The organism is Curtobacterium sp. 179-B 9B NHS, assembly GCF_045370965.1.
Classification (GTDB): Bacteria; Actinomycetota; Actinomycetes; order Actinomycetales; family Microbacteriaceae; genus Curtobacterium.
Map to the genome: position 1 here is coordinate 1 of NZ_JBIQDQ010000012.1, position 57,671 is coordinate 57,671.

Annotated in this window: 50 protein-coding genes (1 of these 50 running past the window's edge); 25 read left to right on the plus strand and 25 right to left on the minus strand. The window is 70.5% G+C overall.

Translation table 11 applies throughout. The features are described from left to right. Positions 1–37: 37 nt before the first annotated feature. The 3 genes from ACH0A8_RS11125 to ACH0A8_RS11135 are packed head-to-tail and all read right to left on the minus strand — an operon-like array spanning position 38 to position 3,473. Positions 38–2,107, minus strand: a complete 2,070-nt coding sequence (locus tag ACH0A8_RS11125; RefSeq protein WP_209684086.1) for a YhgE/Pip domain-containing protein — start codon at positions 2,105–2,107, stop codon at positions 38–40. Then, entirely contained in the window at positions 2,104–2,820 is a 717-nt protein-coding gene (locus tag ACH0A8_RS11130; protein WP_406907206.1) for a hypothetical protein, read from the minus strand. The genes ACH0A8_RS11125 and ACH0A8_RS11130 overlap by 4 nt, the downstream gene beginning before the upstream one ends. Further along, complete coding sequence (locus tag ACH0A8_RS11135) at positions 2,817–3,473, minus strand: TetR/AcrR family transcriptional regulator (RefSeq protein WP_066657692.1); 657 nt, start codon at positions 3,471–3,473, stop codon at positions 2,817–2,819. Before ACH0A8_RS11135 ends, ACH0A8_RS11130 begins: the two co-directional genes overlap by 4 nt. A gap of 158 nt (positions 3,474–3,631) precedes the next feature. On the opposite strand from ACH0A8_RS11135, the gene ACH0A8_RS11140 reads away from it, so the two are divergent. Both ACH0A8_RS11140 and ACH0A8_RS11145 read left to right on the plus strand, forming a co-directional pair. After that, entirely contained in the window at positions 3,632–7,291 is a 3,660-nt protein-coding gene (locus ACH0A8_RS11140; protein ID WP_406907207.1) for a S8 family serine peptidase, read from the plus strand. A 135-nt stretch (positions 7,292–7,426) separates the two neighbouring features. After that, on the plus strand, positions 7,427–7,597 hold the full coding sequence (locus ACH0A8_RS11145; protein WP_153257418.1) for a hypothetical protein: 171 nt from the start codon (positions 7,427–7,429) through the stop codon (positions 7,595–7,597). 80 nt (positions 7,598–7,677) lie between these two features. Here ACH0A8_RS11145 and ACH0A8_RS11150 read toward each other — a convergent pair whose 3' ends face one another. The 3 genes from ACH0A8_RS11150 to ACH0A8_RS11160 all read right to left on the minus strand — a co-directional run bounded on the left by ACH0A8_RS11150 (position 7,678) and on the right by ACH0A8_RS11160 (position 10,468). Then, on the minus strand, positions 7,678–7,851 hold the full coding sequence (locus ACH0A8_RS11150; RefSeq protein ID WP_066652055.1) for an Rv0909 family putative TA system antitoxin: 174 nt from the start codon (positions 7,849–7,851) through the stop codon (positions 7,678–7,680). A gap of 85 nt (positions 7,852–7,936) precedes the next feature. Then, entirely contained in the window at positions 7,937–8,815 is an 879-nt protein-coding gene (locus ACH0A8_RS11155; protein WP_326496541.1) for a L,D-transpeptidase, read from the minus strand. Positions 8,816–8,890: 75 nt separating this feature from the next. Further along, positions 8,891–10,468 (minus strand): hypothetical protein, encoded by a 1,578-nt coding sequence (locus tag ACH0A8_RS11160; protein WP_066652059.1) that lies wholly within the window; start codon positions 10,466–10,468, stop codon positions 8,891–8,893. 372 nt (positions 10,469–10,840) lie between these two features. On the opposite strand from ACH0A8_RS11160, the gene ACH0A8_RS11165 reads away from it, so the two are divergent. Together ACH0A8_RS11165 and ACH0A8_RS11170 are read left to right on the plus strand one after the other, a co-directional pair. Next, the gene (locus tag ACH0A8_RS11165; RefSeq protein WP_406907208.1) at positions 10,841–12,145 is read left to right on the plus strand and encodes an adenylosuccinate synthase; all 1,305 of its coding nucleotides are present in this window, start codon (positions 10,841–10,843) and stop codon (positions 12,143–12,145) included. A gap of 2 nt (positions 12,146–12,147) precedes the next feature. Next, complete coding sequence (locus ACH0A8_RS11170) at positions 12,148–12,705, plus strand: low molecular weight phosphatase family protein (RefSeq protein ID WP_066652063.1); 558 nt, start codon at positions 12,148–12,150, stop codon at positions 12,703–12,705. A 63-nt stretch (positions 12,706–12,768) separates the two neighbouring features. On the opposite strand, the gene ACH0A8_RS11175 is transcribed toward ACH0A8_RS11170, so the two are convergent. Beyond that, positions 12,769–13,767 (minus strand): nuclease-related domain-containing protein, encoded by a 999-nt coding sequence (locus tag ACH0A8_RS11175; protein ID WP_209684078.1) that lies wholly within the window; start codon positions 13,765–13,767, stop codon positions 12,769–12,771. Between the two features lie 138 nt (positions 13,768–13,905). Between ACH0A8_RS11175 and ACH0A8_RS11180 the strand changes: the two genes are divergently transcribed. Continuing rightward, positions 13,906–14,850 (plus strand): hypothetical protein, encoded by a 945-nt coding sequence (locus ACH0A8_RS11180; RefSeq protein ID WP_406907209.1) that lies wholly within the window; start codon positions 13,906–13,908, stop codon positions 14,848–14,850. Between the two features lie 51 nt (positions 14,851–14,901). Here ACH0A8_RS11180 and ACH0A8_RS11185 read toward each other — a convergent pair whose 3' ends face one another. Beyond that, positions 14,902–15,621: a lysostaphin resistance A-like protein gene (locus ACH0A8_RS11185; protein ID WP_406907210.1), complete on the minus strand. Its 720-nt coding sequence runs from the start codon at positions 15,619–15,621 to the stop codon at positions 14,902–14,904. Between the two features lie 153 nt (positions 15,622–15,774). Between ACH0A8_RS11185 and ACH0A8_RS11190 the strand changes: the two genes are divergently transcribed. From ACH0A8_RS11190 to ACH0A8_RS11215, 6 genes are read left to right on the plus strand one after another with little or no spacing between them, the layout of a single operon-like run. Further along, positions 15,775–17,223 carry a polysaccharide biosynthesis tyrosine autokinase gene (locus ACH0A8_RS11190; protein WP_209684074.1) on the plus strand — a complete coding sequence of 483 codons (1,449 nt, stop codon included), beginning with the start codon at positions 15,775–15,777 and terminating at the stop codon, positions 17,221–17,223. Between the two features lie 13 nt (positions 17,224–17,236). Next, positions 17,237–18,181: a hypothetical protein gene (locus ACH0A8_RS11195; protein ID WP_406907211.1), complete on the plus strand. Its 945-nt coding sequence runs from the start codon at positions 17,237–17,239 to the stop codon at positions 18,179–18,181. Between the two features lie 4 nt (positions 18,182–18,185). Continuing rightward, on the plus strand, positions 18,186–19,661 hold the full coding sequence (locus tag ACH0A8_RS11200; RefSeq protein WP_406907212.1) for a sugar transferase: 1,476 nt from the start codon (positions 18,186–18,188) through the stop codon (positions 19,659–19,661). Continuing rightward, a complete protein-coding gene (locus ACH0A8_RS11205; protein WP_406907213.1) occupies positions 19,661–21,190 on the plus strand; it encodes a lipopolysaccharide biosynthesis protein in 1,530 nt (509 codons plus the stop codon). The genes ACH0A8_RS11200 and ACH0A8_RS11205 overlap by 1 nt, the downstream gene beginning before the upstream one ends. A gap of 5 nt (positions 21,191–21,195) precedes the next feature. Next, positions 21,196–22,260, plus strand: a complete 1,065-nt coding sequence (locus ACH0A8_RS11210) for a polysaccharide pyruvyl transferase family protein (RefSeq protein ID WP_406907244.1) — start codon at positions 21,196–21,198, stop codon at positions 22,258–22,260. Between the two features lie 20 nt (positions 22,261–22,280). Further along, a complete protein-coding gene (locus ACH0A8_RS11215) occupies positions 22,281–23,291 on the plus strand; it encodes a glycosyltransferase family 4 protein (protein WP_406907214.1) in 1,011 nt (336 codons plus the stop codon). Between the two features lie 716 nt (positions 23,292–24,007). Here the strand turns inward: ACH0A8_RS11215 and ACH0A8_RS11220 are convergent. The 5 genes from ACH0A8_RS11220 to ACH0A8_RS11240 all read right to left on the minus strand — a co-directional run bounded on the left by ACH0A8_RS11220 (position 24,008) and on the right by ACH0A8_RS11240 (position 29,863). Beyond that, positions 24,008–25,435 (minus strand): O-antigen ligase family protein, encoded by a 1,428-nt coding sequence (locus tag ACH0A8_RS11220; protein ID WP_406907215.1) that lies wholly within the window; start codon positions 25,433–25,435, stop codon positions 24,008–24,010. Between the two features lie 450 nt (positions 25,436–25,885). Then, positions 25,886–26,836 carry a hypothetical protein gene (locus ACH0A8_RS11225; protein WP_406907216.1) on the minus strand — a complete coding sequence of 317 codons (951 nt, stop codon included), beginning with the start codon at positions 26,834–26,836 and terminating at the stop codon, positions 25,886–25,888. Next, positions 26,833–27,708, minus strand: a complete 876-nt coding sequence (locus ACH0A8_RS11230) for a glycosyltransferase (RefSeq protein WP_066652087.1) — start codon at positions 27,706–27,708, stop codon at positions 26,833–26,835. The genes ACH0A8_RS11225 and ACH0A8_RS11230 overlap by 4 nt, the downstream gene beginning before the upstream one ends. After that, positions 27,705–28,772 (minus strand): glycosyltransferase, encoded by a 1,068-nt coding sequence (locus ACH0A8_RS11235; RefSeq protein ID WP_406907217.1) that lies wholly within the window; start codon positions 28,770–28,772, stop codon positions 27,705–27,707. The genes ACH0A8_RS11230 and ACH0A8_RS11235 overlap by 4 nt, the downstream gene beginning before the upstream one ends. After that, the gene (locus ACH0A8_RS11240) at positions 28,769–29,863 is read right to left on the minus strand and encodes a glycosyltransferase (RefSeq protein WP_200884128.1); all 1,095 of its coding nucleotides are present in this window, start codon (positions 29,861–29,863) and stop codon (positions 28,769–28,771) included. The genes ACH0A8_RS11235 and ACH0A8_RS11240 overlap by 4 nt, the downstream gene beginning before the upstream one ends. Before the next feature lie 144 nt (positions 29,864–30,007). On the opposite strand from ACH0A8_RS11240, the gene ACH0A8_RS11245 reads away from it, so the two are divergent. Next, on the plus strand, positions 30,008–31,828 hold the full coding sequence (locus tag ACH0A8_RS11245; protein ID WP_144411223.1) for a DUF4012 domain-containing protein: 1,821 nt from the start codon (positions 30,008–30,010) through the stop codon (positions 31,826–31,828). 439 nt (positions 31,829–32,267) lie between these two features. Then, positions 32,268–32,825 carry a hypothetical protein gene (locus tag ACH0A8_RS11250; protein ID WP_066652095.1) on the plus strand — a complete coding sequence of 186 codons (558 nt, stop codon included), beginning with the start codon at positions 32,268–32,270 and terminating at the stop codon, positions 32,823–32,825. A gap of 94 nt (positions 32,826–32,919) precedes the next feature. Here the strand turns inward: ACH0A8_RS11250 and ACH0A8_RS11255 are convergent, their stop codons facing one another. Next, complete coding sequence (locus ACH0A8_RS11255) at positions 32,920–33,048, minus strand: hypothetical protein (RefSeq protein WP_268746769.1); 129 nt, start codon at positions 33,046–33,048, stop codon at positions 32,920–32,922. Positions 33,049–33,100: 52 nt separating this feature from the next. Next, positions 33,101–33,991, minus strand: coding sequence for a VanZ family protein (locus tag ACH0A8_RS11260; protein WP_406907218.1), 891 nt, complete (start codon positions 33,989–33,991; stop codon positions 33,101–33,103). 271 nt (positions 33,992–34,262) lie between these two features. Here ACH0A8_RS11260 and ACH0A8_RS11265 point away from each other — a divergent pair, with 271 nt between their 5' ends. From ACH0A8_RS11265 to ACH0A8_RS11275, 3 genes are all read left to right on the plus strand, one after another. Then, a complete protein-coding gene (locus tag ACH0A8_RS11265; RefSeq protein ID WP_066652101.1) occupies positions 34,263–34,589 on the plus strand; it encodes a hypothetical protein in 327 nt (108 codons plus the stop codon). Between the two features lie 113 nt (positions 34,590–34,702). Next, positions 34,703–35,032, plus strand: a complete 330-nt coding sequence (locus tag ACH0A8_RS11270) for a hypothetical protein (RefSeq protein ID WP_209684057.1) — start codon at positions 34,703–34,705, stop codon at positions 35,030–35,032. 346 nt (positions 35,033–35,378) lie between these two features. Continuing rightward, complete coding sequence (locus ACH0A8_RS11275; protein ID WP_406907219.1) at positions 35,379–40,781, plus strand: Ig-like domain-containing protein; 5,403 nt, start codon at positions 35,379–35,381, stop codon at positions 40,779–40,781. Between the two features lie 152 nt (positions 40,782–40,933). Here the strand turns inward: ACH0A8_RS11275 and ACH0A8_RS11280 are convergent, their stop codons facing one another. Next, positions 40,934–41,665, minus strand: a complete 732-nt coding sequence (locus ACH0A8_RS11280; protein WP_406907220.1) for an SOS response-associated peptidase — start codon at positions 41,663–41,665, stop codon at positions 40,934–40,936. Positions 41,666–41,713: 48 nt separating this feature from the next. Further along, positions 41,714–42,382 (minus strand): hypothetical protein, encoded by a 669-nt coding sequence (locus tag ACH0A8_RS11285; protein ID WP_406907221.1) that lies wholly within the window; start codon positions 42,380–42,382, stop codon positions 41,714–41,716. A gap of 54 nt (positions 42,383–42,436) precedes the next feature. On the opposite strand from ACH0A8_RS11285, the gene ACH0A8_RS11290 reads away from it, so the two are divergent. Continuing rightward, positions 42,437–42,820: a YchJ family protein gene (locus tag ACH0A8_RS11290; RefSeq protein WP_406907222.1), complete on the plus strand. Its 384-nt coding sequence runs from the start codon at positions 42,437–42,439 to the stop codon at positions 42,818–42,820. Between the two features lie 92 nt (positions 42,821–42,912). On the opposite strand, the gene ACH0A8_RS11295 is transcribed toward ACH0A8_RS11290, so the two are convergent. Continuing rightward, positions 42,913–43,779, minus strand: coding sequence for a shikimate dehydrogenase family protein (locus tag ACH0A8_RS11295; protein ID WP_406907223.1), 867 nt, complete (start codon positions 43,777–43,779; stop codon positions 42,913–42,915). Positions 43,780–43,837: 58 nt separating this feature from the next. Here ACH0A8_RS11295 and ACH0A8_RS11300 point away from each other — a divergent pair, with 58 nt between their 5' ends. Beyond that, positions 43,838–44,854 (plus strand): iron-siderophore ABC transporter substrate-binding protein, encoded by a 1,017-nt coding sequence (locus ACH0A8_RS11300; RefSeq protein WP_066652111.1) that lies wholly within the window; start codon positions 43,838–43,840, stop codon positions 44,852–44,854. Between the two features lie 207 nt (positions 44,855–45,061). Here the strand turns inward: ACH0A8_RS11300 and ACH0A8_RS11305 are convergent, their stop codons facing one another. After that, positions 45,062–45,469, minus strand: a complete 408-nt coding sequence (locus tag ACH0A8_RS11305) for a DUF1304 domain-containing protein (RefSeq protein WP_200884129.1) — start codon at positions 45,467–45,469, stop codon at positions 45,062–45,064. 88 nt (positions 45,470–45,557) lie between these two features. Between ACH0A8_RS11305 and ACH0A8_RS11310 the strand changes: the two genes are divergently transcribed. The 3 genes from ACH0A8_RS11310 to ACH0A8_RS11320 all read left to right on the plus strand — a co-directional run bounded on the left by ACH0A8_RS11310 (position 45,558) and on the right by ACH0A8_RS11320 (position 47,526). Next, positions 45,558–45,878 (plus strand): chorismate mutase, encoded by a 321-nt coding sequence (locus tag ACH0A8_RS11310; RefSeq protein WP_066652113.1) that lies wholly within the window; start codon positions 45,558–45,560, stop codon positions 45,876–45,878. Then, positions 45,875–47,002 carry a lactonase family protein gene (locus tag ACH0A8_RS11315; RefSeq protein ID WP_406907224.1) on the plus strand — a complete coding sequence of 376 codons (1,128 nt, stop codon included), beginning with the start codon at positions 45,875–45,877 and terminating at the stop codon, positions 47,000–47,002. The genes ACH0A8_RS11310 and ACH0A8_RS11315 overlap by 4 nt, the downstream gene beginning before the upstream one ends. Before the next feature lie 71 nt (positions 47,003–47,073). Then, positions 47,074–47,526, plus strand: coding sequence for a GNAT family N-acetyltransferase (locus tag ACH0A8_RS11320; RefSeq protein ID WP_406907225.1), 453 nt, complete (start codon positions 47,074–47,076; stop codon positions 47,524–47,526). Between the two features lie 12 nt (positions 47,527–47,538). On the opposite strand, the gene ACH0A8_RS11325 is transcribed toward ACH0A8_RS11320, so the two are convergent. Genes ACH0A8_RS11325 through purS form a run of 4 tightly spaced genes read right to left on the minus strand, consistent with a single transcriptional unit; the run spans position 47,539 to position 51,866 of the window. Further along, positions 47,539–48,459: a 2-hydroxyacid dehydrogenase gene (locus ACH0A8_RS11325; protein ID WP_406907226.1), complete on the minus strand. Its 921-nt coding sequence runs from the start codon at positions 48,457–48,459 to the stop codon at positions 47,539–47,541. A 25-nt stretch (positions 48,460–48,484) separates the two neighbouring features. Continuing rightward, entirely contained in the window at positions 48,485–50,866 is a 2,382-nt protein-coding gene (purL, locus tag ACH0A8_RS11330) for a phosphoribosylformylglycinamidine synthase subunit PurL (protein WP_326496517.1), read from the minus strand. Positions 50,867–50,913: 47 nt separating this feature from the next. Continuing rightward, complete coding sequence (gene purQ, locus ACH0A8_RS11335) at positions 50,914–51,609, minus strand: phosphoribosylformylglycinamidine synthase subunit PurQ (RefSeq protein ID WP_066657734.1); 696 nt, start codon at positions 51,607–51,609, stop codon at positions 50,914–50,916. Between the two features lie 5 nt (positions 51,610–51,614). Further along, positions 51,615–51,866 (minus strand): phosphoribosylformylglycinamidine synthase subunit PurS, encoded by a 252-nt coding sequence (purS, locus tag ACH0A8_RS11340; RefSeq protein ID WP_066652126.1) that lies wholly within the window; start codon positions 51,864–51,866, stop codon positions 51,615–51,617. 146 nt (positions 51,867–52,012) lie between these two features. On the opposite strand from purS, the gene ACH0A8_RS11345 reads away from it, so the two are divergent. Together ACH0A8_RS11345 and ACH0A8_RS11350 are read left to right on the plus strand one after the other, a co-directional pair. Continuing rightward, a complete protein-coding gene (locus ACH0A8_RS11345) occupies positions 52,013–52,621 on the plus strand; it encodes a PadR family transcriptional regulator (RefSeq protein ID WP_066652130.1) in 609 nt (202 codons plus the stop codon). Then, positions 52,618–54,162 (plus strand): DHA2 family efflux MFS transporter permease subunit, encoded by a 1,545-nt coding sequence (locus ACH0A8_RS11350; protein WP_144411226.1) that lies wholly within the window; start codon positions 52,618–52,620, stop codon positions 54,160–54,162. The genes ACH0A8_RS11345 and ACH0A8_RS11350 overlap by 4 nt, the downstream gene beginning before the upstream one ends. A 191-nt stretch (positions 54,163–54,353) precedes the next feature. On the opposite strand, the gene ACH0A8_RS11355 is transcribed toward ACH0A8_RS11350, so the two are convergent. Beyond that, entirely contained in the window at positions 54,354–55,175 is an 822-nt protein-coding gene (locus ACH0A8_RS11355; protein WP_406907227.1) for a cytochrome c oxidase assembly protein, read from the minus strand. 156 nt (positions 55,176–55,331) lie between these two features. Then, positions 55,332–56,672: an acyltransferase gene (locus ACH0A8_RS11360; protein WP_406907228.1), complete on the minus strand. Its 1,341-nt coding sequence runs from the start codon at positions 56,670–56,672 to the stop codon at positions 55,332–55,334. Between the two features lie 265 nt (positions 56,673–56,937). On the opposite strand from ACH0A8_RS11360, the gene ACH0A8_RS11365 reads away from it, so the two are divergent. Further along, the gene (locus ACH0A8_RS11365) at positions 56,938–57,381 is read left to right on the plus strand and encodes a Fur family transcriptional regulator (protein ID WP_066652134.1); all 444 of its coding nucleotides are present in this window, start codon (positions 56,938–56,940) and stop codon (positions 57,379–57,381) included. 116 nt (positions 57,382–57,497) lie between these two features. Next, positions 57,498–57,671 carry the 5' portion of a catalase gene (locus ACH0A8_RS11370; RefSeq protein ID WP_271826246.1) on the plus strand. It continues 1,350 nt past the right edge of the window, so the window shows 174 of its 1,524 coding nt (coding positions 1–174); its start codon is at positions 57,498–57,500; its stop codon lies beyond the right edge, outside the window.

Here is a 57,671-nt window from a genome sequence, read left to right on the forward strand (position 1 = left end):
CGCCGCCGCGCTCCGTGCCGCGCCCGCGCCGCCCGCGCTACCCGATCAGGCTCGGCCGCAGGTCGCGCAGCGTCCGCGAGCGGGTCTGCCGCGCCGTGACGACGTACGACACGAGCAGCGCGCCGAGCAACCAGCACGCGAGCACCCCCGCGTCCGACCACACCGCCGCGAACGACCCGCCGTACATCGTCTGCCGGATCGCGTCGACGGAGTAGGTCATCGGGAGCGCGAAGTGCAGCGCCGCCAACGGCCCCGGCAGCGTCTGCCACGGGAAGGTCCCGCCGGCGGTCACGAGCTGCACGAGCATGAGCACCAGGCCGAGGAACTGCCCGACCGAGCCGAGCAGCACGTTGAGCGCCATGATGATCGCCGCGAAGGTCGCCGAGGCGAGCACCATCACGGCCACCGTCGACCCGGCGTGCACCACGTCGAGGTCGAGCGCGAACCGCACGATCAGGAACAGCGCCGCCATCTGCACGACCCCGAGGAGCGCCGGGGTGAGCCAGCCGCCGAGCACCACGCGCAGCGGCTTCTGCACGGCGGTGATCGCCCGCTTGGAGATCGGCTTGAGGATGAGGAACAGCGCGTACATGCCGATCCAGGCGGCGAGCGAGATGAAGAACGGAGCGAGGCCGGCGCCGTAGTTCGACGCGGCGGCGACGTTGTCGTCGCCAACCTTGACCGGGTCCGAGATCACGGACGCCTGCGACGAGCGCTGGGCGGCGGTCGACGCCGGGATCCTCGTGCGTCCCTGGTCGAGCTTCGCGGCGAGCTCCTTCGAGCCGTCCTCGAGCTGGTCGACACCCGACGAGAGCTGCGAGGCACCGGACGCGGCCGACGCGGCACCGTCCGCGAGCGAGGCCGCACCGGAGGACAGCGTCGGTGCCGCGGCGGCGAGCTTCGACGTGCCCGCGGCGACCTGCGACGAGCCCGATGCGAGCTGCGAGGCGCCGCTCGACGCCGATGCGATGCCGTCCGCGAGCTGCGGCGACGCCGAGGCCAGCGCCGACGTGCCGGCCGCGACCTGGGCCGACCCGTCGCGGAGCTGGTCGACGGCCGACTTGGTCGACGCGTAGGTCTCCTTGGCCGAGGCGCCGGCGGTGTTCACGTCGCCGACCGCCTTCGTGATCGCCTCCTGCTGCGAGGGGGTCAGCGTGACGCCCTCCGGCAGGTTCGCGGTGATCTGCGCGAGCACCGTGGCGGCGTCCACCGGCTGCACCGCGTCGACGTCGGCGCTGACCGAGTCGACCTTCTCGGCGAGCGCGGCGTTCCCCGCGGCGACCCGCTGCGCGCCGTCGTTCAGCTGCGCGGTCTGCGCGGGCAGCGACGCGGTCTGCTGCTGTGCGGACTGCAGCCCGGACGCCAGGGTCGAGGCCCCGGACGCGACCTGCTGTGCGCCGCTGTCGAGCTGGGCGGTCTGCGACGGCAGTGCGGCGGTGCCGGAGGCGAGCTGCGAGGCCCCGGCGGACAGCGCGGAGGTGCCGGACGCGAGCGAGGACGCGCCGTCCGCAGCCGTGGTCGCCCCCGATGCGAGCTGTCCCGCACCGTCGACGGCGTCGCCGAGGCTGTCCCGCACGTCGGCGAGTCCGACGAGCAGGGTCGTCGCCGCCTGCTTGCCGACCCGCTCGGCGACGGCCGTGCGCATGGTCTTGCCGGCCTGCTCCGCGATGGTCGAGGCGAGGTACGAGTTCGTGTCCGCGGTCGTCATGACGAGTTCGGCACGCTTCGGGTCGTCGCCCTGCGCCGACGCCAGGGCCTCGGAGAAGTCGTGCGGGATCGTCACGACGAAGTCGTACTTGCCGTTCCGCACGCCGGAGCGCGCGTCGGCCGCGGTCGTCTCGGTCCACTTGAAGTCGGCGCCGTCGATCGCCTCCTTCGTGACGTCCTCGCCGTAGTCGACCCGGTCGCCGTCGAGCGTCGCGCCGGCGTCCTGGTCGACGATCGCGGCCGGGATCTGGTCGAGCTTCGCGTACGGGTCGCGGTTCGCCCAGAGGTACGCGCCGCCGTAGAGCAGCGGCACCACCATGAGGGCGACGAACGCGAGCCGGGCGAGCGGCGTTGCGGTGAGGCGCGCCAGTTCGGCGCGGATGAGCGAGGGGATGGTCACGCGGGTGCCTCCGTCGGGACGGTTGCGGGAGTTTCGGGGTCGGAGGGGCCGGACGGGAGGCCCTGGTCGCCCCCGTCGGTCGAGGTCGCGTCGTCGGGACCCTCGGTGCGGATCGTGTCGAGCAGCTGCTCGACGGTGGCTGCGGCGGCCTTCGACGTCACGAGGACGACGGTGACGCCGCGCCGGGCGACGTCGCGCACGACCGTGAACCAGTCGGCCACGGCGCCGCCGTGCCGCTCGGGCGAGGTGAGCACGATGCCCGTGACCCCGTCCCGCAGCAGCGCGAGCTCGACGAGCAGCCGCACCCGCACGTCGGTCGGGACCCGCTGCACGTGCGTGTCGGCGTGGTCCCGCACGCCGAGCTCGTCGAGCACGGTGTCGACGTGGTCGCGCGAGGGGCGCTGCCCGGCGAACGCGAGTTCCTCGCGCACGACCTTCCGGAGCGTCATGACGGGGAACGGTTCGGCGACGCCCGGGGTGTCCACGAGCGCGAAGGCCGCGCGCACCGCTGCGGCGTCCTCGTGTCCGTCGAGCAGCACCCGCCCGGACTCGGGACGCATCCGCCCGCCGGCGATCAGGGACGCGAGCACCGGCGCCTGCTCGGTCTCGACGGCGACGACACCGGGGCGACCGGGAGCGGCGACGGCGGACACGACGGGCAGCGCGGCGCCGGGCTCGTCGCCGATGCCGACGTGGTCGAGTTCGAGCGTCATGCGCGGGTCTCCTGCTCGGTACGGGGTGCGGGTGCGGCGGGTTCGGACAGCAGCGCGGTGCGCCAGTCGATGCCGGCGGTGCCGAGCGCCGACAGCACGACCGTGCGGCGACCGGCTTCGTCGCTCGTGCCGGACCGGGTGGCCTCGTCGAGGACGGCGATGCAGGCGGCCTCGACCAGGCGGGCGAGCGTGTCCGCGTCGACGTCGTCGCGCATCGAGCCCTCGTCGATGCCGAGCGCGCAGGCCGTGCGGACCTGTGCCCGCAGCGGCGCGAACACCTCGGCCACGGACTCGGCGAACGGGCTGCGCAGGGCGACGCGGGCCATGGAGCGCACGTGCGAGACCTCGGCCCAGAGCGTCACGGCGATCGCCGCGAGCCGTGCGGCGGGCGGGAGGTCGGCGAGCTCGGACGACGACGGCATCGCGCCGGCGATCCGTGCGGCGCCGCCGGTCACGACCTCGCGCACGAGGTCGTCGCGGGAGGGGAAGTGTCCGTAGACCGCACGGCGCGACAGGCCCGCGGCGGACGCGATGGTCTCGAGCGAGGCATCGGGGTCCTGCTGCAGGACGCTCCGTGCGGCCTCGATCAGGGCGGCCCGGTTCGCCGTCGCATCCCGTCGGGGCGCGCGTCCGGGCTGGTCGGTGGTGGTCACGAGCACCATCGTAATAACGTGCACACTGCTGTGCAAGTTACGAGGTGCTGTACCCCCGAACGAGGGCCAGTCCTCCAAAGTGCGGACTGTTCCGCCTGTGAACGAACGCATAACTTCACAGGAATTCCCACCACGGACAGAGCCGAGGAGTGCGCCCTGTGACACGTGCAACACCGAACCGTGCAGTACCCGAGCAACCACCCACCACGGAGCGCACCACGCGGTCACGCGTCGCACGCATCCTGACCGCCGGCATCGCCGCCGTCGCCCTGTCGTGCGGCGGTCTCGCCGTGGGCGGCGCAGCGAACGCCGCGCCGAGCGGTCTCTCCGCCGCCGACCTCAAGCTCGCGGCGCCCCTGCGCGACGCCAAGCCCCAGAAGACGGTCGCGGCGTTCGTCCGCACGACCGGCCAAGGGGCCCTCGAGGTCGACGCGAAGGCGAAGGGCGGCGACCTGACGAAGTCGAAGACCCCGTCGTCCGCCGCGAAGGAGCGCGTGCAGGCGATCACGTCGACCGTCGACGCCGTCCGTGCCGCCGTCAAGCGGTCCGACGCAGAGGCGACGGAGCTGTACTCGACCGAGTACACCGTCCCCGGTGTCGCCGTCGTCGCCGACGTCGACGCCCTGCGCGACATCGCCAGCCGGTCGGACGTCGAGAGCATCATCCCGCTCACGCCGAAGAAGATCGTCGACCCGACCCCGGGTGACGCGTCGAAGGCCCCGAGCGGCGTCGACCCCGACCTGGTGCAGCCGGGCGCGGACGGCGTCAGCCCGAAGAACGCCGCGAGCGACGTCTACACGCGCTCGCTCGACGCGTGGCAGCAGACCGGCCGCACCGGCAAGGGCGTCAACGTCGCCGTCCTCGACACCGGTCTCGACTACACCCAGGCCGACTTCGGCGGCCCCGGCACGACGGCCGCGTACGAGCAGGCCCTCGCGAGCACGAGCGCGCCGGACCCGAGCTGGTTCGACGCGAAGAAGTACCTCGGTGGCTACGACTTCGCCGGCCCCACCTACAACGCCGACTCCTCGAGCGCGGGCTACGACCCGACCCCGAAGCCGGACGCGAACCCGATCGACGGCAAGGGCGGCGACCACGGCACGCACGTGTCCGGCACCGCCGCGGGCTACGGCCTGACCGCGGACAAGAAGACGTTCCGCGGCGACTACACGAAGCTGACGAACCAGTCCGTCCAGGACATGTGGATCGGCCCGGGCACCGCGCCGGACGCCGGCCTCTACGCCCTCAAGGTGTTCGGTGACGGCGGCGGCTCGACCGACCTGACCGGTGCCGCGCTCGACTGGGTCGGCCAGGCCCTGACCGAGGGCAAGGACATCAACGTCCTCAACCTGTCGCTCGGTTCCGACTACGGCGCACCGGACGACCCCGACAATGCGAAGATCGACGCGCTCACCGCCCGCGGTGTCCTGCCCGTCATCGCCTCGGGCAACGCCGACGACTTCACCGACATCGGTGGCTCGCCGGGCAACGCCGAGGGCGCCCTCACCGTCGCCGCGAGCGCCACCGGGCAGTCGCTGTTCGACGGTGTCAAGGCCACCGCGCCGTCCGACGTCGCCGGCACCTACCGTGCGCAGTACTCGCAGAACTACCAGGGCACGCTGCCGGTGGAGGGCGACGTCGTCGTCCCGACCACGAACATCGACGGCTGCGCAGCGTTCAGCGCCGACGAGGCCGCGAAGATCAAGGGCAAGGTCGTCTGGCTGAAGTGGACCGACGGGGCGCTCGAGTGCGGCTCCGGTGTGCGCTTCAACAACGTGCAGGCAGCCGGCGGTGTCGGCGTCCTGCTGGCCGGGACGGTGACCAGCTTCGACTCGGGCATCGCGGGGAACGCGACCATCCCGGGTGCCGAGCTGACCTCGGACAGTGCTGCGAGCCTCCAGGCCGCCGCGACGGCCGGGACCCTCCACGTGCAGTTCGCTCAGGAGCTCAAGGGCTTCCAGCTGGCGACCGACCAGGCGAACGTGAACACGCTCGCCCCGTTCACCAGCCGTGGCGTGCACGGCTCGTTCGACGACATCGTCAAGCCGGACGTCGCCGGCCCCGGGGTCAACGTGATCTCCGCGGCCAACGGCACCGGTGACGGCCGCATGTCGATGAGCGGCACCTCGATGGCGACCCCGCACGTGGCCGGCATCGTCGCGCTGACGTTCCAGTCGCACCCGTCGTGGACGGCCCCGCAGGTCAAGGCCGCCGTGATGAACACCGCGACGCACGACGTTCGTCAGGGTGACCGGAACGCCACGCTGCTGCGCCAGGGCACCGGCCGCGTCGACGCGCTGCAGGCGGTCACCGCGGGCACCACGGTGCGCAGCATCGAGAACGACCAGCTCGTCACCGCCTCGTACGGTGTCGTCGAGGTCAGCGGGAAGACCACCGAGTCCCGCACCCTGCAGATCCAGAACACCGACGGCCGTCCGCACACGTACGACGTGGCGTACCAGGCCCAGGTGGACCAGCCGGGTGTCGCGTTCTCGCTGAGCACGAAGCGGGTCACCGCTCCGGCGCACGGCACCGCGACCGTCAAGCTGACGTACACGATCGCCGACCCGACGCAGCTGCGTCGCGTCATCGACCCCACGCAGGAGTCGGTGCAGTCCGGCTACCAGCGTGAGTTCGTCGCCGCCGAGTCCGGTGTCGTGTCCTTCACGCCGACGGACGCGAAGCTGAACCCGATGCGCCTCGGTGCGTACGTCGCGCCGAAGCCGGTCAGCGCCGTGCACGGCAAGGACATCGCGTTCTCGGGCTCGACCACGACCGCGGAGCTCGCGCTCACCGGCCGCTCGGTCGACCAGGGCGACGCCGTGACCGGGTACCACTCGTCCGTCGCACCGTTCGTCCTGGGCGGGACCGACCCGCAGGAGCCGCTGCCCGCCGGTTCGGCGAAGCAGTCGCTGCAGGCCGCCGACGTCCGGGCCTACGGCGCGAACTACGACGAGGCGTCCGACACGCTCGCCTTCGGCGTCCAGACCGCGGGTGCCGACGCGAACCCCGGCGCGGTGACCAACGTCGAGGTCCTCATCGACACGGACCGCGACGGTGAGCCGGACTACCTGGTCTACGACGCCAAGTCGGCCACGGTCGACGCGACGCTCGCCACCACGGTGGACCTCGCGACGGGCAAGACGGTCGACGCGCAGCCGCTCAACGGCGGCACCGCGGGACAGGACGTCAACACGTTCGACAGCGCCGTCAAGGTGCTGACGGTGTCGGCGTCGACCATCGGTGCGACCGGTCCGTTCGACTACTCGGTCCTGACCGAGTCGGCGTACGCCCCGGCCCTCGCCACCAGCGGCTCCAACGTCGTGGACGAGACCGACCCGGCGACGTACGACCCGTCGGCACCGGCGCTCACCTTCGCGCAGGGCACCACCACCGGTGTGCTCTACGCGGACAAGGGCGCGCTGCAGGTCACGCGACAGGCCGACGCCACGAACGCCCGGGTCCTGCTGCTCCACCTCGGCAACGCGGTGGGCGACCAGGCCGACGTGCTCCAGGCGCCGCAGACCGCGCCGACGCTCACCCTCCGCGAGGGCAGCGCCGTCACGATCTCCGGCACCCCGAAGGTCGGCAAGACGCTCAAGGCGAAGCCCGGCTCGTGGGACGGCAAGAAGGTCTCGTACTCGTACCAGTGGCTCCGTGACGGCGTCGCGGTGCAGGGTGCGACGGACCAGCGCTACACGCTCGGCACGACGGACGCGGGGCACCGCTTCTCCGTCGAGGTGACGGCGAAGGCGACGGGCTACCAGGACGGCTCGGCGACCTCCGCCGAGACCGCGAAGGTGGCACCTCGCAAGTAGCGATCGACACGAACGCCCCGTCACCGGTCCGGTGGCGGGGCGTTCGCCGTTCCCGGTCTCGGAGCGGAGTGGTCCCGAGTGCGGCAATGGGACATGTAGTTAGGCAAACTAGGCAATAGATGGGAGAGTGAGGCCATGCGATCCCACACCTCCCTGATGCAGCTCCGGGCGAACCCGATGGAGTGGCGCCGCCGTGGGCTGACCCCGCCCGACGCGCTCCAGGCCATGGTCGAGGAGCGGCTCGCGCAGCCCGGTCACGCCCAGCCGGTGGGCGACCCGTCGTACCAGGACTTCTTCCGCGCCTGATCGCGGAACGCCACCACCACGACGGACGGGAGGCGGGGTGCCAGCTGGCACCGCGCCTCCCGTCCGTTCCGTGGTGCGGTCTACTTGCCGATCTTGTCGTCGGCAGCGTGCTCCGCCTTGTCGATCTGGTCGCCGTGGCCACCGCCGGTGGCCTTGTCGGCCGCGTCCGCGGCCTTGCCGAGACCGGCGTCGGTCGCCTGCTCGCCCTTGTCGCTGTCCGCGAAGTCCTTGGCCTTGTCGCCGAGGTCACTCATGTCGTGCTCCCTTGCTCGTCGGATCTGACTGGTCCGACGCTGCGCCGGTCGGCCCGGACGGGCTCCCAGGTGGGGTGACCGGGTCTCAGGCGACGATCTGCACGACCGTGCCGAGCGGGAGTGCGTCGACGGCATCGACCGCGTCGCCGTCGAGTCGGACGCAGCCGTGCGACACCGCACCACGCGCCACGGGTTGGTAGTGCACTCCGATCAGTCCGCCGTCCGTGCCGCCGTAGGGCTCGTCTGCGGCCGCGGAGTGCAGCGTTGTCAGCTGGATCGGGTGCACGGTCTGGTCCTGGGCGGGGTCGAGGTACCGGGCCTGGATGTACCCGATGACGCCGGTCGGGGTCGGGGTGCCCCCAGCGCCGACCCCCGCGGGGAAGTCGTGCAGGGTCGTGCCGTCCGCGTCGACGATCGACACCGTCTGCTTGCCCACCGAGATCACGACGTGGTCGGGGAGCGATCGGCTCCGGTGCAGGAGGTCCCGTCGGATCCAGGCCGCGCTCTGTGCGGCAGCGGCACCGTTCGTCGCGGACGGTAGCGCCTGCCGCGCAGGGGTCAGGACCATGGCCCAGTCGCCGGACACCTGCACGGGGACGACGACGGTCGCCTGGCCCAGGAAGTTCTTCGCGGCGAGCCGCGCGACGGGCTGGGCGTGGTCCTCGCCGTAGAGCGGCGCGTCGGACGAGATCGTGTACGCCTCGTCGGCCACCTCGGGGATCGTGGACTCGTAGTAGGGGATCAGGCCGCCGATGACGGCGTCGTACTTCGCCTCCGGCAGGATCGCGACCTGCGCTGCGGTCGGTGCGGCGTAGGGCGTGCTCGTGGCGGTGGCGCTGGACGTCGCCGACGGCTTCGTCTCCGCCGTGGTGCCGTGCCCGGTGCAGCCGGCGAGGCCGAAGGTCAGGAGCAGTGCGGCGCCGAGCGCCGGGATCGTGAGGCGGACGGTTCGGGTGTGGGTCATGCGGTGTTCCTCCGGTGGGCCGCGGACGGGGTGCGACCGCTGGTCGCGCCCCGTCCGCGGACCGCTGTGTGGTGACTAGCCGGCGACGACCGGGAGGGTCCCGGTGGGTCGCGCCGGCGTCGTGCCGGTGCCCGTGCTGGCACCCGGTGTGGTGCCGGTGCCCGGAGCAGTGCTCGTCCCGACCGCCGGCAGGGTGATCGAGAAGTCGATGGTGTCGACGACGGTCGCATCGCTGTCGACCTCGCCCACCGTGAGCTCCTGCTCCGTCGCCGCCGAGTCGGAGAACGTGCCCGTGGTCGTCCACGTCCCGTCCGCCTGCACGAGGGTCGGCGGAGCGACGACGTCGCCGTCGGCGTCGACGACCGCGATCGCGTCGCCGGGGGTGCCCTTGCCCGAGAAGGTCACCGTCCGGGAAGCGACGGTGGAACCGTCCTTCGGCGTGACCAGGGTCAGGGGCGTCGTGACGGGGGTGGAGGCTGCCGGCAGGGTGATGGTGAAGTCGACCGTGCCCTGACCCTGCGCGCCACCGACCTGGTTCACGGACAGCTTCTGGACGACGGCAGCCGAGTTGCTGAACGTGCCCGTGGTCGTCCAGGTGCCGTCTGCTCCGACGAGGACCTGCGGGGCGACCCGGTCGCCGTCGGCGTCCAGGGTGTTCACCAGGTCGCCGGGGGTACCGGTGCCGGTGAACGTGACGGTGCGCGACCCGACGGTCGAGCCGTCCTTCGGGCTGGTCAGCGAGAACTGGTCGGCCGGCGCCACCGCGGGGAGCGTGATGTCCACCGTCGTGTCGCCGGCGCCGCTGCCCCCACGGACGTCGGTCACGCGGACGGCCTGCTGCCGCGCCGCCGTCGACGGGAAGGTGACCGTGGCGGACCACGTCTGATCGGCCCCGACGACGACGACGCCGGTGAGGCGCTGGTCGTTCGTGCCGAGGAGGTTGACGGTGTCGCCCTGCTGACCGGTGCCGGTGAAGGTGACGGTGCGCGAGTCGACGGCCGAGCCGTCCTTCGGGCTGGTCACGGAGAACGTGGCCTGGGTGGCCTCGGCGGCCGCCGTGAAGCTGGCCTGGTCCTGGACCTGGAACCCGCTGTTCTCCTCGAGGACCGTGTAGGTCTTCGCGTCGGTGCCGGCGCTCGCGGGGATCTCGTAGGTGAGCTTCCACGTGCCGTCGCTGCCCACGGCGCTGCGCTGGACGGTGCCGTTCGCCGGGTCCACCTGCACGGTGAGGCCGGGGGTGCCGGTGCCGGTGACCGTCAGGGTGCGGCCCGACACCGTGTGCGAGCTCACCGCGAAGGCGGTCTGCTGCGCGGGGACCTCGACGGTCAGGCTGCCGTCGGCGTTCAGGCCGTTCTGCTGGTCGAGCTCGTACGTGTGCGCTGCCTTGTCCGGCAGCGTGTACGTGATCGTCCAGCTGCCGTCCGCGGCGATCTCGTGCCGTTCGGCCGGGAAGCCCTTCTGCAGGATGACGTTCTCGCCCGGGGTGCCCTTGCCCGTCAGGGTCAGCACACCGTTCGACACCGACTGACCCGTGAGCCGCAGGTCGGCCGGGTCGGCGTTCGCGGGGGTGGCGACCAGCGTGAGGCCGCCGATCAGGATCGCGGCGCACGCGGGGACCGCGAGCGCCTTCTTGCTCCAGAGAGCCTTGTTCATCGTTGAACCCATCTCCGTGCGGCATGACGGCACGGATCAGATGACGTCCGTCGTGCGGGCACCACGAACGTCGCCGACCACGGATCTCGTGATCGCAGGACTGGGCAGGGAACCCAGGGAACGCGGCCGGGAAGTCGCGCTCCCGCACCGTACGTCCGCCCGAGGATCGTTCGACAGTGGAACGGATCAGATGTCCCCCGGCATCGGCGGATCCGCAGCCTGCGACCGCTCCAGGATTGAGTACCCACAGGTTTCGAGCGTCGACCGGTTCTCCACAGGCGGGTGGCGTGCAGATGGACAGTCGATAGACTCGGGTGGACCATCGGCCTATGCCCGCCGGTGCGGTCCTCCGCCAACGTGAGGAGAACCTCCATGCCCGCAGCAGTCATCATCGGTGCCCAGTGGGGTGACGAGGGCAAGGGGAAGGCAACCGACCTCCTCGGGTCCCGCATCGACTACGTCGTCAAGTTCAACGGCGGCAACAACGCCGGCCACACCGTCGTCGTCGGCGGCGAGAAGTACGCGCTGCACCTGCTGCCGTCCGGCATCCTGACGCCCGGCGTGACCCCGATCATCGGCAACGGTGTCGTCGTCGACCTCGAGGTCCTGTTCCAGGAGCTCGACGCGCTCCGCGCCCGCGGGGTGGACGTCTCGAAGCTCCTGGTGTCCGCGAACGCGCACGTCATCACGCACTACCACCGCACCGTCGACAAGGTGACCGAGCGGTTCCTCGGCAAGCGCCAGATCGGCACGACCGGTCGCGGCATCGGCCCGACCTACGCCGACAAGATCAACCGCGTCGGCATCCGCATCCAGGACATCTTCGACGAGAACATCCTGCGGCAGAAGGTCGAGGCGGCCCTCGACCAGAAGAACCACCTGCTGGTCAAGGTCTTCAACCGTCGCGCGATCGACGCGGACGAGGTCGTGGAGTCGCTGCTGTCCTTCGCCGAGCGCCTGCGCCCGATGGTCGCCGACACCGCGCTCGAGATCCACCGCGCGCTCGAGCGGGGCGACACCGTGCTGTTCGAGGCCGGCCAGGCCACCATGCTCGACGTCGACCACGGCACCTACCCGTTCGTGACCTCGTCGTCGGCGACCGCCGGCGGCGCCGCGACCGGTTCGGGCATCGGCCCGGGCAAGCTCGAGCGCATCATCGGCATCGTCAAGGCGTACACGACCCGCGTCGGCGCCGGCCCGTTCCCGACCGAGCTGTTCGACGAGTCGGGGGAGTTCCTCCGCGCCAACGGCTTCGAGTTCGGCACCACGACCGGCCGTCCGCGTCGCTGCGGCTGGTACGACGCCCCGATCGCCCGGTACACGGCGCGCATCAACGGCGTGACCGACTTCGTGCTCACGAAGCTCGACGTGCTGACGGGCCTCGAGACCATCCCGGTCTGCGTGGCGTACGAGGTCGACGGCGAGCGTGTGGACGAGGTTCCCGTGAACCAGTCGGACTTCCACCACGCGAAGCCGATCTACGAGGAGTTCCCCGGCTGGACCGAGGACATCACCGGTGCCCGGGCGTTCGAGGACCTGCCGAAGACCGCGCAGGACTACGTGCTCGCGGTCGAGGCGATGTCCGGAGCGCGGATCTCGGCGATCGGCGTCGGCCCCGGCCGTGACGCGATCGTGGTCCGCCACGACCTGCTCGGAACCGGCGAGGCTGCCGCGTGACGATGCGGATCCTGTTCGTCTGCAGCGGCAACATCTGCCGCTCGCCCCTCGGCGCCCAGGTGCTCGAGGCCCGGCTCGGCCCGGACGCCCCGGCGTTCACGGTCGAGTCGGCCGGCACCATCGCCGACGACGGCGCCCTGATGGACGAGACGGCTGCCGCGCAGTCGTCGCGTCTGGGTGGGGCGCCCTCCACGCACCGCTCGCGCTACCTGACGGAGCAGATCGCGGCGTCGGCCGACCTCGTGCTCACCGCCGAGCGCTCGCACCGCGCAGCCGTCGTGTCGCTCGCACCGCGGGCAGCGAAGCGGGCGTTCACCATCAAGCAGTTCGCCCGGGTGCTCGACGGGCTGGAGCCCGGAGACCTGGCCGGCATCGAGACCGCGCAGGACCTGGTCGACCGGGTCGCTCGACTGCGGGGGACCGTGCCGCCGCCCGCCGACCCGGCGGACGACGACGTGGACGACCCCTACCGTCGGTCCGAGGACACCCACGTGCGGGTCGCCGACGAGATCGACGCGGCGCTCACGCCCATCGCGGACGCCCTGCGCGCGCTGCGCTGACGCCCCTCCGCTCCGGGAACGACGAAGCCCCCGCCTCGATGGCGGGGGCTTCGTCGTGTCTGCTCACGCCTCCGGCAGGCGGTACGTCCCGACCGTGATCGTGTGCGCGCCCTGGCCGGCCAGCTGTCGCACGACCGAGTCGGTGCGCGCCCGGTTCGGCACGGCGTGCTTGCGTGCCAGGTCGGTGACGAGTCCGCGGAGCTCGTTGTCGTTCGTCACGACGGCGGTCGTCGCGGAACGACCCGTCGGCGTCGTGCTCGTGCTGCGGTCCTCGGGGTTGACGTACGCGGCTGCGTCGCCGGAGTAGAACACGCACGAGTCGACCCACTGCGGCCCGTTGCCGTCCTCGTCGGCCAGGAACCGCTGCAGCCGGCGGGCCTGCTGCCGGACCTGCCGGGTCGGGGCGTTCCCGCCGGACTGCACCCGGACCTGCCACCAGTGCTCGACGTCGTCCGCGTGGTCGAGGACGCGACGGCTGCGGACCTGGATCGCGAACGACCCGGTCAGCGACGACTCGTCGAGCAGGTTGCGGAACGCGTGGTGCACGGCGCTCGGCTTGCGGCCGTCGAACACGATGCCGTTCCACCGCTTGTTCTCGATGACCAGCACGTGGCCGGACTCGAACACGAGCACGTGGTCGAGCTGCGCGGCGTAGCTGCGGTCGCGGTCCCGCTCGCCCTGGGCCACCGGCACGAACACCACGTTGGTCAGCAGGGCGCCGTTGATCCCGGCGGCCTTGCAGACCTCGAGGATCGTGCGCTGCGATGCCTCCTCCCAGCGCATGCCGGTGCGGGCGAGGGCGCGACCGGCCTCGGCCTCGGCGAGGGCCTGCTGGCGGGAGGCCTCGGCACCGGCGAGCTGCCGCGCGTGCTCCGCGTCGGCGGCTGCGGTCTGCTCGCGGTGTTCCCGCTCGAGGGTGCCGGTGCGGTGGTCCAGCCGGACCTCGGCGTCGGACAGGGCGGCACGGTTGGAGGACTGGGTCCGCCGCAGGACGATCACCAGGACGACCACGACGATCGCGAGCCCCCCGGCGACCACCCACGGCACGAGGTCGCTGGTCATGGGTTCACCTCACCACGGCTCGACGCGAGTCGGTCGCCGCACCCCGGCGCGTCCCGAGGTCCGGTGGGCGATGTGTCCGACGGCCCACGGGTGGCAGCGGACGCCGGCACGATCCGCCGTGGTCGGTACGGTGCCGTGGTGCACCAGGCAGAACGCGGCAGCGCGCAGCAGATCACCGTCGGAGTCGCGGTCGGAGCCGGGGCGGCCGTCGCCGGTCTGCTCCCGTGGATCATCACCGGGATGCGGCTCCCACTGCAGAACCTGTGGGCGACGCCGACCACCGACCCGTCGGACATGCCGATCGCCCTGCTGCCGTTCAGCCAGTACGCGGTGACGACCATCGCGGCACTGCTGCTCGTCGGGGGAGTCGTCGCCGGCATCGCCGTCCGGGTACTGCGTGCTCGCGGGTCCGTCCGGCGCAGCGGATCGCTCGCGGCGCTCGCCGGGCTGGTCGGGGTGCAGGTCGTGGCCGTCGTCGAGACCGCCGTCGTCACGGGCGCCGGCATGCGGATGGACGGGACGCCGGGTACCGGTGCGGACGTCAGCGCCGCGCAGTTGTACGTCGTCGCGCTCACCGTCGGGTCGCTCGTGTGCGTCGGAGCGGCGGTGGTGCTCGCTGCGCTCGTCGCCCGAGCGGCTCCCGGCGGTGCGCTCGTCGCTCTGGCCCTCGGCGCGGTGGCGCTCGGGTCGTGGGCGAACACGTTCATCGTCCCGCCGGTGTCCTCGCCCGGTGACGCGGCGGGCGTCGTGCTCGCGGTGCTGCGGTGGCTTCCGGCCGTGGCAGTCGGTGCGGCGATCGCGTGGACCGGGCTCCGTACGGTCGGTCAGGGCATCGCCGCGGTGATCGCGCTCGGGGTGCTGTGGACGGGGACCGCGGCGATCACGGCGGTGTCGTACGCACTGGGGTCCCGCGTGTACCTGCCGTACCCGCTCGAGATGGTGTCGGCCGGCGCCACGGTCTTCGTGATGGCGATGGGACCGGCGGGAGCGACCCTGGTGCCGCTGCTGGTCGCCGCCGTCATCGGAGTCGCCGGTGCGGTCGTCGTGCGCTTGCGGGACGGACGGCGCCGGTCGGAGCCCTGAGCAGGATCGGTGCGGCCAGGTCGAACGGCGCTGGGCGGCTTCCGGACCGCGTCAGCGCGGCCAGGTCGCGACGACCGCCACCGCGTTGAACAGCACGTGCGCCACGATCGCGCCGCCGATGCGGTTCGTCATCGCGACCAGGGTGCCCGTGAGCAGCCCGAGCACGAAGGTCGTCAGGAACACCTGCACCCCACCGAGCGAGGTCGTCGCCGACCCGAGGAAGAGGTGCGACAGCGCGAACAGGAACGCCGTCACGAGCACGGCGAGCCAGCGCGTCCGGGGCGTGAGCTCGGCGGCGAGCAGGCGCTGGAACAGCCCGCGGAAGAACAGCTCCTCGAGCACGGGGCTGACCAGCACGATGCCGACCGCTGACACGAGCAGCAGCCCGATGTCCGGGGTCCCGAGCGACGGCGCGGGCTGCAGGCCGCTCGTCCCGGTGAAGGACAGCGCGAGCACGGCGTCGAACACCCGCGTCAGGATCACGATCCCGAGCGCGAACACGAGGTCGCCGAGCTCGATCCGGAAGCGGCCGAACAGGTCACGGCCCGAGCGGCGCAGGACCCAGACGATGCCGAGTACGAGCGGCACCCACACCGCGAGGTTGCCGAGCAGCACCTGGAGCACCGGGCCGGGGACGGCACCGCGCAGCGTCAGGCTGCTCACGATCCGGGCGAGCACGACCGCCACGACGAGGGCGACCAGCAGGGCGACGAGGTCGCGTTGCCGGGCGGTCGAAGGCTCGGTGGCGGCCACTTCCGGCTCGGATGTCATGGGGCGAGCGTAGAGGACGACCGACGCAGATCGGCAAGAACAGCCGAGTGAGGCTCAATGGTGTGGCACTATTTGTATGCCGTCTGCTGGGACAAGCCCACGGAACCTGTGTCGGGACCACAGGAACGGCCAGGATCGGGGAAGGCGGGCCGCGTGGAACTGCGCGACTACATCACAGTGCTGCGGAAGAGTTGGGCACTGATCCTCGTGCTCGCCCTGGTGGGCGTCGCGGCGGCGGCAGGGTTCTCCCTGCTGAAGAAGCCGGTGTACTCCGCCGAGGCGCAGGTGTTCGTGTCGACGGAGACGTCGGGCAGCGCCAGCGACCTGGCCCAGGGCAACACCTTCACGCAGCAGCGCGTGCTGACGTACTCGAACCTGGTGTCGACGCCGATCGTGCTCCTGCCGGTCATCTCGTCGCTCGGGCTCGACATGAACGCGGACGAGCTGTCGAAGATGGTGTCGGCGACGGCGCCGACCAGCACGACGCTCATCTCGATCACGGTCAACGGCACCGATCCGGTGCAGGCCACGAACATCGCGAACGCGACCTCGCAGAGCCTGACCAACGTGGTCGAGGACATCGAGGCCACTGACGAGAACGGCTCGAGCAGCGTCAAGCTGACCCGGGTGAAGCAGGCGCAGGTGCCGAGCTCGCCCGTCAGCCCGAACGTCCCCGTCAACATCGCCCTCGGCCTGCTCGTCGGTCTGGCGCTCGGTGTCGGCATCGCCGTGCTGCGCGAGACGCTCGACAACCGCGTCCGCGTCGAGACCGATGTCGAGAAGATCAGCGACAAGCCCGTCGTCGGCGGCATCGCCTACGACAACAAGGCGTCCGAGCGACCGCTCATCGTGCAGGTCGACCCGCGCAGCCCGCGCGCCGAGTCGTTCCGCACGCTCCGGACGAACCTGCAGTTCCTGGACCTGGGTACCGGCTCGCGCACGTTCGTCATGACGTCATCGATGCAGTCCGAGGGCAAGAGCACCACCGTCGCGAACCTCGCGATCGCGCTGGACAGCGCCGGCTTCAAGGTCATCCTGATCGACGCCGACCTCCGTCGCCCCCGCGTCGGCGAGTACATGGAGGTGGACGGCTCCGCCGGGCTGACCGACGTGCTCATCGGTCGCGCGAGCCTGGAGGACGTCGCGCAGCCCTGGGGCCGCGGCAACATGGTCGTGCTGCCGGCCGGTCAGATCCCGCCGAACCCGTCGGAGCTCCTCGGCTCGAAGGCCATGCAGGACCTGATCGAGACGCTCGAGCAGCAGTTCGACTACGTGCTCTTCGACGCACCGCCGCTGCTGCCCGTCACCGACGCCGCGATCCTGTCGAAGAAGGCGTCCGGTGCCATCCTCGCGGTCGCGTCCGGCAAGACCCACAAGGGCCAGCTCGCCGCCGCGGTCGCGTCGCTCGAGAACGTCGGCGCACCGATCGCCGGCTTCGTCATCACGATGATGCCGGTCAAGGGTCCGGGCGCGTACGGCTACGGCCGCTACGGGTACGGCTACGGGTACGGCCTCGACGAAGAGGAACCGCCCCAGAAGTCCACCAAGTCGTCGGGGAAGACCCGCGGCAAGCTCGGCGTGGTCCGCCGCGCGGACCGCTGACGGCGGTCGGGGGATGAGCCAGCGCCGGGGGATCCGAAGCCTCGGGAGCGAGCTGCCGCGGACGACGCTGATCGGGATCGCCCTCGTGGTCGTCGCGCTCGTCGTCGTCGACGTCGTCCTGGTGGCGCTGGCGCTGGCGCGCACCGCGCCGGAGGCGCGTGGCGACGCCGGTCCGGTGCCGACGTTCGGTTCGAGCGCGTCAGCGCCGGCGACGTCGGGACCGTCCGCCACCGCGTCCCCAGGACCGACGGCCGACGGGGTGTCGACCCGCCACATGCTGTCCGCGGTCGACGGCCTGGAGGCATGGCGAGCCTCCAGTACGACCTGTGACGTCTCCGAGACGGTGCTGGAGCACACCACCGATGGTGGGCAGGAGTGGTCACCCGTCGCCCTGGGCGACGACGTGCGGACCATCGGGTCGCTGCGCGTGACCGCCGACGGTCTGTCCGTGCTCGTCGGCGTCGGCGACGAGTGCGCGACCGAGGTCCGCACCAGCACCGACGACGGAGCCACCTGGGTGCTCGGGACCGCCGGTGCCGCCGGCGCAGGGGTGACCGACCAGGGACTGGTGCTCGGTGACGCGGTCGTGCCCTCGCCCTGCGAGGACCCGCTCGACGCCTTCCGCGGTGACAGCACGACGCTGGTCGCGTGCGCCGACGAGCTGCAGTGGCGCACTGGTACCGGCGCCTGGGTGGCCGTACCGATCGATGGCGTGCGTGCACTCGCGGTGAACGGGACCGAGTACACGCTCGCTCGCATCGGGACCGACTCGTGCGACGGCGTGCAGATCGAGACGATGCCGGCGTCGGGTGTGACGCCTGCGACGACCACCACACCGATCGGGTGCAACCCGGTCGCGACGGAGGGCGCGATCGCGCTCGACCGCTCCGGGCAGGACGTCTGGATGTGGGCGGGCGACAGCGTCGCGGTGTCGAACGACGGCGGGGCGACGTGGTGACGCGGTGGTGGCAGTGACGGCCGAGGCCGTCCACCGGCCCGTCTCGACGGGGAGCACCCGCGAGTGGAGCCGCACGTACTCGCGTCGCGTGCTCGTCACCGACCTGCTGGCGCTGATCTGGGTCGTCTTCGGCGTGCAGATCGCCTGGCTCGGGTTCGACTCGAACCTGATGACGAACACGGCGGACCTGCGCCTGAGCTACTTCGGCATCTCCGTCGTCGTCATCGCCGTCTGGATGATCGGCCTGGCGCTCTACGACACCCGTGGTGACCGCGTCATCGGCGTCGGGAGCACCGAGTACCGGCTGGTCGCGGACTCGAGCGTCCGGGTGTTCGGGCTGATCGCGATCGCTGCCTACCTGCTGCGCGTCGACCTGGCCCGCGGCTACGTGCTCATCGCGTTCCCCGTCGGCATCCTCGTGCTGCTGCTCTCTCGCTGGATGTGGCGCCAGTGGCTCGTCGCCGAGCGGAAGCACGGCGGGTACTCCGCGCGGGTGCTGCTCGTCGGCTCGACGGCGAGCGTGCTGCACATCGCACGGGAGCTCGCCCGAGCACCCGAAGCCGGCTACCGCGTGGTCGGCGCGGCCGTGTCCGACGGAACGCGGGGTCTGCTGCCAGGCTCCACCGTCGAGAGCCACGGCGGCATCGACGACGTCCTGGCAGCCCTGGCCACGACCGGAGCGGACACCGTCGTGATCACGAGCTCCGACGACCTGCCGCCGGAGCGGGTCCGCCAGCTGAGCTGGTCGCTCGAGCCCGGCCGGCAGCACCTGGTCGTCGCGCCGAGCCTGACCGACATCGGCGGCCCGCGGATCCACACCCGCCCGGTGCAGGGCCTCCCGCTCATCCACGTCGAGACCCCGACCTACTCGGGCCGGAAGCTCTACACCAAGCGGGCCTTCGACCTGATCGGATCGGCGGCACTCATCATCGTGCTCTCCCCGGTCCTGCTCGTGCTCGCGGTGCTCGTCAAGGTGACCTCCACCGGGCCGGTGTTCTTCCTGCAGGAGCGCGTCGGCCTGAACGGTTCGACGTTCCACATGATCAAGTTCCGGTCGATGGTCGTCGACGCGGAGCAGCGCCTGCAGGAGCTGAGTGCGCTCGACCGCGCCGAGGGCAACACGGTCCTGTTCAAGATGAAGAACGATCCGCGCGTCACGCGCGTCGGTGCCTTCATGCGTCGCTACAGCCTCGACGAGGTGCCGCAGTTGTTCAACGTCCTGCTCGGCAACATGTCGTTGGTCGGCCCGCGGCCCCCTCTCGCCCGAGAGGTCGAGCGGTACGACGTGCACGTACACCGACGCTTCTTGGTGAAGCCGGGGATGACCGGCCTGTGGCAGGTCAGCGGACGATCTGACCTGTCATGGGAGGACTCGGTGCGTCTCGATCTGTACTACGTGGAGAACTGGGCCATCGTGGGGGACCTCGTGATCCTCTGGAAGACCCTACGCGCGGTCGTGGGTAGCGACGGAGCGTACTGATGGGTCGCTCCGCGGATCAGTCCCGCGGTCACAGGGGCCTCGCGGGGGTTTTGAGCAGTGCCGGCGCTGGGATGGCCGGACTGCTCGCGGGGATCCTTCTGCTACCGATCATCATCGCGACGGTCTCAGCTGAGCACTACGGCGTCTGGCTGGTCGTCTCCGCGGTGGCGCAGTACCTCAACTACTCCGATCTCGGTGTAGGAACCGCGATCGTTCACTTCGGGTCACGAGCACGCGCCGGCGGCGAGCAGCGGTCCCTGGGCGAGTTCCTCCAGGCGGGCCTCATCTGGAACGCGCTCGCGATGGTCGTGGTCGCACCGGCGTTCGCAGCCATTGCAACTCTGTACCTCTGGTCCACCAAGGTGCAGGCCGTTCTGTCCCCTCAGGAGACGGTCTGGCTACTGGTAGCCGGTACCGCCATGCTCGTGGCACTGCTGCTCAAGCCCTTCGGCTCCGCTCTGAACGGCGCGGGTCTTCTGCCCGTCGAACGGAGGAATCAGACGGTCGGAGTGCTGGTCAGGGTCATGTTGACTCTCGTCGCCTGCTTCGTGTTCCGCGACATCGTCTTCGTTGCCATGGCCGAAGCAGTGGCGGTGCTGGTTCCTGTTCTGCTGTCGTGGTACATCGTGTCTCGGCGACGACTTGCGCGGATGCGGTGGGCGGGCTTCCCGAGAGCAACCCTGCGCTACATGTTGTCCTACAGCACGCGAGCCTTCGCGGTGAACGCTGTCGGCGCGCTCCTCCTGCAAGCGGGGACCATTGCAGCAGGAGTGACGCTCCGGCCGCAGGACGTGACGTACTACAACGCCGCGTTCCGTGTGTACACGAGTGTGCGGCAGCTGATCGGCTGGGCGAACGATCCGTTCCGCCCGGCGCTCAGCCGGCTCAATGTGATCTCACGAGATCAAGCGCGCACCGCGCTCCTTGCGATCTCTTTCGTGACGCTTTCGGTCAGCGCGATCGGTTGTGCGGTGCTGATGATCGCATCGCGCGACCTCGTCCGCGTGTGGTTGGGAGCGGGCGTACCGGTAGAGGCCATCGCTTTGACCATGGTCGTGCTGCTCGCAGGCTTGCTGGTCAACGCGGTTCATCTCCCGCTCATACCCGCGGCGGACGCAGCAGGATTCCCCGGCGTGTTCTTCGTGCCGCAACTCGTGTGGATGGTGCTGACCGTCATCGGTTCCCTGCTGTTCGGGCACCTCCTCGGGCTGCCGGGCGTTGCTCTCGGCCTCACGCTGCCGCTCGCCCTCGTCGAGCCCGTCTACCTCACCCGGGCCTCTCGTGTCCTGGAGTTCTCGCTTCGAACCTGGACGCGCAGCGTCGCCGTACCGGTGTTCCTCCTGATGCTCGGCGGAAGTGTGGCGGCAGCTTCAGTCAGTCTCATCCTCGCGAACTGGTTCGCGGGGCTCGCCGCCTCTGATTTCCTCGTGGCGGCCGCTTTCTTGTTCGGAAGTGGAGTCGTCGCGGTGTCGATGAAGAACCGTGTGCCGTGGCGGAGTTTCATCACGATGGGAAGGCTTGAACTGTGAGCGAGATGATCGACCGGATCGGTAGGAGCGTTCCGCGCACGATGGACCAGCTGCGGGAGGAGACGCGAGACGTCTTCGCCTCGCTCCTCGGTACGCATCGCGAAGTGGCACTGCTCGACTTCCCGAACCACCAGAACGTGGGCGATGCGATGATCTGGCGCGGTGAACTCGATCACCTGCGAGCAATGGGTGTCCGTGTGCGCTACAGCTCCGACGTCCAGCGATTCTCACCCGCGCTCCTGCAGGAGCTCGTGCCGGAGGGACCGATCCTGCTGCACGGCGGCGGCAATTTCGGAGACCTGTGGCCACAGTTCCAGATCTTCCGTGAGCAGGTAGTTCAGAGGTTCCCGAAGCGGAAGATCGTGCAACTCCCGCAATCGATCGAGTTTCGAGATGAAGCGGCTGCTGCGCGCGCCAACGAGATCTTCGCGCAGCACCCCGACTTCCATCTGCTGGTACGTGATCGGCGCTCGTACGAACGAGCTCGGGCATTACTGCCTGATGTCCAGACGTCGTTCTGTCACGACGCGGCGCTCGGCTGGCAGCCCTCGACCGAGACGTCCGCTCGCCGGCAGGGCATCCTGGTTCTTGCACGCCGGGACCACGAACGGGGAGCAGGGATCCTACCGGCGGTCCGAGCAGCGCTCGGACCGCAAGACGAGGTCGCTGATTGGGGCCTACGCAGCCTGGACAAGGCCCTCTGGCAGGTGAGCCGTATGCCGCTCGGACTGGCGCGGAAGTTCCCCGGACTCGGATCGTCTCGCAGTTACTACGTGTTGATGAAGCTGTCCTACGCTGCCCTCAACCGCCTGAACCTTCGTGACGGGCAACGGCTGTTCAACGCACGCGCGCTGATCGCGACAGACCGACTGCACGCCCATGTACTCGCATTGCTGCTCGGCAAACCCCACGTCGTTGCGGACAACTCGTACGGAAAGATCGCGGGTGTCATCGAAGCCAGTACCAAGGATCTTGGAGAGTTCTTGTTCATCGACGATGAGAGCGATGCTGCTGCTTGGCTCCAGGCCCGCAAGAGCGCGCCCGAGCGGGCAGAGCGAGGTCGAGCGTGACGGCAAGTCCGGACGTCAGCGTGCACTTCGCCGAGGGGCGAGACGTCTCGACCTGGGAACGGCGGCATCAGCAAGGCGAGGTACCGGACCGGTGGCCCTACGGCCTGGATGGATTGACCAAGCACTTCCCGACTGCGAAGGCTCGGGAGGTCGGGGCACTCGCTCCGACGAAGTTGCTCCGATCGCTCTTCCTCAGACGGAGTGGACCCGTTGATGGCGGGTCTGTCCAGCTGAGCTGGGAAGAGGACGTCGCGCTCCGGATGCTGCAGGAATCGCCGACAGGCAAAGTGTTGACGGGCGTGATCTGGGCAACTGACACAGACTCGTCGCTCAGCGCGAAGGTCAAGCGCTTCCTCATCCGTCGTGCGCTTCGTCGTGCACACCTCGTCTGGGCCTTGAGTCGTCCGCAAGTCGACGTCGTTTCACGCTGGCTCGGGCCGGGCGGCCCGCCTGTTCGCTACCTCCGGTTCGGCGTGGACCCAGATTTCTGGGCAGAACAGCAGTTCCCGCAACGGCCCATGCTGTTCAGCGCAGGGGGCGACCGGGACCGGGACCCGGCGACACTCCTCAAAGCCATTGAGATCGTACGACGCACCCGACCGGACATCGATGTCCTCGTGCAGTCGAGGACGGCTCTGACGCCCCCTGACGGCGTGAAGATCGTTCCGTACCTCACTCACTCTGAGCTGCGAGCCGCCTACGGTCGTGCAAGCGTCGTAGCGATCGCCACCAGGCCGAACCTGCATGCATCAGGGATGACCGTGTCGCTCGAGGCGATGGCGGTCGGCCGACCAGTGGTGATCACCTCCACAGCCGGCATCGACGACTACGTCGCGCACGGCAGCACTGGTTTCCTGGTGCAACCCGGGGACCACGAGGCCATGGCCCGCCACATCATCGGCCTGCTCGACGACCACGCGGCTGCGGCGACCATGGGGCGTCGAGCACGTGAGCGGGTGGAGGAGCACTTCACCTCGGCGCGGATGTCAGACGACATCGCCGCATTTGCAATGACCGTCGAAGACCAATAGCCGAGAAGAGGGTCGCCTGCGGGACGCCCCGCGTGAGACATGTTCATCATCGCGGTAATGATCGGCTCGACCACGGTCAGGCTCGCTGCACTGCCGCGCCCTGCGGAGGGCCACCGAGCGGCCGAGTCGTCCAGGTTCAGCTTTGGACGCTCGGGCCCGTCGTTCGTGGCATGCGCCGGGCCGTGTTGCGCTTCAGGAATATCACGCGTTCCCCGACGAGCAATCGAGTTGCTCAGGCGACGGGAATTGTTCCAGTAGCCCAGATCAGAGCGAAGCTGAACGAATTGATCGCGCAGTCGACGAACACCCGCTGCACTGGAAACTAGGAGACGTACAGGCCTTAGGAGACGTCTCGCCGGCGGCCGATGAGGTCGAGTCGAGGTCGCCTGGCAGGGTCGACTGCAGCGGGCGTGGGTGCCCCGCGGCACCGTCACCGCTCGGACGCTAAAGCCCCGCGAGCGCTGATGTCGAAGCGACGCCGCGACCGGTGGACGCTCGGCGACGCGTACTCGCTTCCCGAGGCGGCACGCGGTGGGCCCGAGGTTGACCTGCCCGTGCCCGACCCGTTGAGAGCATGGGTACAGTTTCCCGACCGGATCCTCGAAGTCGAAGCGCACGTGCTCGCACGCACCGAGCGAGCCGTCCTCGTCGAGTGTGGGTTCGAGCAGGGGTGCTCACTGCGCGTGGGTGTGGCGGGACGATGTTCGGGGTGTCGGCTAGACGCGCGCGAACTCCCGGGCGCCGACCTTCTGGTCCGGCTCGAGCGCGGGACGCCGGTCCGTCGCACACGCCAGCGCACCGACGAGCGACCCGAACAGGATCGTCGAGGTCGAGCTGAGGGGCACCGGCGCGACGTACGACGCCGCGAGCATCCCCATCAGCGCCGCCGCCAGGGCGAGTGTCGGGACCGACGGGCGGCTCAGCGACCGTAGCAGCGGGCTCGCGACGGCGAGTAGGAACGCCGCGACCCCCAGCAGACCGGTCTTCACCCCGGCCCACAGGTAGAAGTTGTGCGCGTAGTAGGGCGCGTAGTCGAGCGTGAACGCCGACGTCCCGGCCGACGGCTTGTAAGCGAACCCGAACCCGTGGCCGAACACCGGCGCCGAAGCGATGCCGCGCAGCAGCCACGACGTTTCGCTGGCCCGGAACTGCACCGACGCGTCCGTGGCCTGGACGTTCGACGACAGGCCATCGACGACGCGACTCGCGTAGCTCGACACCTGCGTGTTGATGAAGTCGCCGCCAGGCAGCCCCGCCAGGATCGGGCTCAGGACGAGCAGCAGCGCGAACACCCCGATCGCCGTTGCGAAGATCCCGGCGGCGCGCAGTGCGGACGAGACGGTGCGGGTCGCGACGACCGCGAAGAGGATCGCGACCGCGACCGCGAGGATCGAGTTCCGCGAGAAGCTCAGGACGACGATCAGCAGAGCGGGCACCGAAAACGCCCACGTGCTCCGCAGCGTCGCCCGTCGAGCCACCACCAGCGCGACGACCGCGCACAGCACTGCCAGCGCCGGGAACGTCGTGTTCGTGAGCAGCCGCGTAGCGGCACCCGAGTCCGCCCCCGGGTTGGCAAGGCTCGCCTCCTCTGTCCGCCCACCGACCGCAAGCCCAAGCGTCGCCCCGGCGAACACGACGGCCGCGGAGATCCACAGCACCCACCGAATCACGCGGACGGCCGCGTCGCCGATCTGGGTGCCGTACACGCGAACGGCGACGAAGATCATCGCCGCACCCTCGGCTACCGGACGGGCGTCGTACAGCAGCTTTGCGGGCGCGTTGCCGTGCGCAAGCCCGACGAGGGCGCCGAGGGCCACGAAGGACGCGAACGCGAGACCGATCAGGTTCGTTCGCCGGGTGCCCTTCAGCTTCGTGACGGCGTACAGCACGGAGAGCAGCAGGAACGGTTCGTGGGCGCGAATCGTGACGCCGTAAACGTTGAACTCGGTCGGAATGATCGCGGGCAGCGCGATGAACGCCAGGATCAGCGTCAGGTGCACCGTCCACGACGGCCGGGTCGCGAGGATCAGCGCCGAGACTACGACCGCGAGCAGCACCGCGCCGATAGACGGCTCGCGCACACTTAGGGCAGCGGCGGCGATCGTGATGACAACCCCCGCAACGACCACGAGGATCCTTCGCATGATCGGAGAGTAACAGAGCGCTCGCTTCCGCTGGCGGCCGGAGGTATCTTCCGCCGATGTCCATCCTCGGGCTCTAGAGTCTCCAGCGCAGTGGCCGCCGCACTCGTCGTCCTTGGGTCTTCTGTGCGGCGACGCCGGCAGTGCGCGCTCTCTACAGCTGGATTGCCAGTACCCCTGCCCCTCAGTAGCCGGGCTAGGTGGTACGGGCTCTGATCGCGCGGATCGAGGCCGAGCAGATGTTCCGGCACACCTCTCGCGTGGCGCCCGCGGAACGCGACGGCTTCGATCTACCCGCTCCAGTAGCTGACAGGAACGACGAGCGACTCCCTCGAGTTCCAAAGGAATCCGAGGGGGACTGCACGCAGATGGGGCACGCAAAACACGTTTCTGCCCATGGACGCGCCGTTCGGTGGGATCGTTCGCTGGTTCGCCCGGCGGCGAGCGAAGTAGCTAGATCGATGCCCATCCGCTCGCGGCACGGCGTCTTGCCAGGGCAGATATTGAGGTCATTTCGTGTTCGGATACTTCGATCGCCGCGCGGATGGCGCGGAGCCAGTCAGCGGCTGATGACTTCGCAAGCAGATCGGGCCTCTTCGCGAGCAGATCGGACAACGAACTGTCAGATGGGCCGACGAACGGCGTTCCGGTCTCGAGGCACCGCACCGCGACGCCGCTCTGGAAGAAGCGGCGGTACGGGATGAGCACGACCGAGGCTGAACGGATGAGGTCGTCGAGTTCTGCTTCCGGAACGAAGCGGTCGTCGACCTCCCAGCCGGCCACCTTCGGCCATCCTCGACCCGTGATCGTGCACCGTGACGCGGGATGTTCCGCAGCGATCGATCGCAGGAGATCGGTATCTCGGTCCGCCTTGTACTGCCCGAGGACCCGTATGACCGTGTGCTCCGGGCGCTGTCGCTGCAGGTCCGGTTCGAGGATCGGATGGGGAAGCACGCGGATCGTTGCACGAGGGAGCGCCCGCCGCACTTCGTCCGATGCTTGATGGCTCAGGACGATGATCTTCGCGTGGCGACCCAGGGTGCGTGCTGCGGAACGAGCCAGCTTGCCGTACCCGACTGCACGGACCAGCGGTACGGGATCATGCACGGTCAGCCAGGAGTTGGGAAGGACAACCGCCGTCAGCAGAAGGTCCAGGTAGCCGAGCACCGGCCAGGTGATGATCGCGGTACTTCCGGGCGCCCGGCGTTGCCGGGAACGAGCGATCATCAGGGATTTGATGTACCTGCTCACCCAGCGGTAGCGAGACTCATGGCTCACCGATGGTTCCTCGAACTCGAGGACCAGCGGGTCCTGCAGCGATTCCCGCAGGACGCTGACGAGTTCCGAACGGTAGTGGAGAAGTGCACCACCGAGAGGGTTGATCACCAGTGTGCGCCGCGTCAACGGGTCATCCTCTCGGTCAGACCTCGAACGATTCCCTTCACCACGTCGATGACAGGTCGCAAGGATCTCCTCCGAACCACAAGAGGTAGCGCCATTCTCAAGGCGACGAACGGCAGTAGTACCAGGCGTCGAGATTCGCCGTTGAGACGGTGCAGAAGCGCGAGGTTCCGTCCGAAGTACAACATGGGCGTGCCGTTCGAGCTCTGGCGAACCCTTGCCTCAGGAACCCAAACGACCTCGAAACCGGCTCGAGCTATCCGAAGGTGGAGGTCAACCTCTTCGACGTACATGAAGAAGACTTCGTTGACCCGAAGTTCTGACAGCAGCTGCGCTCTGTAGAGGACGAACGCGCCGTCGAGCCACTCTCGACGAGTTGGTGACCCCGACTGCTGCACCGCGTGGACGTCCGCTCGATGATCGTGGTGCCGCGGTACTCTCGCCCACCGTGTGAACCGCCCACCGGTCGACCACACCTTGTCCGCGCCGTCCACCCTGCTGATGAGGGTCGGACCGGCGGCACCGATGTTCGGTGCAGAGCGAACCGCGTCGACGAGGGCGCCTACAGAACCGTCGGCAATCTCAACCTCGTGCGTTGCGACGAGGAGGAGATCGTACGTTGCGTGCGCCTGGAGCTCTCGCACACCGGCGTTCACAGCGGCACCGTATCCGTGATTTGCCACGCTGAGCAGTCGGGTTGAACCCGGCAGGAGCGTCCTGAGTCGGTCTTCGGAATCGTCTTGATCGCTGTTGTCGACAACGACGATGTTCTCTGGCGCCACCCCCTCGTGCACCAGGTCGGACAGTACTTTCTCGATTGTTTCGTAGCTGCGGTGATGAACGACGATTGCTCCGAGGACCTTCTTCGTCGTCATGATGCCGCCTCGGTGCTTCGCCGCAGCCAATGGTCCGCTGCAACACGGCCATCGAACTGCGGTAGCGCCCGGATCACTTCGGCCGGATGCAGCGGCGCATCGAGGGCTGCGGCAAGGGCACCCGCGAGAGCGTCGATCTGCTCCACGTGATGACCGTTCGTGACGAGCCAGTCTGCTAGGCCCGTGTCCGGGGTGCTCACCACCGTCACTCCGGCCCGCAGCGCTTCCTTGATCGGCAGCCCGATCTGTTCGCGCCAGCGGCCTTCTCGGAGGGACGGGGCCGCGAGCACGGAGCTCTGGGTGAGGATGTCGTGAACCTGATCGTGTGGAAGTTGTCCGAGGAATATTCGTTGCGCTGGGTTCTTGTCCGACCAGGTGCGGACCTCTGAGACGAGCTCCCCGTTCCCGATGATCCGGATCTGCCGATCCGCGTGACCCGTTTCGATCATTTCCCAAGCCTTCATCAGTGCGGGAACCCCCTTGCGTGTCTCGAGCGCACCCACGAAGACCGCGCCGCGCCGGTCTTCGGGCAGCGCAGGTCCGGTCGGCCGTCCAGGAAGTTCCTCGATCAGAGTGGAGTGCATCCCCGGTACGAGCGGCAAGCTCTGGTACGCCCGACGGGACCCTTCTGACCCGTAGACGACGGCATCGATCAACCAACGAGCGGAGAGTCCGAGGGCTCCGCGCAGAGGAGCGGAGATCCACCTCGGAACTTTGCGTGTGCCGAGCAGGGCAGTCTCAGGATCGTTGTTCTCGATGGCATAGAAGACACGTCTGGCCGATCGCCGCGATGTCAACTTGTGAACCACCAGCAGCGCGAGCGTGCGCGGAAGTTCGCGAGCCCAGAGAAGCTCGGGTACTTCAAGCGTCTCAACCTCCGCGAAGGCCAGTGTCAGAAGGGCCTTGAGGGTCGACATCGGAACGAAAGCCGGAGCAACCTCGCCGGTGATGTCGTAGTTCGTCTTGAAGTACCAACCTTCTGCTGGCACCAGCTGCTCGTGTCGCTCCACCTGCGCAGCCCTGAGCTCAGGGTAGATGCGGACAGAACGACCGCCTTCCGTCATCGTCGCTTCTCGTCCATCAACCTGCTCAGTGCGAGCTCGTAAGCAGCGCACACTCCGTCCCACGAATAGTCCTGCACCGCACGATCTCTGGCTGCTCGTCCGAACTGATCCTGCTCTGGCGCCTGCATCATCGTCTCGACTCCTCTGACGATTGCATCCGTTGTCGCCTCGACGAAGATTCCTGTCTCGCCGAGTGTCTCTCGGTTGTACGGCGTATCCCGGGCCACCGTGGGGGCACCGCTCGCCATCGCCTGCACGAGCGCTGGGTTCGTCCCACCGACGCTGTGGCCATGGAAGTACGCGCCTGCGTGCTGCCAGAGCGAGCGCAGCTTGTCGTCGTTGTTGACGTGGCCGAGCCAGTGCACGTTCTCGGAGTTTGCGCTCAGCTGTCGAGCTGCTTCATCCAGATGGCCGTTGAAACCGTCACTACCCACGATGACGACAGGCCAGCGGCCTTCGAGCTGCCGGGCCGCGGAGAAGAACTCGTTGACGCTGTTCTCCGGAACGAAGCGTGCGACGTAGAGCACGTACCCCCGGTGCTGCAGACCGTCCTCCACGTCGAGGGCTTCGTGCGTGTCACCGCCGTACGGGATGAACGTGCCGCCCACCCCGAAGTCCCTTCGCCAGCGGTCGCCGATGGCCCGAGCGTCGAAGACGAGTTCATCCGCCCAGCGGGCAGACATCGCTGCGCCCGAGCGGAAGACCGCTTTGGCGACTCGGTTCCACTTGGCGCGGTCCCACTCGATACCGTCGACGTTGAGCAGCGAAGGGATGCCCCGCGCCCGTAACGCCGGCAAGAAGAAGCCATTTGCGACGTTCATGATCAGGGCCACATCGGGCTTGTTGACGAGAGCCGAAGCGGACGCAGTCGCGCCGAAGGAGAGCGTGCTGAGGGACTTCGAGTTGAGGCCCCATGTGTACTTGCTCCGGACGTCTGGATGCGCCGACGGGTCAGTCTCGGTGACCGACCCTCGCCGCCCGTAGACGGTGACGTCCCAGCCGGCTTCAACCAGGTAAGGCGCGAGGCGACGCACGGCTGTCTCGAATCCGCCGTAGTAGCTCGGATAACCGCGTGTGCCGATGATGGCCACAGATCGACGCACAGATCGCTCCGCTCTTGGGTGCAAGGACTTTCATCGTAGAGGGCAATACGAAGTGACCCTCATCATCGATGCTCTGGACGCGGCTGGTCTGGCTGCGACGTCGAACGAATCCTCACCCTTAGACTGAGCCGCATGTCCGACCAGCCCGAGTCGCGACGCGCTGCAGGGAGCCGGGGGTCCAGGGCCCGCGTCGTCTTGTGGACCGTCCTGGCCGTCGTCCTCCTGCTGATCCTCGCCGCCGTCTGGGTGGGGGTGCGCGGTGTGCTCGCCAAGGGGCATCTCGAACGGGCGGTCTCTGACGTCAGCACGCTGCGGTCGCAGTTGACGGACGCGGACACGAGTGCGGCGCAGCAGACCGCGAAGCGCCTGGAGGACGAGGCGTCCGCGGCCCGGTCGCTCACCGGGGACGCGGTGTGGGGCGCAGCCCAGTACGTCCCGTTCTTCGGTACGAACCTGCGTGCTGTGCGCGAGGTCGCCGTGGTCGTCGACGATGTGGCCGACGGTGCGGTGAGTCCCGTCGCCGGCGTCGTCGGTGGGCTCGGCGTCGACTCGTTCGCGCCGAAGGACGGCAAGGTCGACCTCGATCCACTCGTCACCGCGCAGCCGGCGGTCGCGCAGGCGGCCGAGACGCTGACGAAGGCCGACCGCGATGCGCAAGCGATCGACACGAGCGGCACGCTCTCGCCGGTGACGTCTGCGGTCAACCAGCTGCGGAACGCCGTGCAGTCCGCGTCGACGCAGGTCGACACGGCCAACCGCGTCGTGCAGCTCGCACCGGCGATGCTCGCTCGGGACGGCGAACGCAACTACGTGCTCCTGTTCCAGAACAACGCGGAGCTCCGAGCAGGCGGGGGCATCCCGGGTGCCGTCGCGCTGCTCAAGGTGCAGGACGGGTCGATCAAGCTCGAGAACCAGGCCGCGGGTTCGTCCTTCGGCCCCTACGAGCAGCCGGTGCTTCCGCTCGAGTCAGACACGGCCAGCCTGTACGGGGACATCACCGGCAGGTACATGCAGGACGTCAACCTCACACCACGCTTCGATGTCACTGCGCAGCTCGCCCGTGAGATGTGGAAGCAGAAGTTCGGGCAGGAGGTCGACGGAGTCCTCGCGATGGACCCGGTGACGCTGAGCTACATGCTCCGGGCGACGGGGCCGGTGCAGCTGGCGACCGGTGAGACCCTCACCTCGGACAACGCTGTCCAACTGCTGCTGAGCGACGTCTACGCCAAGTACCCGGATCCCGCGGTCCAGGACGTCTTCTTCGCCTCAGCCGCGAGCGCGGTCTTCGACAAGGTGTCGAGCGGTGGCTTCGACGCGAAGCGGTTCATCGGAGCGCTGACCCAGGGGACCGACGAGGGGCGCCTCCGTCTGTGGAGCGCGTCGGAGGACGAGCAGCGGCGGCTCGACGGGACGCCGCTGGCCGGCGAGCTTCCCACCGCGTCTCGAGAGACCCGGCAGTTCGGCGTCTACCTGAACGACGGCACCGCCGCGAAGATGGACTACTACCTCGACAAGTCCGTATCGGTCGGATCGTCGGTCTGCCGGCAGGACGGCCGTCCGACCTCCGTGGTCGAGGTCACCCTGAAGAACACCGCACCGGCCGACGCCGCAACGAGTCTCCCCGAGTACGTCACGGGCGGTGGCATCTTCGGTACCGAGCCCGGGAAGATCAAGACGCTCCTCGCGGTCTACGCGCCGGAGAACGCCATCTACCTCGGCTCGACGCAGGACGGCAAGCAGGTCGGCGTGCAGACGGCGACGGACGGCGGGCACCCGGTCGCGCAGCTGCAGACACTGCTCGGACCGGGGGAGAGCACGACGTTCCGGGTCGCGTACCTCGGGGACGCGAAGTTCGCGAACGCCGGTGTCGAGGCGATCTCGACGCCGGGCGTCGAGCAGGGCAAGGTCGAGCCCCTGCGGTTCGAGTGCAAGGACCCGATCCCCGCGAGCTGAGCGCGAACCATACGTCCGCGCCTCGTCCACGGACCGGAGGCGGCGGCGTGTCGAGCCGCGTAGCGCGATTCGAGCTGTCCCCAGAGTGGGGGGTCTGGACTTTCCTGAGCACCCGGCTCAGCCGGTCCCAGGTGGGACTGCGCGCGGCCCGGCGCTGTCGGCGGTAGTACCCGCAACGGCCTCTCAACTGGGGTTTTCGCCGGGGAAGGACGCCTCCTGACGGGGTGTCGAGCGATGCAGAGGTGTCCCTGATGCGCACCGGGACCGGCTCGATCTCGAAAAAGTTTCGGATCTGGTGGCAACAACCTGAGGATTCCCGCTAGATTGAGGGAACTTCGCCATAGCGACCGCTTGCTCCTTCACGGCTTGCGTTTGGGGGGAGTGCCACGGGCTCTGGGTGTCAGGGTCTGCAGGATCAGATTCTTAGGGGAAACACTTCATGAAGAAGCTCATCGCAGCTGCCGTCCTCGCGGGCGCAGCGTTCATCGCCATCCCGACCGCGGCGAACGCTGCCGGCTACGCGCCGGACTCGAGCGTCTCCGTCTCGGGCAGCTACGTCGCGGGCGGCACCGCCAACGTCAGCTTCACCGACGGTGCATTCCAGAACGGCGAGACCGTCAACGTCCAGGTGACCGGCGCCGGCGCCGTGACCCTCGGTGCGCTGCCGACCACGACGGTCTCGAAGGCCTACACGGCTTCGCCGACCGGCGCGCTCGTCGTCAAGGTCACCTTCCCGGCCGGTGCTTCGGGTACCTACAACCTGACCGCCACGGGCGCCACCTCGGGCGTCGTCGGCCTCGCCTCGTTCACCGTCGCCCCCGGCGACACCGCCGTCACGGTCGGTTCGAACGGCAACTCCGGCACCCCCGGCCAGCTCGCCTTCACCGGTGGCACCATCTCGACGCTCGGCCTCTGGGCTGCCGGCGGCGCCATCGTTCTCGGTGGTGGCCTCCTGGTCGCCCGCAAGTCGGTCCGTCGTCAGCACGACGCCGCCTGAGCACAGCTGAACTGAACGAAGCCCCCGGCACCTCGGTGCCGGGGGCTTCGTGCTGTCGTCGGTGGAGGAACGAGGACGGGTCAGGTCGGACGGATCAGGTGACGACCAGGGCGATCGCCACGACGGCGATCACGACGAGCGGCGCGACGATCCACAGCCACCAGGGGAAGGTCGACGGCCGGCGGTAGGGGCGATGGTGCTTCCGATCGGGGTTCGGGTCCATGCGCTGACCGTAGGCCGCGCTCGGGCCGAGCGGCGCGTCCGTCGTCAGATCGTCACACTGCGGCCCGCGACTGTCCGCCAGCCGCGCTCACGCGGGCCCGCCCCAGCACCACGATCCCCAGCAGGACCCCGAGCACCGCTCCGGAGGTGTTCGACAGCACGTCGTCCACCGACGCGAACCGCGCCGGCAGGAACAGCGCCTGCACCGTCTCGATCGCGCAGCTCGCCAGGAACCCGCCGAGCATGCCGACCCACCACGCGCGTGCCCCGAAGAGCAGCAGCACGAAGAACCCGAACGGCACGAAGAAGAGCACGTTCGCGGTGAACTCGACCGATCCGTAGTCGAGCCACTGCGGAGCGCCGAGACGGTGCCCCGCGGCGATCGCGCGCGTCAGCCACGGGTGGATCCCGCGGTCGACGGGGGAGCCCGCCGTCGCCACGAGCACCACCAGGAGCGCGTAGGCGGCCGCGAGCGTCCACGCCACCCGCCTCGTTCGTCCCGACGCGTGCGCGGCGCTGTGTCGCGCGTGCCAGGCTGCGTCGAGCAGCGCCCCGATCGCGACCCCGACGAGACCCGCGAGCACGACGGACCGGAACCGCTCGCCCGGGGTGGAGGACTGTGCCGCCACGACGACGGCGGCCGCCAGCACGACGACGGCGCTCACCAGGGCGCGTCCCGCCACCCCGGCCGGCCGGGAGGCCCGGCTCGCCCTCGCCAGCAGCACCGGCAGCAGGGCGGTCACCAGGGTCACCGCGATCGCGGCCACGAAGCCGTCACCGAGCGTCAGGGTGCCGTGCCCGAGCGCGCGCAGCGCGCCCACGAGGTGGAGCAGCGCGGACCGGACCCGGTCTGCGAGGCCGGGCACCAGCAGGACCGCGCCCACGAGCACGACCGCAGCTACCATCCCACTCCGCACGATCGTGGTCCTCGTCCTGGTGCTCATCGGGAACGACGCTAGCGGGCCGCGCCTCCCGTCCGGGATGGACGCGAGGGGACCTCGCGAACCCGCGGGAACCGGTTCATCCACGGAACGAGTACCCCGATCGCGCACCTGTACCCCGTTCCCGCGTCCCCCGACCCCGGAAATCCGGGGCTGTACCCCGATCCGTATGCACGAAACCCGTGAATGGACGGGCATCGCTGGCGTCGCCGGGGGACGTTCTCGTACGGTTGCACCATCACCTGATGTACCCCGGATCGCGAAGGAGAGCGACATGAGCACCACCGTCACCACCGACACCCGCGAGGTCACCCTCGACACCGACACGGTCGACGTCATCGCGATCCTCGAGGCCGAGGCAGAGCACTCCGGCCGCGCAGCACGTGCCAAGACCACGTGGACGCAGGAGGACGACGGCGAGTGGATCGCCAACTACGGCGGCTACTTCGGCGGCAGCGTCGACAAGCGCGACGGCCGCTACGTGGCCTCGGACACCTTCGGACTCGTCGTCGGCGACTTCGCCACGCTCGAAGAGGCCCAGACGAAGCTCTCGGACCAGCTCCACGTGATGCTGCCGGCCGTGATCCGTCCGGTCGCGTAGTGCCCGACGACCATCCGGCCCTCGCGGCCAGCACCACCAGCCAGACCCGTACCACCAGCACGGCCCGAACCACCAGCACCGTCCAGCACCACAGCAGCACGAGGAGTACCACCATGAGCACCAGCGTCGCCAACAGCCAGCAGGCCGAGGTGACCGTGGACACGGCGACAATCGAGGTCATCACCGGCATCGCTGCCGGCGTCGTGTCCCCCGATGCACCGGCCCGGGCGCACGTCGTCTGGTCCGAGGCCGACGCGGGGCTCTGGGCGGCGAACTACGGCGGCTACTACGGCGGCGTGATCGACCAGCAGGGCGCACACTTCTTCGTGTCCGACACCTTCGGTCAGTACGTCGGCGACTTCCGCTCGCTGCACGAGGCGCAGGACCGTCTCGCCGAGCGGCTCCACCAGCTGCTGCCGGACGTGCGCCGCACGCTCGACTGAGCAACGATCCGACCGGGAGGCCCGGGTCACCTCCGCCACTCGGCGGACGTGACCCGGGCCTCCCGTCGTCGTGCGCCCGCCGCGACCCTCGCCGCGGGGCGGCCAGCATGCACCCCCAGTTCGAGGAGGGTCCCCCACACTGGGGACCGGTGTTGACCCCTGACGCACTCAGTGTCCTGCCAGGATCGGGACGACGCCAGCGACCGTCCCTCTGCACGGACCGTCACGACAGCTCGGCGTCGGCATCGTCTCGACCCGAAAGTGACTCATGCTGCCTGTGCACCAGGGCACCCGTGTGCCCGCACGCGCTCACGCGCGCCCACGACCCGGTATCCGTACCGTCGCCATGCTCGGCGTCGCCCTGCTCGGCGCCGTCGGTCTCACCCAGGCCGTGGTGGCCGACCCGGCTGCGGCTGCGTCCGGACTCCGTTGCGACCAGAACACCGTGTACGCGATCAACGGTGCGGGTAACCTCGCGTCCATCGACGTGACGAGCCACGCTTCCGAGGTCAAGGCGAGCATGAGCCCGGGCAACAACGCCCTCGGACTCGCGAAGAACGGTGTCGCCGCCTACGCGTCGTTCAACGGGACGACGCCCGCGGGCAGCGCGAACACCATCACCACGTACGACGCGGTCAACGAGCAGCGGCTCCCCGACGTCAAGAACGCCGACCCCTCCGGCGCGCGTGCGTTGCTGCGCGGCGCGGTCAACCCGGTGACGGGCCTGTACTACTACGCGGGCAACGGGGCGAGCGCCTACCTCGGCGCGTACGACCCGAACACGAAGACCCGCATCGGCCAGGTCGGCTCCCTCGGGAACCTGCAGACGGGCATGAACGGCGACATGGCCTTCAGCACCCGCGGCCTGCTGTTCGTGGTGACCGGCAACCAGGTCCGTCGCGTCGACGTCGAGACCGTGCCGACCTCCGCCGGTCGACAGGTGCTGTCGACCTCGTTGGTCGCGACGCTGCCGAGCAACCAGGCCGACGCCGGGGGCAGCCCGGGCATCGCGTTCTCGTCCGACGGCTACCTCTACGCGTCCATCGGCACCACGATGTACAAGATCAACCCGAGCTCCGGCAAGCAGGTCGACAGCTTCACCATCGGTGGGGACTTCCAGCCGTCGGACCTCGCGACCTGCAACTACGCGAACACGCTCGCCGCGCAGTCGAGCGTCGACGAGCGGTGGAACGCTGGCGACCAGTTCGGTCTCCGCGTCGACGGCGATCAGATCTCCGCGGGCAACACCGCCGACACGACGAGCACGAGTGCCGGCGCGCAGACGCCGAAGGCCGGTGCCGTACTGACGCTGCCGGACACGACCTACACGGCGACGCAGTCCGCCAAGGGGACGACGGACCTCGCGAACTACGACACGACCTGGCAGGCGGTCGAGCTGAACAGCGGTCGGACCGTTGCATCGGGAAGCGGCAACAACGCGTCCTTCGTGTTCCCGCACGCGACGACCGCGGACGGCAGCGACATCGTCGTCACCTTCGCCAACACCGTGAAGGCCACACACGTCGCGACCACCGCCGACACCGCGACCACGACCACCGGTACCGCGGTGATGAAGAGCGCCGCCGACGGTGTGCTCGCGAACGACAGCGGTACCGGCCTGAGCGTCGTCTCGAACACGCAGCCCGCACACGGTTCCGCGACGGTCCGTGCCGACGGGTCCTACACGTACACGCCGGCCGCGGGCTTCTCCGGCACCGACTCCTTCACCTACACGGCGAAGGACTCCTCCGGGCAGACCGCGACGAGCACCGTCACCGTGACGGTCCAGCCGACCGGCGCCGACGACGCCTTCTCGGTGCACGCCGGCGGGACCTCGACGGCGGACGCGACCAAGGGCCTCCTGGCCAACGACGGCGGCAGCGACCTGACCATCACGAGCCACACCGACCCGACGCACGGCACCCTCGAGCTCGGGAAGGACGGGTCCTACCGGTACACCCCGGCCCCCGGCTTCTCGGGCACCGACTCCTTCACCTACACCGCGACCGACGGCAACGACACCACCACGACGGCGACCGTCACCGTGACGGTGCTGCCCGCGGCCGGCGCCGACGCGATCACCGTGACCGCCGGCGGACCGACCACCGTCGGTGCCCCGGGCCTGCTCGGCAACGACCAGGGCACCGGCCTGACCGTCACCGGCTCGACCCAGCCCGCACACGGCACGGTCACCGTCGGGAAGGACGGCTCGTACACGTACACCCCGGCCGACGGCTACTCCGGTGACGACACCTTCGACTACACGGTCACCGACGGCAACGGGAAGTCCGACACCGTCACCGTGACCGTCCTCGTGCGCCCCGCGGCGGTCGACGACACGATCACGCTGCCCGCAGGCGGCACCGCCACGGCGACGACCCGCGCCGACGGCGTCCTCGGCAACGACCGCGGCACCGGCCTGACGATCCGCTCGAACACCGAGCCGACGCACGGTTCGCTGACGCTGGCACCCGACGGCACCTACTCCTACGTGCCCGCGACCGGGTTCTCCGGCACCGACACGTTCACCTACCAGGCCACCGACAGCGCCGGCACGGTCGTCAGCGGCACCGTCACCGTGGTGGTCGTGCCCGTCGCTTCCGACGACCGCGCGGCGACGACGGCGAACCGTCCCGTCGCGATCGACGCGGCGGCGAACGACACCGGTACGGACCTCACGCCGAGGATCGCCACGGCTCCGGCCCACGGCACCGCGGTCGTGAACGGGGACGGTGCCGTCGAGTACACCCCGGCCCGCGACTGGTCCGGTACCGACACCCTCTCCTACACGGTGACCGACGGCTCCGGCCGGACGTCGCAGCCGGCGACCGTGACGATCGCGGTCTCGCCGACCGCCCGCCCGGACACCACCTCGACGACGGCCGGCACCCCGGTCACCGTCGCGGCGACGGCCATGACGAGCAACGACTCCGGTACCGGGCTCACCGTCACCGGCGTGGGCAAGGCCTCGAACGGCACGGTCGTGCTCGACGCGGACGGCAACGCCGTGTTCACCCCTGCCGACGGCTTCTCGGGTACCGGCTCGTTCTGGTACGACGTCCGTGACGCCTCGGGCGGCACCGACTCCACCTGGGTCGTCGTCGTGGTCGGACCGCAGGCCACCGCGGACTCCGCGACCGTCCCGGCGTCCACCACGCTGACCGTCCCCGTGGCGGAGGGCGTCCTGGCGAACGACCATGGCACCGGCCTGACCGCGACGATCGACGAGCAGCCGCTGCACGGCACGGTCGACCTCGCCGCCGACGGCTCGTACACCTACACGCCGACCGCGGACTGGTCGGGCTCGGACCGCTTCACCTACACGGCGAAGGACGCGTCCGACACCGACGAGAAGAGCACCGGGCTCGTGACGATCACCGTCACGCCCCGCACCGAGGACGACCGGATCCGCACCGCGGCCGACCAGCCCGTCACGGTGACCTCGGGTGACCTGACCGGCAACGACCACGGTTCCGGCCTCACCGTCACGTCGGTCGGGCAGCCCAGCGCCGGCACCGTCGTGCTGAACGCCGACGGCACCGTCACGTACACCCCGGCTCCGGGGACCTCGGGCACGGCGACCTTCCCGTACGGGGTCACCGGCGCGAACGACGAGCAGGCCGCGGGCACCGTCACGGTGACCATCACGCCCGTGGTCGCCGCGACCGACGCCGACGCCACCGCCGACGGCACCCTCGTGGTGCCCGCAGACAAGGGCGTGCTCGAGGGCGCGACCGGCACCGGCCTGACCGTCACCGACAACACGGACCCGGGCCACGGCACCGTCGAGGTCGGGAAGGACGGCTCGTACACGTACACGCCCGAGCCCGGGTACTCCGGCAAGGACACCTTCGACGTGACGATCACCGACGGCTCCGGGAACACCACGACCGGCACCGTCACGATCACCGTCGCACCGAAGGCCGTCGACGACACCGCGACGACCACGACGGGGACCCCGGTCGACGTCGCCGTGACCGAGAACGACAAGGGCACCGCGCTCCGGGTGACCGGCGTCGGCACGGCTGCGAACGGCACCGTCCGGATCTCCGACACGACCGGCACCGACGGCACGGCCGCCCGCGACACCGGCGTGACCTACACGCCCGCCGACGGGTTCTCGGGCACCGACGCCGTCACCTACACGGTGACCGATGCCGCCGGCTCGACCGCGACCGCCACGGTGCGCGTCACCGTCGCACCCACCGCGACCGACGACGTGCTGCAGACCACCGCCGGCACCCCGCTCGCGCTCGGTGGGACCGTGCTGACCGGGAACGACCACGGCGCCGGGCTCACGGTCACGGACCACACGGCTCCGCGCCACGGCACGGTGACCACCGCGGCGGACGGCTCGCTCGTCTACACGCCGACGACGGGCTGGTCCGGCACGGACACGTTCACGTACTCGGTGACCGACGCCGCCGCGCAGACCGCGACCGCCACGGTCACGGTCCTGGTCGGCAACGTCGCGACAGCCGACCACGGCACCACCACCACGAACGGCACGCTGCGGGTGTCCGCGGCCTCGGGCGTCCTGACCGACGACTCCGGCGCGGGGCTCTGGGCGAAGATCGACCGGCAGCCGGAGCACGGCACGGTCGAGCTCCGCAAGGACGGCTCGTACGTGTACACGCCGGCTGCCGGCTTCTCGGGCACCGACACCTTCACGTACACCGCGGTGGACGCCGAGGGCTCGACGTCGACCGGCCTCGTGACGATCACCGTCACCCCGGTCGCGACCGACGACCGCACCAGCACCGCCGCCGGCACCCCGGTGACGGCGGTCGACCCGGGCGTGCTCGGCAACGACCACGGCTCGGCCCTGCGGGTCGTGTCCGCGGGGACGGCTCGGCACGGCACGGTCCGCATCGCCGGCGCAGGGACGTTCGTCTACACGCCGGACCAGGGCTTCTCGGGTGTGGACTCGGTCACGTACCGCGACCACGACCTGGAGGGCCAGGCCGCGGACGCCACCGTGTGGATCACCGTCGGGATCGACGCCGTCGACGACAGCGCACGGACCGTCGCGGGCACCCCGGTCGCCCGTGACGCCCGGCACGGCCTGCTCGGCAACGACCGGGGGACGGGCCTGACCGCCGCCCTCGACCGGAAGCCCGCGCACGGCACCGTCTCGGTGCAGCGCGACGGCTCGTACCTGTACGAGGCCGCGGACGGCTTCACCGGCACGGACCGGTTCACCTACACGGTGACCGACGCCTCCGGGCAGACGACGACGGCCACCGCGGTCATGACGGTCGTCGCGGCCGCCACCGCCACGGACGACTCGGCTGTCGGTGCCGTGGGCCACCCGGTCACCATCCGCCCGATCGACAACGACCACGCCAGTGGCGGAGCGCACTTCGTGGCGACCACGCTGCACCTGGTCGACCCGGCCACCGGCGCACCGACCGACCGGATCGTCGTGCAGGGCATGGGCACCTGGCAGGTCGACCGCGGCCAGGTCGTGTTCACCCCCGAGCACGGCTGGGCAGCGCGCACCTCGATCGACTACACCGTGCTCGACAGTGCCGCGCAGCTGGTCCGCGCGACCATCGAGGTGTCCTACCCCACCGGGATCGCAGCGGTCGCGCACATCGCAAAGCTCGCCTTCACCGGCACCACGGGACTCGTCGGACTCGGCCTGGCCGCGGTCGCGATGGTCCTGGCCGGGGCGTTCCTGGTGGTCCGCCGCCGAGGTGACGGTACCGCCGTCGTGACGGGGACGCGCCGCCGCAGCGGGTCCTGACGACCGCACCCCACCACCGGACGGGAGGCCCGGATCACGTCAGCCGACAGGCGCACGTGATCCGGGCCTCCCGTCCGTCGTCCGTGGTGGCGACCCGACGTCGGGTCGCCGTGCCCTCGGGGGTCAGCGGACGGGCCCGTGGCGCGCAGCGCTCACCCGATGGGTGCGATGAGCTGCGGGCCGTCGTTCCGCACGCTGTTCACCGCGCGGGAGACCTCGTACTGCTCGAGCCCGGCCGCGACCGCGAGCGACTCGTGGTCGAGCAGTGCGAGCAGGTCGTCGGAGCCGAGGTCGCCGTCCAGCCAGTCGTCGTAGCCGTCCGGGGTGAGGAACGCCGGCATCCGGTCGTGGACCTCGCCGGGCGCGACGTGCGCGTCGCGGGTGATGATCGCGAGCGACAGCCGCCACTTGTCCGGGTCGTCCTCGGGCTTCGTCGGGTCCGGCCAGGCGCTCACGATGCCCGCCATCGCCAGAGCGCCGTCGGGCTCGTGCACGAAGTGGGGCTCCTTGCCGTCCTCGCGCACGACCCACTCGTAGTACCCGAGCGCGGGGACGATGCACCGGTTCGTCGCGAAGGCCCGCTTGAACATGCCGCTCGTCGCGACCGTCTCGATGCGGGCGTTGATCGGCTTCGGCCGCTGCTTCCGGAAGTCCTTCGCCCAGCTCGGTACGAAGCCCCAGCTGATCTGCGGGAGCTGGCGCTGCCCGTGGCGCTGCCGGACGGCGTACACGGGGTCGGTCGGCGCGACGTTCCAGCTCGGAGCGAGGCCGGCGTGCACCTCGCCGGTGTCCTCGTCGACGTGCTCGGTGCGCGCCGCGAGCTCACCCACGAGCTCGGGCAGCAGATCGGCCGTGGTGTCGGAGACGACGAACCTTCCACACATGCGCCCAGTGTGCCCGCCGCGGCCGACAGTGGTGCGCGCCCGCGGCCGTCACTCGCCGGGCAGACGGACCTTCGACCCGTGGGGGTGCCGTCGCCGGAGCGGACGGTGCCCCGGCGCGGGTGGTGCCGTCTCGAGCGCCGCGAGACGGGCACGTTCGGCGAGTCCGAGCCGCGCCACCATGTCCGGGAGCGTGAAGAGGTACACGAAGGGCCACAGGATCACGAAGACCTCGACCTGTCCGGAGACGAGCGCCGTGATCCCGCCGGAGGCCGCCCCCACCAGGAGCGGCCCGAGCCGCGAGAGCCGTCGCACCAGTCCACGCTGCAACAGCGGCACGTCGATCAGGACGGCCTCGCGGTCCTCGGGCGCGATCGGCTGCGCTCGCCGGCCGATGTAGGGCTGCACCGACCACCGGACGGACAGCTGCCAGTCGGGTCGCACCTGTCGCCCGTTGATCCGGAGCTCGGGACCGATCTCGCGAGCCGTCGGGAAGCACGAGAACGCCACCGCGAGGACTCCGAGCGTCGCGAAGGTTATCGCGGCGACCGGGCGGAGGACGCCGGGGCCCACCCAGGCCCACGCCCACTCCGTCGCGACGAAGACGACGAGGGCGACCGCGGCGACGGCTCCCGCGGACCACAGGGCACGACGGGCCCGCGCCGCGTCGACGACCTCCCAGAGGCGCCCGCGCAACACCTGCCATCCGAGTCGGTACACGGAACCCTTCTACGCCGCGAGGCTGCGAGGACCGGCCGCTGCTAGCGTGCCCGGGTGGACGACGAACAGCGCTGCCCCTGCCTGAGCGGCAACCCCTACGGCGAGTGCTGCGGGCCCCTGCACGCCGGTGCCGCCGCCCCGACCGCCGAGCGGCTCATGCGCTCCCGGTTCACCGCGTTCGCGCTCGGGCTGCCGGAGTACCTGCTGCTCACCTGGCACCCGCGCACCCGGCCGGACGAGCTGACGCTCGACCCGACGCAGCGCTGGACGCGCCTGGACATCGTGTCGACCCGGTCGGGAGGTCCGTTCGACTCCGCCGGGCAGGTCGCCTTCCGCGCGTGGTGGCGCACCGACGACGACCGCGGGACGCTCGAGGAGACGAGCGAGTTCGTCCGCGAGCAGGGGCGGTGGTTCTACGTCGACGGTGTGGTCGCCTGAACCGTGGTTCACCGTCGACGGGGTCATCGTCTGAACCGTGGTTCACCGTCGACGGCGTCGTCGCCTGAACCGTGGTGCCTGAGCGCTGATCGTCAGGCGGTGATGGTCGCCGGCAGCCCGACCGCGAGCCGCATCGCCCGTCGGACCGCGGCCTCGTCCGGCAGCAGCTCGGTGTCGTCGCCGGACACGAAGAACCGGATCTGCCCGATCGCCTGCTCCGTCAGCATGTCCAGCCCGTTGAGCACCCGGCCCCCGGCAGCGGCCCAGCGTCCGGCCGCGGCGGTCGGCCAGGGCTCGTAGGCGACGTCGAACAGCACCGCGTCCGGCCCGGAGGGCAGCAGCTCGAGCGGATCGGCCGCGCCGCCGGGCAGCGTCGACACGAGGAACCCGTGCCGCGTCCCCGGCAGCGAGTCGATCGGCAGCACCTCGAGCGTCACCCCGAGGCGCACCGCCAGGTCCACGAGGGAGCCGGCCTTCGCGGTGTCGCGGAGGAAGAGCCGCACGTCGACCGCGCCGAGCCGCACCGCAGCCGCGAGGGCGCTCGCCGCAGTGGCCCCACCGCCGACGATCGTTGCCTCGCCCGGCAGGTGCCCGAGTGCCTCCACCGGTCGGACGATGCCCTCGACGTCGGTGTTCGCGCCGGCCAGGACGACGCGGTCGCCCTCCTGCCGGAACGCCACGGTGTTGGCCACCCCGAGCTCGTCGACGAGCGGGGTGGTGCGGTCGAGCATCGGCAGCACGTCCCGCTTGAGCGGCATGGTCAGGCTGAGCCCGCGCCAATCGGGACCCAGCCCCGCGACGAACGCGTCGAGCCCACCGGAGGCGACCTCGTGCCTCCCGTACGTGAACGGCAGCCCGAGCGCGTCGTAGGCCGCCGAGTGCAGCGTGGGGGAGAGCGAGTGCGCGATGGGGGAGCCCAGCACGGCCAGCCGGGTCCGGTCGGGGTCGGTGAACTCCACGTCCGGAGCCTAGCCGCTCAGCGCCCTCGACTGGGGTGCTTAGGGTAGCCTTACCTGCGTGATCCGAACCTCCCCCTCAGCGCGCCGCGTCCGCCGCGTGCTCGCGGCCGCCGGCGCCGTCGTCGCCGCGTCCCTCGTCCTCGCCGGGTGCACCTCCGGCTCCTCGTCGCCCGCCGCGTCCGACGGTGCCTCGGGCTCGGGCGGCGCGTTCCCCGTCTCGATCCAGACCGCACTCGGCACGACCGAGATCCCCTCGCAGCCGAAGCGCGTCGTCGCCCTCGGCTGGGGTGACGCGGAGACGGCGCTCGAACTCGGCGTGCAGCCCGTCGGCGCCAGCGACTGGCTCGCCTTCGGTGGCGACGGCGTCGGGCCGTGGCTCAAGGACGCGTACACGAAGAAGCCGACGATCATCCAGACGCTCGAGCCCAGCTACGAGCAGATCCTCAAGCTCAAGCCGGACCTCATCCTCGACACGAAGAGCTCGGGCGACAAGGACCGCTACGCGAAGCTCTCGGCGATCGCGCCGACCGTCGCGGTGCCGAAGGGCGGCGCGAACTACCTCACCACCACCGAGCAGCAGGTCGACCTCGTGTCGCGTGCACTCGGCAAGGAGTCCGAGGGCAAGAAGCTGCTGACCGACCTCGACGACGCGTACGCGGCGGCGCGGAAGGCGCACCCCGAGTTCGACGGCAAGACCGCCGTCGTCGGTTCGTACACGGCGGACGGCTTCGGCGCGTACGCCTCGAAGGACAGCCGCTCCACCTTCATGCAGCAGCTCGGCTTCACCATCCCGAAGGCCGTCGACCAGCAGGCCGGCGACGCGTTCTCGGTGAGCCTGTCCGAGGAGAACCTCGACCTGCTCGACGCCGACCTGACCGTCGTCCTGCCGATCTACGTCGACGCGTCGAAGGCCGAGTCCGACCCGCTGTTCCAGAAGGTGCCGTCGGTCGAGGCCGGGCACTCCATCGTCGTCGACGACGCGGACGTGTCGAACGCGTTCTCGCTCGGCACCACCGCCGCCATCGAGTGGGCGCTCGACCGGCTGCCGGACGAGTTCGCGAAGAAGGTCGGCTGACCGACCGCCACAGGGGGAGTACGGGAGACGCCGGGTCGCGAGTCGCGACCCGGCGTCTCCCGTTGCGTGCGTCCCTCGTTGCGTGCGGGGCGTGCGGGGGCGTGGCGACCGGCGGCGACGAATGGTGCGCGGCCGCCGGACGGGAGGCACGGTGCGGGGCGGCACCGCGCCTCCCGTCCGACGTCTGGTGCCGTTCCGCGCGTTCCGCTACGCGGCGGTGAAGGTGGAGCCGATGAACGCGAAGAGCAGGGCGATGAGCGGCAGCGAGCCCTGCACGAACGCCGAGTTCAGGTACCGGCGACCCGTGCCGGCCAGGACGACCGCGGCGCCGAGCATGCTCGCGCTCGAGAACACCACGAGGGTCCACCCCGTCGCACCGCTGCCGGTGACGACCAGCACGACGCCGAGGATCGCGCCGATGGCGAGGAACAGGTTGTAGAAGCCCTGGTTGAACGCGAGGGAGCGGGTGGCCTGCGCCTCGGACTCCGAGGCGATGCCGAACACGCGGCGCACGCGAGGACTCGTCCATGCGACGGACTCGAGGAAGAAGATGTACACGTGCACGAGGCCCGCGAGGACCGCACACACGCCCGAGATCACGAGCAGGACCGACATGGCCTCCATTCTCGCAGCCCCGGAGCAGTGCTCGTGTCCGCTCGTCACACCAGCCCGCTCGGCGGAGGCCCGCCGGTAGGCTGCGGCCATGAGTGCCGACGAGTCCACACCCGTCCACGACGATGCGGTCGCCGAGCTGGCGAGCATCCGGCAGAGCATCGACAACATCGACGCCGCCGTGATCCACATGCTCGCCGAGCGCTTCAAGTACACCCAGCGGGTCGGTTACCTGAAGGCCGAGGCGGGCATGCCGGCCGCCGACCCGGGGCGGGAGCAGGTGCAGGTCGCGCGGCTCCGACAGCTGGCCGCCGAGTCGCACCTCGACCCCGCCTTCGCGGAGAAGTTCCTGAACTTCATCGTCGCCGAGGTCATCCACCACCACGAGCGCATCGCCGGCGGCGAGCGGTGAGCGGGCCTGCTGCCGGGATCCCAGCCGACGGCTTCCCGCAGGATCTCGCCGACCTGCACCTGCTCGTCGGGTCGTACACGGCGACGGGTGGTGGAAACGCGACCGGCATCTCGGTCGTGCACGGGACCACCGCCTCCACCGTCGCCGTGATGGACGACCCCTCGTTCCTCGCGCTCTCCGGCGACCGGGTCTACGCCGTGTCCGAGACCGCGGACGGTCGCGTCTCCGCCTTCCGGTACGCCGGTGGTGCGCTCGAGCACCGGTGGGATGCCGATGCCGGTGGTGACGCGCCCTGCCACGCGCGGGTCGACCCCTCCGGTGCGCTCGTCGTCACGAACTACGTCTCCGGCACCGTGACGGCCGTGTCGCTCGAGGCCGCTGAGTCGCACGCCGCCTCGGTGACCGCGAGCGACGGTGTCGTCGGGACCCACGGCAGCGCGGACCGGGTCGTCGTCCCCGAGTCGGCGCTCGTCACCGGCGTGCTGCCCGACGTCGAGGGGCCCGTCGAGGACCGGCAGGAGGGGCCGCACGCCCACCAGTCGATCGCGACGCCCGACGGCACCGTGCTCGTCGCGGACCTCGGCGGCGACGCACTCCACGAGTTCCGAGTGACGGCGGAGCCTGCGATCGAGCTCGTGCGCGTGCACCACCTCGGGCCCGGGGTCGGGCCGCGGCACATGGCGTGGCTCGGGGCCGGGGCCGACGCGGACCTCGTCGTCGCGGGTGAGCTCGACGGACGCGTGTACCGCCTGCGCCGCGACGACTCCGGGACGCTGCGGCCGATCGCGTCGGTGCCGGCGTTCGAGGGCGAGGTGGGGGAGTCGCTCCTCAGCCACGTCGAGGTCGACCGGGCCGGACGGGTCGTCGTCGCGGTCCGAGGCCGGGACCTGATCGTGGTGCTCGACACCGCGGACGACGGGCTGACCGTCGTCGGGTCGGCGTCGTGCGGCGGCGTCTGGCCGCGGCACTTCGCGCAGGTGCCCGGGTACCTGCTGGTGGCCAACCAGATGTCCGACGCGATCGCCGTGCTGCCCGTGGGGTCGGACGGGGTGCCGGGCGAGACCGTGGCGCAGATCGCCGTCGGGTCGCCCGCGTGCATCGTGCCGGTGCCGGCCAGGTCGTGACCGAGGTCGGGGCCGGGGCCGGGGCCGGCGCTGGGGCCGGGGCCGGGGATGGTGCTGGCGCTGGGGTGCCCGTGCCCGTGCCCGTGGCCGGGGCCGGTGCGTCGGGCGTGCTCGCCGACGGGTACCGCCTGGTGGTCGGGCCGCCGCCGCTGGACGACTACCTGCGCCTGCGGCAGGACTCCGGTCTGTCGCCGAAGGACGCTGCGCAGGGTGCCGGGGCGATCGCGGGGAGCTGGTCGGCCGTGCACGTCGTCGACACCGACGGGGTCCCCGTCGCCATGGGCCGCACGATCGGGGACGGCGGGTGGTACTTCCACATCGCCGACATCGCCACCGATCCGGACCACCAGCGCCGGGGGCTCGGGAGGGTCGTCGTCGAGTGGCTCGTGGCGGACATCCGGTCCCGCGCGCCGGAAGGCGCCTACATCACGCTCGTCGGGGACCCGCCCGGTCAGCGGCTCTACCGTTCGCTCGGGTTCGAGGACGTCGCGCCGAGCCTCGGGATGGCGCTGCCGCTGCGCTGAGGGAGCCGGGCGTCAGCCGTGGACGACGTTGGCGAAGGGCCGGCCCGCTGCCAGCGCGGACACCTGGCGTCGCACGAGCTCGAGGGTCCGCGGCACGCTGAGGTCCGTGTTCCCACCGACGTGGGGCGTCAGCACCGTGTTCGGCGTCGTCCAGAGCCGGTGCCCGGCCGGGAGCGGCTCCGGGTCGGTCACGTCGAGCGCTGCCGACAGCCGCCCGCGCTGGAGCTCCGCCACCAGGGCATCGGTGTCGACGACCCGTCCGCGGGCGACGTTCACCACGAGGGCGCCGTCGGGCAGCGCAGCGAGCAGGTCTCGGTCGACGAGGTGTTCGGTCTCGTCGGTCAGCGGGGTGATGAGCACGAGGACGTCCGTCCGGGCCGCGAGCTCCGGGAGCTCCCCGAACGCGTGCACGTGCCGACCGTCCTGCTCCCGTGCAGTGCGCGCCACGACGGTGACGTCGCACCGCATCGCCTCGAACCGCGTGGCGATCGCAGCGCCGATCGCCCCGTGGCCGACCACCGTGACCCGACGATCGGCGAGCGAGCGGGTGGTGCGGACGTCCCACACCCCTGCGGCGCGGTCGGCCTGGAACGCGTGGATCTCGCGGAGCGAGGTCAGCGCCAGACCGACCGCGAGCTCGGCCGTCTCGTCGTCGTGGATGCCGCGGCCGTTCGCGACCTGCGCGTGTGCCGGGGCGTGCGGCAGCGCGTGCTCGTACCCGGCACTCGGCAGCTGCAGGAGTCGCAGGTTCGGCAGGTCGTGCACGAACTGCCACCGGTGACGACCCGCGAAGTAGAACGGCAGCAGCGTGAGCGCGACGTCCTCGGGGCGGTCGTACGGGCCTTCGACGTCCCACACGTCGAGCTCGACGCCGTCCGGCACGGGGCCGAACCGGTCGACGAGCTCGACGAAGGGCAGGGTGACGATCGGCATGCGGTCGCGGTGCTCCTGGTCGCCGTCAGCTGTCGGTGCGCGGCGAGAACGAACCGTGGTCGTCGAGCGGCCCGCGCCCGACGTAGCCCTCGGTGACGTCCTCGACGATCACGTCGCCGAAGCGCGCCGGCAGCGTCGCGCCGTGCGTGCCCCGCAGCTCGTCGATCGACGCCTCGAACGCGCCCTGCACCTCGAGCGTGCCGGAGGAGGCGTCCGTCACACCGATGCGCAGCACCGGGAAGCCGCGACCCTCGCACAGCCCGCGGAACCGCACGTCGTCCTCGCGGCGCACGGTCACGATGACGCGACCCGTCGACTCCGAGAACAGCGCGGTCGCCGTGTCGACGCCGTCGCGCTCCTCGAGCTCGTCGAGCACCACGCGTGCGCCGATCCCGAAGCGCAGGACCGACTCGGCGAGGGACTGGCCGAGGCCGCCGTCCGCCAGGTCGTGGGCGCTCGTGAGCAGCTGCTCGCCGGATGCCGCGTGCAGCAGGTCCGCCAGGGCCTTCTCGCGGTCGAGGTCCACCGCCGGCGGGCGACCACCGAGGTGCCCGTGGACGGTGCCGGCCCACGCCGAGCCGTCGAGCTCGAGGCTCGTCGTGCCGAGCAGGTACACGTTGTGGCCGTCGTCCTGCCAGCCCGAGGGCACGCGCAGGGCGACGTCGTCGATGATGCCGAGCACACCGACGACGGGCGTCGGGTGGATCGGGGTCGTGCCGGTCTGGTTGTAGAACGACACGTTGCCGCCGGTGACCGGGATCCCGAGCTCCATGCAGCCGTCCGCCAGGCCCTCGACGGCCTCGGAGAACTGCCACATGACCTCGGGGTTCTCCGGCGAGCCGAAGTTCAGGCAGTCGGTGACCGCGGCGGGGACGGCGCCGGTGACGGCGACGTTCCGGTACGCCTCGGCCAGCGCCAGGCGCGCGCCCTGCTTCGGGTCGAGCTGGCAGTAGCGGCCGTTGGCGTCGGTCGCGACGGTGACGCCGAGCCCCGTCTCCTCGTCGACGCGGATCATGCCGCCGTCGTCGGGGAAGGACAGCGCGGTGTTGCCGAGCACGTAGGTGTCGTACTGGTTCGTCACCCAGTTCTTCGACGCGAGGTTCGGCGAGCCGAGCAGCTGCAGGAACTGCGCCTTGAGGGCCGGACCGTCGGTCGGACGCTCGAGCGAGGCGGCGGTGTCGGCCTGCAGCGCATCGATCCACGACGGGTAGGCGACCGGGCGGTCGTACACCGGACCGTCGACGGCGACCGTGCGCGGGTCGACGTTCACGATCTCCTGGCCCTGCCAGTCGATGACGAGACGGCCGGTGCCGGTGACCTCGCCCAGGACGCTCGTCTCGACCTCCCACTTGCCGACGACCGCGAGGAACGCGTCGAGCTTGTCCGGGCGGACGACCGCCATCATGCGCTCCTGGCTCTCGGACATGAGGATCTCCTCGGCCGTGAGCGTGGGGTCGCGCAGCAGGACGTCGTCGAGCGAGATGTGCATGCCACCGTCGCCGTTCGAGGCGAGCTCGCTCGTCGCGCAGGAGATGCCAGCGGCACCGAGGTCCTGGATGCCCTCGACCAGTTCCTCGCGGAACAGCTCGAGGCAGCACTCGATGAGGACCTTCTCGGCGAAGGGGTCGCCGACCTGCACCGCCGGGCGCTTGGTCGGGCCGCCCTCGGTGAAGGTGTCGGACGCCAGGATCGACGCGCCGCCGATGCCGTCGCCACCCGTGCGGGCACCGAAGAGCACGACCTTGTTGCCGGCACCGGAGGCGTTCGCGAGGTGCAGGTCCTCGTGCCGCAGGACACCGACCGCGAGCGCGTTGACGAGCGGGTTGCCCTGGTACACCGGGTCGAAGTAGGTCTCGCCGCCGATGTTCGGCAGGCCGAGGCAGTTGCCGTAGAACGAGATGCCGCCGACGACGCCGTGCACGACGCGCGCCGTGTCCTCGTGGTCGATCGCACCGAAGCGCAGCTGGTCCATCACGGCGACCGGGCGCGCGCCCATCGAGATGATGTCGCGGACGATGCCACCGACGCCGGTCGCGGCGCCCTGGTAGGGCTCGACGTACGACGGGTGGTTGTGCGACTCGACCTTGAAGGTCACCGCCCAACCGTTACCCACGTCGACGACACCGGCGTTCTCGCCCATGCCGACCATCAGGTTCTTCGTCATCTCCGGCGTGACCTTCTTGCCGAACTGACGGAGGTAGTTCTTCGACGACTTGTACGAGCAGTGCTCGGACCACATCACCGAGTACATGGCGAGCTCGCCCGAGGTGGGGCGGCGGCCGAGGATCTCGCGGATCTTCGCGTACTCGTCGGCCTTGAGCCCGAGTGCCTCGTACGGCTGCTCCTTGTCGGGGGTGGCGGCGGCGTCCTGGACGGTGTCGGGCTTCGGGCGAACGTGGGTCGTCACGGTGTTGTCGTTCCCTGTCACTGGAGTCGTGTTCGTCGGAGTCGTCGTCACTTGACGAGCGTCGACTCGATCACGGAGGTGAAGAAGGTGAGGCCGTCCGTGCCGGAGGCCATCGCCGCGGGGGTGTCCGGGCCGAACCCGGGCTCCGTCGCGTGCTCGGGGTGCGGCATGAGCCCGACGACGTTGCCGCGCTCGTTCGAGACGCCCGCGATGTCGTCGATCGACCCGTTCGGGTTCACCCCGACGTAGCGGAACACGACCTGGCCGTTGTCCTCGATGCGCTTGATCTCGTCGGCGTCGGCGACGAACCGGCCGTCGGCGTTCTTCAGCGGGATCGTGATCTCCTGCCCGGCGCTGAACCCGGAGGTCCAGGCGGTGCCGGCGGTCTCGACGCGGAGCTTCTGGTCGCGGCGGATGAACTGCTGGTGCGCGTTGCGGGTGTGGGCGCCGGGCACGAGGCGGGCCTCGGCGAGCATCTGGAACCCGTTGCAGATGCCGAGCACGGGCATGCCCTTGCCTGCGGCGTCGATGACCTCGGCCATGATCGGGGCCTTCGCCGCGATGGCGCCGGCACGCAGGTAGTCGCCGTACGAGAACCCACCGGGGAGCACGATCGCGTCGACCCCCTGCAGGTCGTGGTCGCCGTGCCAGAGCGCGACGGGGTCGGCTCCTGCGAGGCGGACCGCGCGCTGGGCGTCGCGGTCGTCGAGCGAGCCCGGGAACGTGATGACGCCGATGCGCATCCGCGTCACGCGTCCTGCACGGTGACGGAGACGACGTCCTCGATCACGGCGTTCGAGAAGACGTCGGCCGCGATGTCGCGGACCTCGGCCAGCTTCGCGTCGTCGACCGGGCCGTCGACGGCGATCTCGAAGCGCTTGCCGATGCGGACGTCGGTCAGGTCGGCCTTGCCGAGACGGGCGAGGGCGTTGCCCACCGCCTTGCCCTGGGGGTCGAGGATCTCTGCCTTGGGCATGACCTCGACGACGATGGTTGGCACGTGTTCACTCCAGCGCTTGGGTGGGTTGGGTGGGACGGCATCAGTCTACGGGCCGCGCGCGCCGCGCCGGGCCGCTTGTGGAGAAGTCGTCCAAGGCGTATGTTCCAAGTCGAATAATCGCTCGCGAACATGGTCTGGAGGCACGGATGGCGTCGCTCACGCCCCTCGCGTTCGCCGCGCTCGGCCTGCTCGCCGAGGCGCCCATGCACCCGTACGAGATGTTCCAGACGATGCTCCACCGGCACGAGGACCAGAACGTCAAGGTCCGGCCGAGCACGCTGTACCACCAGATCGGACGCCTCGTGGACCTCGGGTACGCCGAGGCGCTCGGGACCGCGCGCGAGGGCAACCGGCCCGAGCGCACCACCTACGCCATCACCGACCACGGCCGCGCGGAGCTCGACGCCGGACTCCGGCGCATGATCGCGGAGCCCGCCGACGAGTACCCCGAGTTCCAGCTCGCGGTGTCCCACGTCGACAACCTGACCGCCACCGACGCGGTGACCGCGATGCGCGCACGTGCTGCCGCACTCCGCGCGGAACGTGCCGGGTACGACGAAGCCGCAACGGGCCTCCAGGCCAAGCAGCTCGCCGAGCGCTACTGGCTCGACGTGTCGTACGTGCGTGGCATGCTCACCGCGCAGATCGAGTGGCTCACCGCCACCGCCGACCGGATCGCGAGCGGCGACATCCCCTGGGACGGCCCCGCCGTCCCCGACCCAGCACCACAGAAGGACCAGGACACCACTCGATGACCTCCACAACGTCCGCCGACCTGCAGCACGGGAAGAAGCCGTGGCCCGCGCTGTGGGCACTCGTCGTCGGCTTCTTCATGATCCTCGTCGACTCGACCATCGTGTCGGTCGCGACGCCCACGATCGCGCAGGCGCTCGACGCCGACATCAACGCCGTCATCTGGGTGACGAGCGCCTACCTGCTCGCGTACGCGGTGCCGCTGCTCATCACCGGGCGCCTCGGCGACCGGTTCGGCCCGAAGGTGCTGTACCAGGCGGGTCTCGTGGTGTTCACCCTCGCGAGCCTGTGGTGCGGCCTCGCCGGATCGATCGAGGTGCTCATCCTCGCCCGCGTCGTGCAGGGCCTCGGTGCCGCGATGATGACCCCGCAGACGATGGCGGTCATCACGCGCATCTTCCCGCCGCAGAACCGCGGTGCGGCCATGGGGCTGTGGGGCGCCGTCGCCGGCGTCGCATCGCTCGTCGGCCCGATCGTCGGTGGGTTGCTCGTCGACGGCCTCGGCTGGGAGTGGATCTTCTTCGTGAACGTCCCCGTCGGCGTCGTCGCGTTCGTGCTCGCGCAGCGCTTCGTCCCCCGCTTCGAGCGGCACGGACACCGCTTCGACTACCTGGGCATCGTGCTCAGCGCCGCTGGCATGTTCCTGCTCGTCTTCGGCATCCAGGAGGGCGAGACCTACGACTGGGGCACCATCACGGGCCCGATCTCGGTCTGGTCGCTGATCATCACCGGCATCGTCGTGCTCGCCGCCTTCGTGGTGTGGCAGGGCGTGCAGAAGGGCGAGCCGCTGCTGCCGCTCGGCCTGTTCAAGGACCGCAACTTCACGCTCGCCAACATCGCCATCACGGCCGTCGGCGTCGCGATCTCGTCGTTCGCGCTGCCGATCATGCTCTGGGCACAGGACGTCCTGCGCTTCTCGCCGACCCAGGCCGCCCTGCTGCTCGTGCCGCAGGCCGTCCTGTCCGCCGCGCTCGCACCGCTCGTCGGCAAGAACCTCAACAAGTGGAACCCGCGGTGGGTCGGCTCGTTCGGCCTCGCGTGCTTCTCCGGCGGGCTGTTCTGGTTCGGCGCCCTGCTGTGGTCGGGTGCGGGCTGGGGCTGGACGCTGCTGCCGAGCGCGCTCCTCGGGCTCGCGAACGCCTGCATGTGGGGTCCGCTCTCGGTCTCGGCGACGCGCAACCTGCCGCCGGCGCTCGCGGGTGCCGGGTCGGGCGTCTACAACACCACGCGGCAGATCGGTGCGGTGCTCGGTTCGGCCGGCATCGCGGCGCTGATCGAGGCGCGCATCACGGCGAACTTCCCGTCCGGGTCGGGCACGGGCTCGGGCGGTGCGGAGCAGCAGGTCGGCGCGCTGCCGGAGTTCCTGCAGCAGCCGTTCGCCACGGCGATGGGGCAGTCGCTCGTGCTGCCGGCCGTGGTGCTCGTGGCGGCCATCGTCGCGGCGCTGTTCCTGGCGAAGCCGAAGCAGACGACGGCGTGGAAGCAGACCGGCGCGGTCGAGACGCAGCCCGGCGCGGCGGAGCCCGAGGCCGCGGCGCGCTGACGCTGCGGGGCAGTCGTCCGGGTCGTGCCGGTGTAGAACGACAAGACCGCTGTCGTACGACAGCGGTCTTGTCGTTCTTGCCGTCCAGAGCGGAAGAGCGTGGATCGGCGGGGACTGGTGCGACAGGATCGTCGTCGTACGACAGCCCATCTGTCGTACGACGGCGCCGCACGACCCCCCCCGGACCCAGCTCACCCCCGCCGCTGCAGGTGCGCCCGGGTCAGCTCGGCCATCTCCTCGTCGGACAGGGCGTCCACGGAGCGGGCCTCGCGGCGGTCCGTCCGCTGCCACCGCACGAACAGCATCACGAGCACCGGGACGTCGGCGACCTCGGCGATGAACCACAGCAGGTCACCCGCCAGGTGCTGGTCGCGCAGGGGGGACGGGAACCACGGCTGCCCCACGGCGTGCACGAGCGACCCGTCGAGCACGTGGTTCGACACCCGCAGCACGATGCCGGGGACCGCGTCGAGCAGCAGCTCCACGAAGGCGAGCAGGAACTCGACCGTCACGAACGTCGAACTCCGGAGGACCCCCGGCTCGGACAGCGGCCCGAGCACCGTGAAGCCGAGCACCGGCACGGACACGGTGATGAACGCGGCCCACACGCTCGACTCGCGCACGACCGCGGACAGCGGGGTGAGCAGCACCGCGAAGAGCACCAGCCCGACCACGGGGGCGACGATCGCGTTGCCGAGCACCCGGATCGGCCGGGAGTGCACCACGCGGTCGGCGACGGCGGACCAGTGCGCGGGTCCGCCCAGGCGCAGCAGGGACACGGGAGCGGCCAGGGCGGCGAAGGTCGGCACCGCGAAGAACAACAGGGCGAGCCGGAGCGTGAACGCCCACCGGAGCGTCTGGTCGTACCGCCCGACGATGCCGAACTGCAGCACGGCGAAGAGCAGCAGTGCGACCAGGAACGACGCGGTGCGCCAGGCGGACCACCGGGCCCCACGGCGTCGAGCGCCGACGAGCCACCAGCCGTAGGTCACCGCGGCGACCGCCAGCAGCACCGCAGCCAGGGGATCGACGTGCCAGGTGCTCCAGAACTCGGCGGGTTCGGGCGTGGGGTGCCTCCTGGTGTCGGGCCGGACGAGCCGGCTCCGTCATCCTCCGCCCGTCGGACCCCGCCGCAGCCGGGCCGATGCGCAGCGGCGGTGAGGATCGGCTCAGGTGCCCACTGGTCCCACGGCTGCCGAGGTTGTCCGGGCGGGCCGGGTCCGGCCGAGCAACCACACCCCGACCGGCACGGCGACCGCGCCGAGGACCGCGACGCCGAAGGACAGGTGCCACTGCATCACGACGAACGCCGGACCGATCGTGCACAGCGCTGCGACGGTCACCACGGGCCACCCCGCCCGGTCGGTCCCCGGCTGCAGTCGGGGGAGCGGGCGGTCCCACCGGCGCAGCGCCCTGGCCACACCGATCGCCGCGGCCAGCACGACGACGAGTGCGATCGGCCGCGTCGCCCACCACGGCACGGAACCCGGGTCGGGGAACGGGACGGCGAGCAACAGCGCGACGCCGTTGAGGGCGATGTACAGCGGCAGGTGCCAGAGGTAGATCGCCATGCCGTCACGACCGAGCACGAACACGGTCGCCTGCGCCGGCCGGGTCTGCATCAGTCGGGTGAGCGGTCGGTGCACGAGCTGCACGAGGCAGACCTGCGACACCGCGAGCACCGCCAGCGGCAGCATCGGCGGGTTGAGGTCCTGCAGCATGTCCGGCGCCCAGAGTCCGACGCTCGTCAGCGGGACGAGGAGGGCGTACCCGACCAGCGCGACGGCCGCGAGCAGCAGCCTCGAGCGGCGGGCGAACCAGCCGTCTGCCCAGAGGAACCCGAGCTGCTGCGCGAAGAGCCACACCGGGCCGAGGTTGAGGAGTCCGACCTCGGCGGTGCCGGTCGCGAAGCGGAGCGTGTCGACGGCCGTCGCGAGGACCAGCAGGACACCGAGCGTGCGGAACGGCGCCCGCGCGTGCAGGCGTGCCATCACCGGCACGCAGCACTGCGTGATGCCGTACGCGGCGAGGAACCAGAGCGGCGAGCCGATGCCGAACGCGACCTCGGCGAGCAGCTCCGCGGGGGTGCCGAGGGCCGTCGCGATCCCCAGGCCGAGTGCCAGCACCACGAACAGCGGCACCGCCGGGCGGTAGAGCCGCACGAGTCGCGTCGCCACGAAGTCCCGCGCGCCGCCGCCCCGAGCGAGCGTGCTGCGCCACCCGACCGCGCTCGCGAACCCGCCGACGGCGAAGAACAGCGGCATCACCTGGCCCGCCCACGTCGCGGGGACGTACCAGGCCGCCTCCTGCAGCGGGCTCGTGACACCGATGCCATCGGCCGACACGGCCACGCCGACCATCGTGACGTGCACGACGACGACGAGGACGACGCACGCCGTCCTGATGAGGTCGACGACCAGGTCCCGCTGCGCGATGATCCCCCGGACGTCCTGAGCGCTGCTGGCCGGCACGGAGTCGATCCGCGACGAAGGCCCCTGCTTCGTGGACATGCCGTGACGCTAGCGCCCGACCGGCTGGATCAGCATCGTCCCAGCGGATCGCGACCGGATCGTGACACATCGCATGCCAGCAGCGGCATACATCGTCCTGAGAGTCGCGCGCGGAGTCGCCGTGGGGGAGGGGGGGTCACACCGCCGCTGCGGACGGGCACGGCCGGATGGCGCGCCGACACGCGCAGCACGCCGCCCCCTGGGCCCCGAGCCCACGACCGTGTACGGTGGAGCTTGTCTTGACCGATGCAAGAGAAAGAAGTTGATGGACGCCGACGCCGACCTGCTCCGGGCTGCCGGCCTGCGGGTGACGACGCCCCGGCTGGCCGTCCTGCGTGCCTCGGGATCGATGCCGCACGCGACCGCGGACGACATCCTCACCGCGGTCTCGGTCGAGCTGCCGACGACGAGCCACCAGGCCGTCTACGGGGTGCTGGGCGCCCTGACCGGCGCAGGACTCGTCCGGCGCATCGAGCCCGCGGGCAGTCCGGCGCGGTACGAGCGGCGCACCGGGGACAACCACCACCACATCGTCTGCACGATGTGCGGCGCGGTCGAGGACGTCGACTGCGCCGTCGGCCACGCCCCCTGCCTCACGCCGTCGGAAACGCACGGCTTCGCCGTCACGACGGCCGAGGTCACGTACTGGGGCATCTGCGAACGCTGCGCAGCGGCGGAACGCGACGACGCCCAGGTCGTCACGGCCTGACGCCGGCGGGACGTCCGGAGTCGGACGAGACCGCCCGGCGCGACACCGACGTGACGCGCCCCACGAGCAACCCGAACCATCCTGACCGAACCAACCGTTCCACCTGAGGAGGAACCGTGTCCGACCAGAACACGACCGGCCCCGCCGGCACCCCCACCACGACGACCAACTCCGGCGCCCCCGTCTCGAGCGACCAGCACTCCATGGGTGTCGGCGCCGACGGCCCCCTCGCCCTGCACGACCACTACCTTGTCGAGAAGCTCGCCCAGTTCAACCGCGAGCGCGTCCCG

Excerpts from the sequence above, each read along its gene's own strand:
- ACH0A8_RS11235 (WP_406907217.1), bottom strand. The coding sequence starts at position 28,772 with ATGACGGAAGGCGGTCGTTCTGTCCGCATCTACCCTGAGCTCAGGGCT.
- ACH0A8_RS11130 (WP_406907206.1), bottom strand. The coding sequence starts at position 2,820 with ATGACGCTCGAACTCGACCACGTCGGCATCGGCGACGAGCCCGGCGCC.
- ACH0A8_RS11205 (WP_406907213.1), top strand. The coding sequence starts at position 19,661 with ATGGGTCGCTCCGCGGATCAGTCCCGCGGTCACAGGGGCCTCGCGGGG.
- ACH0A8_RS11185 (WP_406907210.1), bottom strand. The coding sequence starts at position 15,621 with ATGACATCCGAGCCGGAAGTGGCCGCCACCGAGCCTTCGACCGCCCGG.
- ACH0A8_RS11245 (WP_144411223.1), top strand. The coding sequence starts at position 30,008 with ATGTCCGACCAGCCCGAGTCGCGACGCGCTGCAGGGAGCCGGGGGTCC.
- ACH0A8_RS11325 (WP_406907226.1), bottom strand. The coding sequence starts at position 48,459 with ATGCCGATCGTCACCCTGCCCTTCGTCGAGCTCGTCGACCGGTTCGGC.
- ACH0A8_RS11270 (WP_209684057.1), top strand. The coding sequence starts at position 34,703 with ATGAGCACCAGCGTCGCCAACAGCCAGCAGGCCGAGGTGACCGTGGAC.
- ACH0A8_RS11250 (WP_066652095.1), top strand. The coding sequence starts at position 32,268 with ATGAAGAAGCTCATCGCAGCTGCCGTCCTCGCGGGCGCAGCGTTCATC.
- ACH0A8_RS11165 (WP_406907208.1), top strand. The coding sequence starts at position 10,841 with ATGCCCGCAGCAGTCATCATCGGTGCCCAGTGGGGTGACGAGGGCAAG.
- ACH0A8_RS11365 (WP_066652134.1), top strand. The coding sequence starts at position 56,938 with ATGGACGCCGACGCCGACCTGCTCCGGGCTGCCGGCCTGCGGGTGACG.
- purQ (WP_066657734.1), bottom strand. The coding sequence starts at position 51,609 with ATGCGCATCGGCGTCATCACGTTCCCGGGCTCGCTCGACGACCGCGAC.
- ACH0A8_RS11145 (WP_153257418.1), top strand. The coding sequence starts at position 7,427 with ATGCGATCCCACACCTCCCTGATGCAGCTCCGGGCGAACCCGATGGAG.
- ACH0A8_RS11360 (WP_406907228.1), bottom strand. The coding sequence starts at position 56,672 with ATGTCCACGAAGCAGGGGCCTTCGTCGCGGATCGACTCCGTGCCGGCC.
- ACH0A8_RS11260 (WP_406907218.1), bottom strand. The coding sequence starts at position 33,991 with ATGAGCACCAGGACGAGGACCACGATCGTGCGGAGTGGGATGGTAGCT.
- ACH0A8_RS11305 (WP_200884129.1), bottom strand. The coding sequence starts at position 45,469 with ATGTCGGTCCTGCTCGTGATCTCGGGCGTGTGTGCGGTCCTCGCGGGC.
- ACH0A8_RS11280 (WP_406907220.1), bottom strand. The coding sequence starts at position 41,665 with ATGTGTGGAAGGTTCGTCGTCTCCGACACCACGGCCGATCTGCTGCCC.
- ACH0A8_RS11155 (WP_326496541.1), bottom strand. The coding sequence starts at position 8,815 with ATGACCCACACCCGAACCGTCCGCCTCACGATCCCGGCGCTCGGCGCC.
- ACH0A8_RS11150 (WP_066652055.1), bottom strand. The coding sequence starts at position 7,851 with ATGAGTGACCTCGGCGACAAGGCCAAGGACTTCGCGGACAGCGACAAG.
- ACH0A8_RS11220 (WP_406907215.1), bottom strand. The coding sequence starts at position 25,435 with ATGCGAAGGATCCTCGTGGTCGTTGCGGGGGTTGTCATCACGATCGCC.
- ACH0A8_RS11345 (WP_066652130.1), top strand. The coding sequence starts at position 52,013 with ATGGCGTCGCTCACGCCCCTCGCGTTCGCCGCGCTCGGCCTGCTCGCC.
- ACH0A8_RS11310 (WP_066652113.1), top strand. The coding sequence starts at position 45,558 with ATGAGTGCCGACGAGTCCACACCCGTCCACGACGATGCGGTCGCCGAG.
- ACH0A8_RS11230 (WP_066652087.1), bottom strand. The coding sequence starts at position 27,708 with ATGACGACGAAGAAGGTCCTCGGAGCAATCGTCGTTCATCACCGCAGC.
- ACH0A8_RS11255 (WP_268746769.1), bottom strand. The coding sequence starts at position 33,048 with ATGGACCCGAACCCCGATCGGAAGCACCATCGCCCCTACCGCCGGCCG.
- ACH0A8_RS11350 (WP_144411226.1), top strand. The coding sequence starts at position 52,618 with ATGACCTCCACAACGTCCGCCGACCTGCAGCACGGGAAGAAGCCGTGG.
- ACH0A8_RS11275 (WP_406907219.1), top strand. The coding sequence starts at position 35,379 with ATGCTCGGCGTCGCCCTGCTCGGCGCCGTCGGTCTCACCCAGGCCGTG.
- ACH0A8_RS11170 (WP_066652063.1), top strand. The coding sequence starts at position 12,148 with ATGCGGATCCTGTTCGTCTGCAGCGGCAACATCTGCCGCTCGCCCCTC.
- ACH0A8_RS11160 (WP_066652059.1), bottom strand. The coding sequence starts at position 10,468 with ATGAACAAGGCTCTCTGGAGCAAGAAGGCGCTCGCGGTCCCCGCGTGC.
- ACH0A8_RS11175 (WP_209684078.1), bottom strand. The coding sequence starts at position 13,767 with ATGACCAGCGACCTCGTGCCGTGGGTGGTCGCCGGGGGGCTCGCGATC.
- ACH0A8_RS11195 (WP_406907211.1), top strand. The coding sequence starts at position 17,237 with ATGAGCCAGCGCCGGGGGATCCGAAGCCTCGGGAGCGAGCTGCCGCGG.
- ACH0A8_RS11210 (WP_406907244.1), top strand. The coding sequence starts at position 21,196 with ATGATCGACCGGATCGGTAGGAGCGTTCCGCGCACGATGGACCAGCTG.
- ACH0A8_RS11265 (WP_066652101.1), top strand. The coding sequence starts at position 34,263 with ATGAGCACCACCGTCACCACCGACACCCGCGAGGTCACCCTCGACACC.